The sequence below is a fragment of the Pseudomonas sp. B14(2017) genome (assembly GCF_002113255.1).
In the GTDB taxonomy this organism is placed as follows: Bacteria; Pseudomonadota; Gammaproteobacteria; order Pseudomonadales; family Pseudomonadaceae; genus Aquipseudomonas; species Aquipseudomonas putida_Z.
In genome coordinates this window covers 56,142-113,093 of the sequence record NZ_NEJY01000018.1, presented here as the reverse complement: position 1 = coordinate 113,093, position 56,952 = coordinate 56,142, and the positions used below count along the sequence as shown (strand labels likewise).

Sequence of the window (56,952 nt, the reverse complement as noted above, 5' to 3'; positions counted from 1 at the left end):
GCATTGCCGGGGGTCAGCAGGTCGATCAACTTCTCGCCCGCTTCCTTGACGAAACTGAACAAGCTCATAGCGCTCTCCTTGTTGACGAAACCTCGGACACAGCAGTCTAGGCCAGCTTTTCCCCTACCGCCCCCATGCGACCAATCGACGCGGTCTATCAAGGCATAGACCCTAGCGATTAGACGCCGCCGGTCCGCACGCCTAGGCTTGTGCTATCTGAAAGCTGCCGATAGCCCCGATGAAAAGTCAGCCCCGATGAACAGCAAACCTCCGGTCTGCGCGGCCTCATCGCCCTTGACCATGCCCGCCGCCAGCAACACCTACGATTACGTCCAGCTCAATGACGCCAGACGCGACAGCACGCCCCTGGCCGAAGAAGTGGCCCTGGCCATTGTCTACAACGGCCTGAACCAGGCGGTGATGCTGGTCAGCCCCACCGACCTGGAAGACTTCGCCGTCGGTTTCAGCGTCGGCAGCGGCATAGTGGAAGGCACCACGGAAATCTACGACCTGAAACTCTCCGGCAGCGGCTCGGCAATGTATGCCGATCTGGAGATTTCCAGCCGGGCGTTCTGGAACCTGAAAAACCAGCGCCGCCAGCTGGCCGGCACCAGTGGCTGCGGCCTGTGCGGGGTCGAAGCGCTGGAGCAGGCACTGCCAGAGCTGGCCAAGTTGCCTGGCGCACCCTTGCCACCGGCGCAATGGCTGGTCGGCCTGCGTGAGCGCATCGATGCCTTCCAGCCCCTCGGCCAGCACTGCGGCGCGGTGCATGCGGCGCTGTTCATGGACCGCCACGGCGAACTGCTGCTCGGCCGCGAAGACATCGGCCGGCACAACGCCCTCGACAAGCTGATCGGCGCCTTGCTGCGCCAAGGCATCGACAGCCAGGGTGGCCTGGCCATCGTCACCAGCCGCTGCAGCCTGGAGCTGATCCAGAAGGTGCTGCGGGCCGGTATCCAGACCCTGGTCAGCCTGTCGGCGCCCACCGGTCTTGCCCTGCAATGGGCGCGCAAGCACAACCTCAACCTTATCCATCTGCCCAAGCACAGCGCACCGCGGGTCTACAGCCCAGCGGCGGAGTCGTAACAGTCGTGACCTCGTACCAACACCTCCCGGACAACGCCCCAGCCTCCTCCCCTCGCTACAAGCCCTACCACGGCCCCGCCGGTGGCTGGGGCGCGCTGCGCAGCGTGGCCAAGGCCTGGGTTGGCAGCGATAACGCGCTGAAGAACATTCGCGCGCTGCTCAAGACCAACCAGAACGGCGGCTTCGATTGCCCCGGCTGCGCCTGGGGCGACTCGCCGGAAAGCGGCATGGTCAAGTTCTGCGAGAACGGTGCCAAGGCAGTGAACTGGGAGGCGACCAAGCGCCGCGTCGATGCCGCCTTTTTCGCCCGCTACAGCGTCACTTCGCTACTGCAGCAGAGCGACTACTGGCTGGAGTACCAGGGGCGCCTGACCGAGCCGATGGTCTATGACGCGTCCAGCGACCGCTACCAGCCGATCAGCTGGGACGCCGCCTTCACCCTGATCGCCCGCGAGCTGAACAAGCTGGCCAGCCCTGACCAGGCCGAGTTCTACACTTCGGGGCGCGCCAGCAACGAAGCAGCGTACCTGTACCAATTGTTCGTGCGGGCCTACGGCACCAACAACTTCCCCGACTGCTCGAACATGTGCCACGAGGCCAGTGGCGTGGCCCTGGGGCAAAGCGTCGGGGTCGGCAAGGGCACCGTCACCTTCGACGACTTCGAGCACGCCGACGCGATTTTCGTCTGGGGCCAGAACCCTGGTACCAACCACCCGCGCATGCTCGACCCGCTGCGCGATGCGGTAAAGCGCGGTGCCCAGGTGGTGTGCATCAACCCGCTCAAGGAGCGTGGCCTGGAGCGCTTCCAGCACCCGCAGAACCCGCTGGAGATGCTGACCAACAGCGACCGGCCGACCAACACCGCATTCTTCCGCCCGGCCCTGGGCGGCGACATGGCGCTGCTGCGCGGCATGGCCAAGTTCGTCCTGCAATGGGAACGCGAAGCCCAGGCCAACGGCGAACCGGCAGTCTTCGACCACGCCTTCATCGCCGAACATGGCCATGGCGTCGACGACTACCTGGCGGTAGTGGATGCCACCCCGTGGGAGCACATCCAGGCCCAGTCCGGCCTGGCGCTGGCCGACATCGAACTGGCCGCGCGCATGTACTGCCGTGGCAAGCGGGTGATCATGTGCTGGGCGATGGGCATTACCCAGCACCGCCACTCGGTGCCGACCATCCAGGAAATCGTCAACCTGCAGATGCTGCGCGGCAATATCGGCGTGCCAGGCGCAGGCTTGTGCCCGGTGCGTGGTCACAGCAACGTGCAGGGTGACCGAACCATGGGCATCAACGAGCGCCCGCCGGTGGCCCTGCTGGACGCCATCGAGCAGCGCTTCGGCTTCCCCGTGCCCCGGCACAACGGCCACAACACTGTCGAGGCGATCCACGCCATGCTCGACGGCCGGGCCAAGGTATTCATCGGCCTGGGCGGCAACTTCGCCCAGGCAACGCCAGACACCGAGCGTACCGCCCAGGCACTGCGCAACTGCGAGCTGACCGTGCACATCAGCACCAAGCTCAACCGCAGCCACCTGGTGCACGGCAAGCAGGCACTGATCCTGCCGTGCCTGGGGCGCACCGACATCGACCTGCAGGCAGAAGGGCCACAGGCGGTAACGGTAGAGGACTCGTTCAGCATGGTCCACGCCTCCAATGGCCAGCTCAAGCCGCTGTCGACGCAGATGCGCTCGGAGCCAGCGGTCATCGCCGGTATCGCCGCCGCCACCTTGGGCAAGAAGCCCGTGGACTGGCACTGGCTGGTGGCTGACTACGACCGTATCCGCGAGCTGATCGGCGACACCATCGCTGGCTTCAGCGGCTTCAACCAGCGCCTGCGCGAGCCGGGCGGTTTCTACCTGGGCAACAGCGCTGCCAGCCGCGAATGGAATACCAGCACCGGCCGCGCCAACTTCAAGGCCAACCTGCTGCCCGACACGCTGCTCGACGAGCGTGTACGCGCCAGCGGCCAGGTGCCTGACCTGATCATGCAGTCGATGCGCTCGCACGATCAGTACAACACCACCATCTACGGCCTGGACGACCGCTACCGCGGCGTGCGTGGCCAGCGCGAGGTGCTGTTCGCCAACGAAGCCGACATCATCCGCCTGGGCTTCCAGCCGGGGCAGCAAGTCGACATCGTGTCGTTGTGGGGGGATGAGCATGTGCGCCGTGTGCACGGCTTCACCCTGCTGGCCTTCGACATCCCGGCCGGGCAGGCGGCGGCGTACTACCCGGAAGTGAACCCGCTGGTGCCGCTGGAAAGCATTGGCGATGGCAGCCATACGCCGACGTCGAAGTTCATCGCCATCAAGCTGGAGCGGGCGCGGGACGACGGGCGCATCCTGTAGGAATGGTGTTGGCCTCTTCGCGGGCATGCCCGCTCCCACAGGAGTTCCACATGTTTCGATTCCTGTGCTGTACCTGTGGGAGCGGGCGTGCCCGCGAAGAGGCCGGAAGCCGTGCCGCCAAAAACGAAAAAAGCCCTGTTCCATAGCGGTTCAGGGCTTCGTCATAAAGGTCTCAGACAGCGAAAAAACGATAAAGTTTCACAGTAAATACAGTAAGTTAGAGAATTGTGTACAACTCGTGTTACTCGTCGGATTTCCGTTGCCAGGCGTGCCTGCAAGGCTCAAAAATCGCCTCGTCATCCTTATGAGGCTCTCTTGATGAAGAAGTACTCCTCGATACTGTTGTTGTCTTTCAGCTTGCTCAGCGGCGTTGCCATGGCAGGCGGCACCACCGAGGCCGGCATTGGCGGCGCATTGGGTGGGGTACTGGGCTCCGTGGTGGGCAACTCCATCGGTGGTAGCACCGGCGGCGCCATTGGTGCCGGTCTGGGCGGCGCGGCTGGCGGTGCCTTGGGTGCCGACAAGCGTCAGCGTGGGGAAGCCGCTATCGGCGGCGCGCTGGGCGCAGCAGGCGGTAACGTGGTCGGCCGCTCCGTGGGCGGCACTACCGGTAGCTACATTGGCGCAGCAGCCGGCGGTGGTGCCGGTGGCGCACTGGGTAACTACATGGGTAAAGAGGCCGACAGAGACGATTACCACGAAGGCCGCCGCTACCGTCGTGGCTATGACGACGACCGCCGCCACTGGGACCGTGGCCACCACTACGGCCATCGCAAGCACAAGCGCCACTGGCGCGACTAACGCCTGAGGGCCTTGCCCCGGCAACAAAAGCCCCGCCCCTGCCAGCGGGGCTTTTTTATGCCTGCTGTTCCAGCAGTACACCAGACAGGATCACCTGCAGCGCTTCTGGCAATGCCACTGGCCGGCCATTGGCGCGTTCGATGAACACCTGCACCACCGTGCCTGCCGCACACGCCTCCGGCTCGCCTGGGCGGAACAGAGCCAGGCGGTACTCCACCGTACTGCCCGCCAGGCGTGCCACCCCCAGCCCCACTTCCAGCACGTCCGGGAAGCCTGGCAGCGCGTAGAAATCCGCCGCCGAACTGACCACGAAGGCCGCCAGCTCGCCGTCACGCAGGTCCAGGTCGGCCTGTTCGACGAGGAACGCCTGGATGGCGGTTTCGAAGAAGCCATGCACGGTGGCACCGGCGATGTGGCCGTTCAGGTCATTGTCCTGGGGGCGGGTGAGGATGGGGTGGAAGTGGGAGAAGGCAGTGCGCTGAGGGGATTCGGTCATCTGGCTGACTCTTGTCTTCGCAATGGATGCTGACAGTGAAACAGAAAAACCGGATTTCTGCTGCCCGCTATCCCCTGTGGGAGCGGCCTTGTGTCGCGAAAGGGGTGCGAAGCGCCCCCAAGGAACTGGGCATCACGCTGATATTGCCGGGGCCGCTTTGCGACCCTTTCGCGACACAAGGCCGCTCCCACAATGACCGCGCTAACTCACAGGAACAAAAAAGCCGCCCCAAGGGGCGGCTTTCTCGTTGCGGGCGGGTGCAGCTTACAGCTGCGGGCCAGCGGCCTTGATGGCGTCGGAAACTTCGAACTTCTTGAAGTTTTCGATGAACAGCTTGGCCAGGCCTTTGGCGGCCTCGTCGTAGGCAGCCTTGTCAGCCCAGTTGGTGCGCGGGTTGAGCAGCTCGGTATCAACGCCCGGAACGGCCTTCGGCACGTCCAGGTTGATGATGTCCAGGTGCTCGGTTTCGGCACCGATCAGCGCGCCGCTCTGGATCGCAGCGATCACGGCACGGGTGGTCGGGATGCTGAAGCGCTTGCCAACGCCGTAGCCACCGCCGGTCCAGCCGGTGTTGACCAGGTAGACCTTCGAGTCGAAGCCCTTGATACGCTTGATCAGCAGCTCGGCGTACTCGCCAGCCGGGCGCGGGAAGAACGGTGCGCCGAAGCAGGTGGAGAAGGTCGACTTGATGCCGCTGCCCGAACCCATTTCGGTGGAACCGACCAGCGCGGTGTAGCCGGACAGGAAGTGGTAGGCCGCCTGCTCGTTGTTCAGGATCGAAACCGGAGGCAGAACACCAGTCAGGTCGCAGGTCAGGAAGATGACTGCGTTCGGCTCGCCGCCCAGGTTCGCTTCGGAACGCTTGGCAACGTGCTCCAGCGGGTAGGCCGCACGGCTGTTCTGGGTCAGGCTGACATCGGTGTAGTCGGCGTGCTTGTTGGCGTCGAGTACGACGTTTTCCAGCACGGCGCCATGCTTGATGGCTTTCCAGATGACCGGCTCGTTCTTCTCGGACAAGTCGATGCACTTGGCGTAGCAACCGCCTTCGATGTTGAAGACCACGCCCTCGCCCCAGCCGTGCTCGTCGTCACCGATCAGGTAACGGCTTTCGTCGGCCGACAGGGTGGTCTTGCCGGTGCCGGACAGGCCGAAGAACAGGGTCACATCGCCCGCTTCGCCGATGTTGGCGGCGCAGTGCATTGGCAGCACGTCGGCAGCCGGCAGCAGGAAGTTCTGCACCGAGAACATGGCTTTCTTCATTTCGCCGGCGTAGCGCATGCCAGCGATCAGCACCTTCTTCTGGGCGAAGTTGATGATCACGCAACCATCGGAGTTGGTGCCGTCACGCTCAGGCTCGCACACGAAGTTGGCGACGTTGAGGACCTGCCACTCGCCACGGCCAGCCGGGTTGTACTGCTCCGGGTTGATGAACAGGCAACGACCGAACAGGTTCTGCCAGGCAGTCTGGGTGGTCATCTTCACCGGCAGGTAGTGCTCGGCGGCCGCCCCTACGTGAACGTAGGAAACGAAGTGATCCTGGGCGTTGTTGAACGCCTCGACGCGGTCCCACAGGGCATCGAACTTGTCGGCCGGGAACTTGCGGTTGATCGGGCCCCAGGAAATGGCGTCCTGGGTGGAAGGCTCTTCGACGATGAAACGGTCAGCCGGCGAACGGCCAGTACGGTGACCGGTCTCCACGACCAGTGCGCCAGTATCGGCTAGTACGCCTTCACCGCGTTGCAGCGCTTCTTTTACCAGCTCATCGACGCTCAGGTCGGTGTACACGGTGTTGTTGGCTTGCGTCATGAGATACCCCATCCGGCCCGAGGCCGAGTGCTCCAAACGTTTTGTAGTTGTCTTGAAAAAACTACTACAGCGAAAAAAGTGGCCGGATTATGCCAGAAACGCCCAAAAAAAGTAGGCCCCTCCTGTCAGAACTGCGCTTTTGCGCAATTCGACAGGAGATTGTCCTGTAGTTAAACGTTTCAGTGACGAGTTTCTGAGGCTACGTCAGTGCCGCCACCGGCAAACAGTTGCGCCACATCGCTGGCGTCGAAGAAATAGCGCTCGTTGCAGAACTGGCAATCGATCTCCACCTGCCCGCCGCATTCTTCCACCAGCGCCTTGGCATCGTGCTCGCCCAAACTGACCAGCGCATTGCCGGAACGTTCGCGCGAGCAACTGCAATTGAAGCGCAGCGGCTGGATATCGAACAGGCGCACGGCATCTTCGTGGTACAGGCGGTGCAGCAGGGTTTCGTTGTCCAGCGCCCACTCATCAGCCTTGAGCGTGGTGGCCAATGCCACAACGTGCTGCCAGCTTTCTTCACGCTCTTCATCGTCCGGCTGGCGATCGCGCGGCAGTTGCTGCAGCAGCAGGCCACGGGCCTTGCCGCCTTCGGCGTTGAGCCAGAAGCGCGTGTTGAGCTGTTGCGACTGGACGAAGTAGTTGGTGAAGCACTCCGACAGGGTGGCGCCGTCGAGGTCGACGGTGCCCTGGTAGCGCTGGCCCTTGACCGGATCGATGGTCAGGGTCAGGTGGCCGTCGGGCATCAGCTGCGACAGGGTCGCATCCGCCGGGATCTGGTCCGCTTCGTAGCGGGCCATGCCACGGATGTCCCGGTCACCGGAACATTCGACCATCAACAGCGGGATCGGCCCTGCGGAACGCGCCTGCAGAATCAGCAGGCCGTCGAACTTCAGCGCCCCCACCAGCAAGGCGGTGGCGGCCATCAGCTCGCCCAGCAGTGCCTGCACCGGCTGCGGGTACTCATGACGCGCCAGCACCGCGGCGTAGCTGTCATCGAGAGACACCCACTCGCCGCGCACATCGCGCTCGTCGAAGATGAAACGTTGGGTGAAATCGGTATCAGGCAAGTCGCTCATAGGTTTTGGCTATCTGAAAATGATGACAAAATGGTTACAAGGGTTGTCGGAAAACATCCGAGAACCCCGTGACAGAGCGCTCACAAGGCGCTCCGATTCCTGTTTGCAATAGAGGTATTTTATGGACAATCGACCACTGTTCCAAGCAAGGTGGTCCTGGGGGCCATTGGCAGCCTGTACGCTGCTTCCTATCGCTCTACTGTGTTTCTGGTTATGGCCCATTGGCCAGATCTTGTGCCTGACTTTCGACGAGTGGCTGTTCCACAGCCTGAATGCGCCGCTGGCCGACAACACCACCTGGCGCTACATCTGGACCGTCGGTAGCCTGCGCCCATTCGACATCGTCGTCGGCCTGATCCTTCTGGCAGTGCTTATCCGTGGCGACTGGGTGTTCAAGGCAACCCAGGTGCGCCAGGCCTTTTTCGGCTTCCTGGTCACGCTAATCCTCTTAGTGGTGATTCGCGCGCTGTTTTCCAAGTGGGTGGATGCAGCCGGCTGGCAGCACAAGAGCCCGTCGATGATGTTCGACGAGGTGGTGCACCTCAGCGACTACTATCCGAACCTGGAGGCGGCCTGGGAGCTCAAGGACCGTTCCAGCAAGAGTTTCCCGGGGGATCATGCCTCGGTGCTGCTGGTCTGGGCGCTGTTCATGAGCGTGTTCAGCCGCCGCCTGGTGCAGTACCTGGTGGTCTGGGGGTTGGCGGTATTGTTCATGTTGCCGCGCCTGGTGGCCGGTGCCCACTGGGGGCAGGATGACTACATCGGCGGGCTGCTGATGGCGGTGCTGGCGTTGGGCTGGAGCTGTTTCACGCCGCTGGCGGCCAAGGGGAGTGCGGTGCTGATGCGCTGGACGGCGCCGTTGTTCGCGATCGCGGCCAAGTTACCGTTGGTCGGGCGCTTGGCGGTGACCCGCTAGATCCTTGGGGCTACTGCGTAGCCCATCGCGACACAAGGCCGCTCCTACAGGGATTGCACAAGTTTCAGGGCTTGCGCAGTACCTGTGGGAGCTGGCTTGCCGGCGATGGGCCGCAAAGCGGCCCCGGCTATTCGAAGCTCCCATGCAACTGGTGAATCTGCCGCCGCTGCTTCTTGGTCGGCCGCCCATCGGTGGTCACGCCCATCGCCCCGGCCTTGCGCAGTTCCGCCGCCTGTTCACGCCGGCGCACGCTGTCCTCGGTCTCTTCGTACAACGTCTGCGCCTCTGGCGCCCCACGCCGCACCACCGACAGAGCCTTCACCACCACGGTGCGCTCGTCGAACCCGGTGCGCAGCACGAACTCGTCACCCACCCGCGGCTCCTTGCCCGGCTTGCAGCGCTCACCCCGGCAATGCACCTTGCCGCTCTCGATCGCCGCCTTGGCCAGCGCGCGGGTCTTGTAGAAGCGTGCCGCCCACAGCCATTTGTCCAGGCGGACCTTGTCGTCGTCTTCGGCTTTTTGTGCCATCCCGTTACCTCGAACGCTGTGTTTCATCGAACTGTACTACCGTAACGATCGGATGCAAAAAATCCCCGCCGTGCTTACAGTTCACCACCTCATCCGCAGGGTGCGTTTCGTGAAGACATTTGACCATTTGACTGTGATCGGCCTGCGCGAGTGGGTCGCCCTGCCCGACCTTGGCGTGGCCGGGCTGCGCGCCAAGATCGACACTGGCGCCAGCACCTCCAGCCTGCACGCCACCGAGGTGGAACCGTTCGAGCGCGACGGCCAGCCCTGGGTCCGTTTCACCGCACACCTGGGCTCGGTGGTGCAGTTGCGCCACCGCCGCTGCGAGGCACCGCTGGTGACCATGAAAACCATCAAGAGCTCCAATGGCCAGGCCCAGACCCGCTATGTCATCCGCACGTCACTGGCCCTGGGCGATGGTGTGTGGGAGGTGGAGTTCACCCTGGCCTGCCGCAAGAACATGCGTTATCGCCTGTTGCTGGGTTCCAAGGCCCTGATCCATGGCCAGCTGGTGGTCAACCCTGGCCTCAAATACGTACAAGACAAACCGGCCTTCCCGGCCACCCTTTCTCCTGCCACAGGTGCTGCATGAAGATCGCTGTGCTGTCGCGCAATCCGCGTCTGTATTCCACCCGCCGCCTGGTCGAAGCCGGTACCCAGCGGGGCCACGAAATGGTGGTGATCGATACCCTGCGGGCCTACATGAACATTGCCAGCCACAAGCCGCAGATCCACTACCGCGGCAAGCCGCTGGAAGGCTTCGACGCGGTGATCCCGCGCATCGGTGCCTCGGTGACCTTCTATGGCTGCGCGGTGCTGCGCCAGTTCGAGATGATGGGCGTGTATCCACTCAACGAGTCGGTAGCGATAGCCCGCTCCCGCGACAAGCTGCGCTCGCTGCAACTGCTGTCGCGGCGCGGCATCGGCCTGCCGATTACCGGCTTCGCCCACTCGCCGGACGACATCCCCGACCTGATCCAGATGGTCAACGGCGCCCCGCTGGTGATCAAGGTGCTGGAAGGCACACAGGGCATCGGCGTGGTGCTGTGCGAAACCACCAAGGCCGCCGAATCGGTGATCGAGGCGTTCATGGGGTTGAAGCAGAACATCATGGTGCAGGAATACATCAAGGAAGCGGGTGGCGCGGATATCCGCTGCTTCGTGGTCGGCGACAAGGTCATCGCGTCGATGAAGCGCCAGGCCAAGCCTGGGGAATTCCGCTCCAACCTGCACCGCGGTGGAGTGGCCAGCCTGATCAAGATCACCCCGGAAGAACGCATGACCGCCATTCGCGCGGCCAAGGTGATGGGCTTGAGTGTGGCGGGCGTGGATATCCTGCGCTCCAACCACGGGCCGCTGGTGATGGAGGTGAACTCGTCGCCGGGGCTGGAGGGGATTGAAGTGACCACCGGCAAGAACGTGGCCGGCATGATCATCGAGCATCTCGAGAAGAATGGTGGGCCTAATCAGACTCGGACCAAGGGTAAGGGCTGATTCAAGCCTGTACCGGCCCTATCGCCGGCAAGCCAGCTCCCACAGGATTACCACGACCTTCAGGCTTGTGGATTACCTGTGGGAGCTGGCTTGCCGGCGATAGGGCCGATGCAGCCAACCAGATTCATACAGCATTACGCGGCAGCAACAGCCCCAAAGGCAACCGTACCCGCGCCTCGATCCCGCCACCAGAGCGATTGCGCAGTTCCACATTCCCACCATGCTGCGCCGCAATCCGCTTGACGATCGCCAGCCCCAGCCCGGTGCCCTTGCCACCCCGGGCCCGGTCACCACGAATGAACGGGTTGAAGATGGTCTCCAGCTCCGACTCGTCGATCCCCGTCCCGCGGTCCAGCACGCTCAGCACCACATACGGCGCACTCTCATCGCCCGACACATAGGCGGCCACCTCGACCCCCTTGCCGGCGTGGTGCAGGGCATTGCCGATCAGGTTGCCCAGCATGCGCTTGAGCGAAACCCGGCGCAGCGGGAACGGTGGGATCGGCTCCAGGCACAGCCGCACCCGTTCTTCCGGCTGGTTGTACGGCGCCACCACTTCGCGCACCAGGTCGGCCAGGTCGACCTCCTCAACCGGCTCGTCACGGCCATCGCGGATAAAGGCCAGGAACTGATCGAGGATCGCGTCCATGTCCTCGATATCGCGGACCATGTCGTCACTCAGTTCGCTGTCGCTGTCCAGCAACGACAGCGACAGGCGCAGGCGCGTCAGCGGTGTGCGCAGGTCGTGGGAAACCCCGGCCAGCATCAGCTCGCGCTCGCGCCCGGCCTGCTCGACATCCTCGGCCATCTGGTTGAAGGCCTTGTACACCTCGGTCATCTCGCTGGGCGTATCGCTGATCGGCAGGCGCACGCTGCGCCCCTGGCCCAACTGCCGGGCGGCGAACACCAGGCGCTTGAGCGGCTGGTTCAGCTGGCGCACGAAGATCCAGGCCGAAGCTGTGGACAACAGGCCGATGGCCAGGAACCAACCCAGCACGTTCCAGATCTTCTGCCCACGCAGCGGGTGCGGGTACAGCGGAACCTTCAACCAGCCCGGGCCCAGGCTTGGTGCATTGACCCACAACGCCGGCGGCGCATGAATGCGCAGCCGTACCTCGGTGTCTTCGCCCAACTCGGCCTGCATCTGCCGTTGGTAGATTTCGCTGTAGGGCCAGTGCTGCTCACCCTCGGGCACGCCCGAGCCGGTGACCCGGATAAGGCCTGCCGCTTCGGCGATCTTGTCGCGGTTTTCTTCGTCGGCCGCCCAATAGGCGCGCAGGGTCAGCGCAACACCGTGGCTGTACTGACGGTCGACCAGCACGTCCTCGTTCATCAACAGGTAGACCAGGGTCAAGGCCTTGGAGAACAGGACGACGATCAACACCAGCCACAGGGTGCGGGCGAAGAAACTTTGCGGAAACCAGAGCGGTGTTTTCATCGACGGCGCGGCATCATTTACCGGCGTTTCCGTCCGGCACGAACACGTAGCCCACGCCCCACACGGTCTGGATATAACGCGGCTTGGACGGGTCCGGCTCGATCATGCGGCGCAGACGCGAAATCTGCACGTCGATGGAGCGTTCCAGCGCATCCCATTCGCGGCCACGCGCCAGGTTCATCAGCTTGTCGCGGGTCAGCGGCTCGCGTGCGTGCATCACCAGCGCCTTGAGCACGGCGAACTCGCCGGTGGTGAGCATGTGCACTTCGTCGCCACGCTTGAGTTCGCGGGTGGCCAGCGACAGCTCGTAGTCGCCGAAGGTGACCGACTCGTCTTCGCTACCAGGCGCACCCGGCACGCTCGGCGCCTGGCGGCGCAGCACGGCCTTGACCCGGGCCATCAGCTCGTCCGGGTTGAACGGCTTGCCCAAGTAGTCGTCGGCGCCCAGCTCCAGGCCCTTGATACGGCTGAGCTCGTCGCCCTTGGCGGTGAGCATGATGATCGGGATCTGGTTGTTCTGCTGACGCAGGCGCTTGCACGCCGACAGGCCATCCTCGCCGGGCAGCATCAGGTCGAGCACCACCAGGTTGAACACCTCACGCTGCAGCAGGCGGTCCATCTGCTCGGTGTTGGGCACCGCGCGGGCACGGTAGCCCTTGCTGGTGAAGAAACGTTCCAGCAGGCTGCTCAGCCCCGGGTCGTCGTCGACGATGAGAATCTTGTCACCTTCAGCGGTGTTTGGCGTGCCGGTCATGAATAACTCCTCTGATATCGCCGCGCATTATGGCGTAGCCATTGCTGCACGTTGCGTGAGCATTGTTAGCAGATTTTTCCCCCGGCGCCAGTTCCGGCTGGCCGGGCGCCATCACCGCAAGCCGTTTGCGATGGGTATAATGCGCGGCTTTCATCCAGCGCCGCCGGGCGAAAGGCCCACAGGCGACCCCCGTATTCACAAATGTCAGGTGGTTTACATGGACAGCATCAACAGCCGTATCGCCGAGGAACTGGGCGTACGCCCCCAGCAGGTCGAGGCGGCCGTGGGCCTGTTGGACGAAGGCTCGACCGTGCCCTTCATCGCCCGCTACCGCAAGGAAGTGACCGGTAGCCTGGACGACACCCAGCTGCGCCATCTGGAAGAGCGCCTGCGCTACCTGCGCGAACTCGACGAGCGCCGCGCCAGCATCCTGGCCAGCATCGAGGAGCAGGGCAAGCTGACCCCGGAACTGGCCCGCGAGATCAAGCTGGCCGATACCAAGACCCGCCTCGAAGACCTGTACCTGCCGTACAAGCAAAAGCGCCGCACCAAGGGCCAGATCGCCCTGGAAGCCGGCCTCGGCGAGCTGGCCGACGGCCTGTTCAACAACCCAGACCTGGCCCCGGAAAGCGAAGCCGCACGCTTCGTCAACGCCGACAAGGGCGTGGCCGACGTCAAGGCCGCGCTGGAAGGCGCCAAGTACATCCTCATGGAGCGCTTCGCCGAAGACGCCGCCCTGCTCGACAAGCTGCGCAGCTTCCTCAAGCAGGAGTCGGTGCTCAGCGCCCGCGTCGTGCCTGGCAAGGAAGAAGAAGGCGCCAAGTTCCGCGACTACTTCGCCCATGACGAACTGCTGCGCAACGCCCCGTCGCACCGTGCCCTGGCAATTTTCCGCGGGCGTAACGAAGGCGTGCTGAGCGCCTCGCTGAAAGTCGGCGAAGAACTGCCCGGCACCCTGCACCCGTGCGAACTGATGATCGGCAACCACGTCGGCATCGAGAACCGCAACCGCCCGGCCGACAAGTGGCTGGGCGAAGTGGTGCGCTGGACCTGGAAGGTCAAGCTCTACACCCACTTGGAAACCGACCTGTTCGGCGAGCTGCGCGACAACGCCGAAGGCGAGGCGATCAATGTGTTCGCCCACAACCTGCACGACCTGCTGCTGGCCGCCCCGGCCGGCCCGCGTGCCACCCTGGGCTTCGACCCGGGCCTGCGCACCGGCTGCAAGATCGCCGTGGTCGATGCCACCGGCAAGCTGCTGGACCACACCACGGTCTACCCGCACGCGCCGAAGAACGATTGGGACCGCACCATTTCGATCATGGCTGCACTGTGCGCCAAGCACTCGGTGGAGCTGATCGCCATCGGCAACGGCACCGCCAGCCGCGAAAGCGACAAGCTGGTGGCAGAGCTGGTCAAGAAGTACCCGGCGCTGAAGATCACCAAGATCATGGTCTCCGAGGCCGGCGCTTCGGTGTATTCCGCATCGGAACTGGCCGCCCGCGAATTCCCGGACCTGGACGTGTCGATCCGTGGCGCCGTGTCGATTGCCCGCCGCCTGCAGGACCCGCTGGCCGAGCTGGTGAAGATCGACCCGAAATCCATCGGTGTCGGCCAGTACCAGCACGACGTGTCCCAGCTGAAACTGGCGCGCGGCCTGGACGCCGTGGTCGAGGACTGCGTGAACGCCGTGGGCGTGGACGTCAACACCGCCTCGGTGGCGCTGCTGACGCGCATCTCCGGCCTCAACGCCACCCTGGCGCAGAACATCGTCGCCCATCGCGATGCCAACGGCCCGTTCGCCACTCGTGCTGCGCTGAAAAAGGTCAGCCGCCTGGGTGAGAAAACCTTCGAACAGGCCGCCGGCTTCCTGCGCGTGATGAACGGTGACAACCCGCTGGACGCCTCCGCGGTTCACCCCGAGGCCTACCCGCTGGTGCAGCGCATTGCCGCCGACACCGACCGCGACATCCGCTCGCTGATCGGTGACAGCAGCTTCCTCAAGCGCCTGGACCCGAAGAAATTCACCGATGAAACCTTCGGTCTGCCGACCGTCACCGACATCCTGCAGGAACTGGACAAGCCTGGCCGCGACCCACGCCCCGAGTTCAAGACCGCCACCTTCCAGGACGGCGTCGAGGACCTCAAGGACCTGGAACCGGGCATGATCCTCGAAGGCGTGGTGACCAACGTCACCAACTTCGGTGCCTTCGTCGACATCGGCGTGCACCAGGACGGCCTGGTGCACATTTCGGCGCTGTCGGAGAAGTTCATCAAGGACCCACGTGAAGCGGTCAAGGCCGGCGACGTGGTCAAGGTCAAGGTCATGGAAGTGGACATCCCGCGCAAACGCGTCGGCCTGTCCATGCGCATGAGCGACACCCCGGGCGAGAAGGTAGACGGCAACCGCGGTGGTAACCGTGGCAATGGCGGCAACCGGCAGCAGCAGGCGCCGCGCCAGCGCGAAACCGCCACTGCGGCACCGGCCAACAACGCCATGGCCGCCCTGTTCGCCAACGCCAAGCAGCTGAAGAAGAAGTGATGGACGTTCCACGCGAATACGTCGAAAGCGCCTTCAGCCAGCTCCTCGGCTGCCGCCTGCAACGCCTGGAAACAGGTGTTGCCGAGGTAGCCCTGGCGCTCGAGCCACACTTGCGCAACCGTGGCCAGAAGTTGCACGGCGGGGCGATCTTCAGCCTGGTGGATATCGCCATGGGCCTGGCCTGCTCGGCCAGCCATGGCTTCGACCAGCAAAGCGTCACCATCGAGTGCAAGATCAACTACATGCGCGCCGTCAGTGACGGCGAGGTGCTGTGCACCGCCCGTGTGCTGCACGCCGGGCGGCGTACCCTGGTGGTCGACGCCGACGTAGTTCAGGGCGACAAGCTGGTGGCGAAAGCGCAAGGAACCTTCGCGGTTCTCTAGCTCACCAAGCAGTATCTGCGCTATTTTCGGCAACAGCCGGGGGCCGCTTCGCGCCCCATCGCCGGCAAGCCGGGCCCCCACAGGTAATCCACAAGCCTGAATTTCGTGGTTTACCTGTGGGGGCCCGGCTTGCCGGCGATGGGCTGCGAAGCGGCCCCCGAAGTCGGCGCTGCGCAATGCCGGAACCGCGTAAACCAGGCGACAACGCCAGTTCCTTTTCCCACTACCCTTGTAGACCGTCTTTTCTACCCCCATATTGGGGCGACTGACGCGTGAAGGAATACATCTTGAGCGACCTCCTCAACCGCCGCCTGAGCCTGCTCGGCGCCAATCTCCCCCTGCTCAAGCAGTGCCTGCACGGTATTGAGCGCGAATGCCTGCGCGTGACCGACGAAGGTCGCCTGGCCCAGACCCCGCATCCGCAAGCCCTGGGATCGGCGCTGACCAACGAGCAGATCACCACCGATTATTCCGAGTCGCTGCTGGAGTTCATCACCCCGGCCCTTCCCGACCCGGCCAAGGTGCTGGAAAGCCTCGAAGAGACCCACCGTTTCGTCTACAGCAAGCTGGGCGACGAATACCTGTGGAGCCCGTCGATGCCCTGCACGCTGCCGGCCGAGGAGGACATCCCGATCGCCGAGTACGGCAGCTCGAACATCGGCAAGCTCAAGCACGTCTACCGCAAGGGCCTGGCCCTGCGCTACGGCCGCACCATGCAGTGCATCGCCGGTATCCATTACAACTTCTCGCTGCCCGAAGCGCTGTGGCCGTTGCTGCGCGCCGCAGAAGGCGGCAGCGAGAGCGACCGCGACTACCAGTCGTCGGCCTATATCGCGCTGATCCGCAATTTCCGCCGCTACAGCTGGCTGCTGATGTACCTGTTCGGCGCCTCGCCGGCCCTGGACAAAGGCTTCCTGCGTGGCCGCCCGCACCAGCTCGAAGAGCTGGACGCCGAAACCCTGTACCTGCCCTACGCCACCAGCCTGCGCATGAGCGACCTGGGCTACCAGAGCAACGCCCAGGCCGGCCTCACGCCGTGCTACAACAACCTGGCCAGCTACACCGACAGCCTGCGCAAGGCGGTGGGCACGCCCTACCCGCCTTACGTCGAAGTCGGCACGCACGTGGATGGCGAGTGGGTACAGCTGAACACCAATATCCTGCAGATCGAAAACGAGTACTACTCGAACATTCGCCCCAAGCGCGTCACCTACACCGGCGAGCGGCCGATCCAGGCCCTGACCTCGCGCGGCGTGCAGTACGTGGAAGTGCGTTGCCTGGACATCAACCCGTTCCTGCCGGTGGGCATCGACCTGACCGAGGCGCGCTTCCTCGACGCGTTCCTGCTGTTCTGCGCGCTGGAAGACAGCCCGCAACTGGACAACGGCGAATGCGGCCAGTGCACCAACAACTTCCTGACCGTGGTCAAGGAAGGCCGTCGCCCGGGCCTGGAACTGCACCGCAATGGCCAGCCGATCGGCCTGAAGGCCTGGGCCAGCGAGCTGATCGGGCGTATTCGGCCACTGGCCGATCTGCTCGACCAGGCGCAAGGCGGTGCAGAACACGGCAAGGCCCTGGATGCCCAGCAGGCCAAGGTCGACGACGCCTCGCTGACCCCGTCGGCCCAGGTGCTGGCACGCATGACCGAGCATGACGAGAGCTTCGTCAAGTTCTCCCTGCGCCAGAGCCGCATCCACGCCGAAACCTTCCGCGAACAGCCACTGCCGGTCGAGCGCCAGCAGGCCTTCGAAACCCTCGCCCGCGACTCGCTGGCCGAGCAGTCGCGCCTGGAACAGCAGGAAGTCGGCGACTTCGACCTGTTCGTCGGCGCCTACCAGGCCAGCATCCTGGCGATCAGCAACTGATGACCCGCACTGCCACCCCGCGCAAGCCGCGCGCCAGCAGCCAGGCCAGGATCGAGGCGATCCTGGCGGCTGCACGCGAGTTGCTGGCCGAGCTGGGGGTGGCGAGCCTGTCGATCTACAGCGTGGCCGAGCGTGCGCAGATTCCACCGTCTTCGGTGTACCACTTCTTCGCCAGCGTGCCGGCGCTGCTGGAGGCGTTGACGGCCGATGTACACCGGGCCTTCCGTGAAGCGCTGAGCGCGCCGATCGACAGCAGTGCGTTCAACACCTGGCACGAACTGTCACGGCTGATCGAGCAGCGCATGCTGGATATCTACAACGAGGACGCGGCGGCGCGGCAACTGATCCTGGCCCAGCATGGCCTGAGCGAAGTGGTGCAGGCCGACCGGCAGCACGACATGGAACTGGGCGACTTGATGCACAAGTTGTTCGACCAGCACTTTCATCTGCCGGTGATGCCGGCGGATGTGGACGTGTTTGCCCTGGCCATGGAGTTGAGTGACCGGGTGTATGCGCGGTCGGTGCAGCTGCATGAGGCGATCACCCCGCGCATGGCCGAGGAAGGCAAGCGAGTGTTCGAGGCGTATCTGGGGTTGTATCTGCCGCCATTTCTGGCCAAGCGTTAAATTTGATGGCCTCATCGCCGGCAAGCCAGCTCCCACAGGTACTGCACAAGGCCTGAAGCTTGTGGGCACCTGTGGGAGCTGGCTTGCCGGCGATTGGGCTGCAAAGCAGCCCCATGGCCCACACCCATCACAGCTTGGCGATGGATACTTCAGTCGACTTCACGAAGGCAATCACTTCACTGCCCACCTGCAGCTCCAGCTCACGCACGGAGCGGGTGGTGATGACCGAAGTGACGATGCCCGAGGCGGTCTGCACGTCGATTTCCGACAGTACCGGGCCTTCTAGGATTTCCTTCACGGTGCCTTTGAACTGGTTGCGAACGTTGATGGCTTTGATGGTCATGATTTGATTCCTTCTCTATGGCTTCAGTCTGGTAAGTGAGTCAGTGCGCCCAACGCAGTTGCGTGGGCAAAGGGGCTACAGGATCCGGCTCGGGCGCAGCGCCCGGGGCCGACAGAACACGGTTGAGCACTTCGCTTTCCAGCGCAGCCAGGCGGTGCGAACCACGCGCCCGAGGCCGTGCCAGGTCGACAGTGAGGTCGAGCCCGACCTCGCCGTCCTCGATCAGGATCACCCGGTCAGCCACGGCGACTGCCTCGCTGACATCGTGGGTAACCAGCAACACGGTGAAGCCGTGCTGACGCCACAGGCGTTCGATCAGTTGCTGCATCTCGATACGGGTCAATGCATCCAGCGCACCGAGCGGTTCGTCCAGCAGCAGCAGGCGCGGCTGGTGAATCAGCGCCCGGGCCAGGGCCACGCGCTGCTTCTGGCCGCCCGACAGAGCCGCCGGCCATTCATTGGCGCGGTCGGCCAGGCCAACCGACTCCAACGCTTCCAGCGCACGCGGGCGCCAGTCGCCAGACAGGCCGAGGCCAACGTTGTCGATCACCTTCTTCCATGGCAGCAGGCGCGCGTCCTGGAACATCAGGCGGGTTTCTTCGCGGGCCTGCTCCAACGGCGCGGCACCGGCCAGCAACTGGCCTGCAGTGGGCTGATCGAGACCGGCCAGCAGGCGCAGCAAGGTGCTCTTGCCGCAGCCACTACGGCCGACGATGGCGACGAACTGGCCGGCAGGAATATGCAGCTCGATACCCTTCAGTACCTCGCGCTGGCCAAAGGTCTTGCGCAGGCCGCTGGAAGCCAGCGGGATGCCACGCAGCAGGCGTGGCGGCTGTTCCTTGAGTACGGTCATGCGCCCTCCTTCTTCGCCACTTGATAGGCCGGGTGCCAGCGCAGCCACACACGCTCCAGGCCGCGGGCGGCGAGGTCGGCAAGCTTGCCGAGCACGGCATACAGGACGATGGCCAGCACTACCACGTCGGTCTGCAGGAATTCACGGGCGTTCATCGCCAGGTAACCGATGCCGGCATTGGCCGAAATGGTTTCGGCAACGATCAGGGTCAGCCACATGAAGCCCAGGGCAAAGCGCACGCCCACCAGGATCGAAGGCAATGCCCCGGGCAGGATCACCTGGCGGAACAGGCTGAAGCCGGACAAGCCATAGCTGCGCGCCATCTCCACCAGCGCCGGGTCGACGTTGCGGATGCCGTGATAGGTGTTCAGGTAGATCGGGAACAGCGTGCCCAGCGCGACCAGGAAGATCTTTGCCGACTCGTCGATACCGAACCACAGGATCACCAGCGGGATCAGCGCCAGGTGCGGCACGTTGCGGATCATCTGCACCGAGCTGTCGAGCAGGCGTTCGCCCCAGTTCGACAGGCCGGTGATGAAGCCCAGCACCAGGCCGATGCTGCCACCGATGACGAAGCCCAGCCCGGCACGCCAGCCACTGATGGCCAGGTGGGTCCAGATCTCGCCGCTGCGCACCAGCTCGACGCCGGCGCTGACCACGGCGCTGGGCGCGGGCAGGATGCGCGTCGACAGCCAGCCGGCGCTGACCGCCAGCTGCCAGGCAGCCAGCAGCAGTACCGGCAGCGCCCATGGCGCCAGGCGCTGGCCAAGGTTGTTGGAAGTTGCACGACTCATGGCCTGGCCCTCAGCTCTGCGCAACGGACTTGGGCAGGATGTCGTTGGCCACCATTTCGCCAAACGGGCTCACATAACCACCGGTCTTGGCTTGCTCCGGGCGTTGCACATCCAGGTGCGGGAACAGCAGCTCGGCCACCCGGTACGACTCTTCCAGGTGTGGGTAGCCGGAGAAGATGAAGGTATCGATGCCCAGCTCGGCATATTCCTTGACCCGCGCCGCCACGGTCGGGCCATCCCCTACCAGCGCGGTACCGGCACCGCCACGCACCAGGCCGACACCGGCCCACAGGTTGGGGCTGACCTCCAGCTTGTCACGGTTGCCGTTGTGCAGGGCGGCCATGCGTTGCTGGCCGACCGAGTCGAAGCGCGCCAGCGAGGCCTGGGCGCGAGCGATGGTGTCGTCGTCCAAGTGCGAGATCAGCTTGTCGGCAGCGGCCCAGGCTTCTTCGTTGGTTTCCCGCACGATCACGTGCAGGCGGATGCCGAAGCGCACTTCGCGGCCCTGGGCGGCGGCTTTCTCACGCACCTGGGCAATTTTTTCAGCGACCGCACTCGGCGGCTCGCCCCAGGTCAGGTACAGCTCGACCTGCTCGGCGGCCAGGTCCTGTGCGGCTTCGGAGGAACCGCCGAAATACAGTGGCGGGCGTGGTTGCTGGATCGGCGGGTAGAGCAGCTTGGCGCCCTTCACCTGGATGTGCTTGCCGTCGTAGTCGACCACCTCGCCTTCCAGCACCTTGCGCCAGATACGGGTGAACTCTACAGAAGCTTCATAACGTTCCTGATGGTTCAGGTGCAGGCCGTCACCGGCCAACTCGTCCGGGTCGCCACCGGTCACCAGGTTGAACAGCGCGCGGCCGTTGGACAGGCGATCAAGGGTTGCTGCCTGGCGTGCCGCCACTGTCGGCGAAATGATCCCTGGGCGCAGGGCAACCAGGAACTTCAGGCGCTGGGTCACCGGGATCAGCGATGCCGCGACCAGCCAGGAGTCCTCGCAGGAGCGCCCGGTAGGTATCAGCACGCCACCAAAGCCGAGCCGGTCGGCCGCCTGGGCGATCTGCTGCAGGTAGCCATGGTCGACGGCGCGCGCGCCATCGGAGGTGCCCAGGTACTTGCCGTCACCGTGGGTAGGAAGGAACCAGAAGATGTTAAGGCTCATTGGAGTTGTCTCCTCAAGGGGGGCTCAGCCAGGGCGGCGCCCCGGCGCAGGCAAATCAATCAAGGCGCACTGGCGACCTTGGCCGGGGGTGTCCAGATCACGTCCTTGATGCTCAGCGGCTTGGGAATCAGCTTCAGTGCCTGGAACGTGTCGGCGATCTTCTGTTGCGCGGCCACCACTTCCGGGGTGAGCGGCGCGGCACCGTACCCTTGGCGCTTGACCGAGGTCAGGGTGATGTCGGCAGGCAGGCCGAGCAGCGGCGCGACCTGGTCGGTCACTTCCTGCGGGTTGGCCTGGGACCATTCACCCACGGCACGCACTTCTTCGATCAGGGTGTTGATCACCGCTGGGTGCTGGGTCGCGTAGTTGCGGGTGGCCAGGTAGAACTGATGGTTGTCGACCAGGCCCTTGCCGTCACGCAGGGTATGAGCCTGCAGCTGTTTCTCGGCGGCAGCCTGGTACGGATCCCAGATCACCCAGGCGTCCACGCTGCCGCGCTCGAAGGCGGCGCGGGCGTCGGCCGGGGGCAGGTACACCGGCTGGATGTCGCTGTATTTCAGGCCTGCGTCTTCCAGGGCGCGAACCAGCAGGTAGTGAACGTTGGAGCCTTTGTTGAGGGCGACTTTCTTGCCCTTGAGGTCTTTGACCGACTGAATCGGCGAGCCCTTCGGCACCAGGATCGCCTCGCTGTGCGGCGCTGGCGGCTCGTAGGCGACGTACAGCAGGTCGGCACCGGCGGCCTGGGCGAACACCGGCGGGGTTTCACCGGTGACGCCAAAGTCGATGGAGCCGACGTTCAGCCCCTCAAGCAGCTGCGGGCCGCCGGGGAACTCGGTCCATTGCACCTGCACGCCCTGCTCGGCCAGGCGCTTTTCCAGCGTGCCCTTGGCCTTGAGCAGCACCAGGGTGCCGTATTTCTGGTAACCGATACGCAGGCTCTCGGCCTGGGCTTGGGTGATGGCGCCGAAGGACACAGCCGCCGCAAACAGGGCGACCAGACCGCGACGCAAGAAGACTGTGCGCATGGCGCTCTCCTGTGCGAGTGGGTTCGGGTTGCACCTGCTTGCCTCGTTGTCGGGCGAGTAAGGTGGTAAAGCGGGTTGGGCCGGTCAGATGCTCCAGCGAGCGCTGATCAGGCGTTCGTTCAATACGCCGGGGGCCACGGGGCGCGGCCGACGGGCCAGTGCAACATGGAAGGTTTCCAGCGCGTCCTGCAGGCGCTCTTCCAGCGCCGCTACCAGCTGCGCGGGCCTGGAGCCTTCTGCGTAGGCGACCTGGCTGTCGTCGGCGAAGATCCCTTGCAGGGTCTCTTGCGCCTTGAGTGCCGACAGCACGGGTTTCAGTGCGTAATCCACCGCCAGCATGTGGGCGATGCTGCCGCCGGTGGCGATCGGCAACACGATCTTGTGTACCAGGGCGCGTTCGGGCAGCAGGTCGAGCAAGGTTTTCAGGGCACCGGCGAACGAGGCCTTGTACACCGGCGTGGCGACGATCAGGCCATCGGCCTGGGCCACCAGCTGCTGGAAGTGCTGCACCTGCGGGCTGTCGAATCGGGCGTGCAGCAGGTCTTCGGCGGGAAAGTCACGCACCTGGAACGTCACCACCTCGACGCCACGGTCCTGCAGCCACTGGCGAGAACGCTCCAGCAGCACGCCGGAGCGTGAACGGGTACTGGGGCTACCACCGATTGAGACGACCAGCATTGCAGCGCTTCCTTGTGTTCTGTTGGAGGTGACATTAACAGTCGCCGCATATATCTAGAAATCATTTTTTTTCATTTGTTTATTCCATTTTTATCAATCTCCTGTTTTGGCCCTTTCGCGGGTAAACCCGCTCCCACAGGGACCGCACAAGGCCTGAGACTTGCGCTATCCCTGTGGGAGCGGGTTTACCCGCGAAGAAGCCAACGCAGTTTCAGCAGGCATAAAAAAGGGCCGTCGAAACGGCCCGAATATCCCTGCTTTGGCTAAGAGCAATGCAACGAGGAATCCTTTAACGATTGGGCTGCGGGGTCAGCCGCAGATAGGGTTTGACCGCCCGGTAACCTTTGGGGAAGCGCTGCTTGATCTCTTCCTCGTCCTTCAGCGAGGGCACGATTACCACGTCGTCACCGTCCTGCCAGTTACCTGGTGTGGCGACCTTGTGGTTGTCGGTCAGCTGCAGCGAGTCGATCACCCGCAAGATTTCGTTGAAGTTGCGCCCGGTACTGGCCGGGTAGGTGATGGTCAGGCGCACCTTCTTGTTCGGGTCGATGACGAACAGCGAGCGCACGGTCAGGGTGTCGCTGGCGTTCGGGTGGATCAGGTCGTACAGGTCGGACACCTTGCGGTCGGCGTCGGCAATGATCGGGAAGTTGACCACGGTGTTCTGGGTTTCGTTGATGTCATCGATCCAGCGGTGGTGCGAATCGACCGGGTCCACCGACAGGGCGATGGCCTTGACCCCGCGTTTGGCGAAATCGTCCTTAAGCTTGGCGGTCAGGCCCAGCTCTGTGGTGCACACCGGGGTGAAGTCGGCCGGGTGAGAGAACAACACCCCCCAGCTGTTGCCCAGCCACTCGTGGAAGCGGATCTTGCCTTCGCTGGAATCCTGTTCGAAATCGGGGGCGATATCGCCGAGTTTTAGGCTCATGGGCTGCGGCTCCTGTGCTGGGTTCTGTACCGTGTGAGTTCAATGTGCCTGCATTCGATTAAAAACAAAAAGAATAAATACTGATTTGTTTATAACCATAATGCATACGAAATTGCAGACACAAAAAAGCCTCGCACTAGGCGAGGCTTCTTGTTCAGCTACGACTTACAGGAAGTTGTAAGTGTAGTTCACGATGAAGCGAGTCTGGTCTTTGTCACCGATGCTTTCGCCGCTACCACGGTAAACACCCTGACGCAGGCTGAAGCCCAGGCCTTTGAGGGAGCCTTGCTGAATGGTGTAGTCGACGCGTGCGTCACGTTCCCATTCGTTGTAGCTGCCGTCGCCCGACTTGTTGCGGATGTCGTCACCACGCAGGTAGGCCACCGAAGCCTTCAGGCCTGGAACGCCCAGGGACGCGAAGTCATAGGAGTACTGACCGAAGGTGGTGTTCTCACCGGCACGAGCGAACTGGTTGATCATGCTGTCGGTGAACAGGTAGAAGCTCGCGCCGCCATTGCCTTCCAGCGAGGAAGTGGCGCCGTCCTTGCGGACGCTACCTTGGTTCAGCCAGACGAAACCACCATCGTCACCCACTTGCTGGTGACCGAGCATCAGCGCGTGGCCACCCAGGGTGTAGGTGAACATGGCGCTCCAGGTCTTGTTGTCGACCTCGCCCGCGTTCTTCGCGTAGCCACCGTTGTTGTCGAAGGCGTAACCGGTCTCGCCATTCTTGCCGTCGCTGCGGCTATCGAAGTAGCGCAGGTCGGTCTTGAACGACTGGTTGTCGGCGATCTTGAAGACGTGGGTAGCACCCAGGAAGTGCTGCTTGTAGAAGTCTTCCAGGTTCGAGTAGTAGTACTGCAGGGTCAGGTCTGGAGTGAGCTTGTAGTCACCACCGGCGAACTGGAACTTGTTGCTGTCGCGGAAGGCGCCAGAAACGGAAAGACCGGTACGGTTGCTCGAAGCACGACCCATGGCGTGGGTCAGTTGCCCTGCGTTGAAGGTCAGGTTGTCGATTTCCTTCGACTGGAGGGTGCCGCCCTCGAAGGTCTGCGGCAGCAGACGGCCATCGTTGGAGACCAGGATCGGCAGCATAGGCGCCAGGGCGCTACCGTAGTGGACCTCGGTCTTGGAGAAGCGAGCCTTGGCGTTACCACCAATGCGTGCCCAGTTGTGGACTGCCGAACCATCGGAGTCGCTTGGGAAGAAGGTGTTGTTGGCATCTGGGCGGCTACCACGGCCACCATCCAGGTGAATGCCCCACAGTGCCTGAACGTCGACACCAAAACCTACGGTGCCTTCGGTGAAGCCAGACAGGTAGTCGAGCTTGAAGCCCTGACCGCTTTCTTTCTGGTCGATACCGCTTTCGCGGTTGTCGTCGTTGAAGTACATGGTGCGCGAGCTGAGCGACAGTTTGCTGTCTTCAACGAAACCGGCAGCGCCTGCTTGTTGGGCGAGAACCCCCAGTGCCACGGCCAGGGCCAGGCTGGACTTGTACATGTTTTGCTCCTCTACGTTCTAATTCTTGTGTATCTCTGGCGGTGGGATCTGCTGCCCCGCTCACCGTGGATTGGCGATTTAGTCCCAAAGCGTGACCGTTTAGTCAATCGTTTCTAAACGTTTCGCGACTTTGGTCTAAGACGCCACCTGCGCTACAGGATAATGACAATCCTATAAATCCAAAATGACCGTTTTATGAATTGGTAAGATTTTTAAGGAATATGTTAGGAACTGTTACTGCGATTCGTTAGCAGCAGCTCAGTTTTCATAACCCATGGTTATTTGCAAACGTTTGCTCATAACCTAATTCCGTATCGTTCTATCGGGACGAAAAAGCCTAGCAGCCGTCTGTGATTTCGCCATTGCGCAGGATTACCGATGTTGCAGCCTTCGTGCGCTCGATGTAGGAGCGGGCATGCCCGCGAACACCGGCTACGCCGGTGCCATCCACGGCGTCGCTTGCTTCGCGGGCACGCCCGCTCCCACAGAGGATCGCGTAAGACAGCGTGGTTAAAGCAATTGGCTCCTAAGCTAATGCAAAAAAGTTATTTATTTTACTTTTCTTAGATCATTTAGCCTTCTCGCCATCCATCACATCGATTGCCTGACGAGAGGTTCACCATGATCCCGCACGCTCCGCTGCGCCTGTTCGCCGCCTTGACCCTCGCCAGCGCCAGCTGGTTGGCCCAGGCTACCGACCTGACCGTGGCCTACCAGACCACCGTCGACCCGGCCAAGGTGGCGCAGGTCGATGGCAACTACGAAAAAGCCAGCAAGGCCAGCATCGACTGGCGCAAATTCGACAACGGTGCCGACGTGATCACTGCCGTAGCCAGCGGCGATGTACAAATCGGCTACCTGGGCTCCAGCCCACTGGCCGCCGCAGCCACACGCAAGCTGCCGGTCGAGACCTTCCTGATCGCCACGCAGATTGGCGCCGGTGAAGCACTGGTCGCCCGCGACAGCATCAAGACGCCGCAAGACCTGGTCGGCAAGAAAGTCGCCGTGCCGTTCGTCTCCACCGGCCACTACAGCCTGCTGGCCGCGCTGAAGAGCTGGAACATCGACCCGTCCAAGGTGCAGATCCTCAACCTGGCGCCGCCGGCGATCATTGCCGCCTGGAAGCGCGGCGACATCGACGCCACCTACGTCTGGGACCCGGCCCTGGGTGTGGCCAAGGAAAACGGCAAGGTGCTGATCACCTCCGGCGAGCTGGCCGAGAAAGGCGCACCGACCTTCGACGCATGGATCGTGCGCAAGGACTTTGCCGCCAAGCACCCCGACGTGGTCAAGGCCTTTGCCAAGGTCACCCTCGACGCCTACGCCGACTACCGCAAGAACCCGCAAGCCTGGCTGGCCAACCCCGACAACGTGAGCAAGCTGGCCAAACTGTCTGGCGCCAAGCCTGCTGACATCCCGGTGCTGCTGCAGGGCAACGTCTACCCGCTGGCTGCCGACCAGGCCAACGCACTGGGCGCGCCGACCACCCAGGCGCTGACCGACACGGCCACCTTCCTCAAGCAGCAAGGCAAGGTCGACGCGGTGCTGCCGGACTACTCGCCGTACGTCAGCGCCCAGTACCTCCCCAACTAAGCCTGTAGAAAACCGACCGGAGCCTGCCATGGCCTTGCTCGAACTGGAGCGCATCAGCGCACAGTACCCCGGTGCCGAAACCCCGGTACTGGCCGACATCAACCTGAGCCTGGGGCCACGCCAACTGCTGGTGGCCCTGGGGCCTTCCGGCAGCGGCAAGACCTCGCTGCTCAACCTGATCGCCGGCTTCGTCGCCCCCAGCGGCGGGCGCATCACCCTCGACGGCGTGCCCGTCCAGGGCCCCGGCGCCGAGCGCGGCGTAGTGTTCCAGGACGATGCGCTGCTGCCTTGGCAGAACGTGCTGGGCAACGTCGCATTCGGCCTGGAACTGGCCGGCGTGCCCCGCGCCGAGCGTGAAGCCAAGGCCCGCGAAATGCTGGCCCTGGTCGACCTCGACGGCTTTGGCGAGCGGCGTATCTGGCAATTGTCCGGTGGCCAGAAGCAGCGCGTGGGCCTGGCCCGGGCGTTGGCAGCCGATCCACGGGTGTTGCTGATGGACGAGCCGTTCGGCGCACTTGATGCCTTCACCCGCGAGCAGATGCAGGAGTTGTTGCTGCAGGTATGGCAACGCACCGCCAAGCCGGTGTTCCTGATTACCCACGACATCGAAGAAGCAGTGTTCCTCGCCAGCGAGCTGGTACTGCTGGCGCCCAACCCGGGGCGCGTGGTGGAGCGCCTGCAACTGGACTTCGGCCAACGCTACGCAGCCGGTGAACCGGCGCGGGCGATCAAGTCCGACCCGGCCTTCATCGAAACCCGCGAGCACGTACTGGCGCGGGTGTTCTCCCAACGTCAAAGCCTGCAGGAGCGCGCATGAGCAGCCTGGACCTGCCGGTTGCCGGCAAACGCAACACCCAACCCCGGCCAGCCACCAAGCTGCGCCGCCCCCTGCCCACCCGCTGGATCAGCACCCTGACCCTGGCCAGCCTGCTGTTGGCCTGGTGGCTGGTGACTGCGGCCGGCTGGATCGAGCCGCTGTTCCTGCCCTCGCCCGCCGACATCCTGGCCAAGGCCGGGACCTTGCTGACCCAAGGCTACATGGATGCCAGCCTGTGGCAGCACCTGGGTGCCAGCCTGGGGCGCATTGGCGTGGCCCTGCTTGCCGCCACCCTCACTGCCATCCCGGTGGGTATCGCCATCGGCTACAACCGCGTGGCCCGCGGCATTCTCGACCCGCTGATCGAGTTCTACCGGCCGATCCCGCCGCTGGCCTACCTGCCGCTGATCGTCATCTGGTGCGGCATCGGCGAGCTGTCCAAGGTGCTGCTGATCTACCTGGCAATCTTCGCCCCCATCGCCATTGCCACCGCCACCGGTGTGCGCACGGTCGACCCGGCCAAGCTGCGTGCCGCGCAGTCGCTGGGCGCGACCAAGGCCCAGCTGATCCGCCACGTGATCCTGCCCAGCGCCCTGCCCGACATCCTCACCGGCATCCGCATTGGCCTGGGGGTCGGCTGGTCGACCCTGGTGGCCGCCGAGCTGATCGCCGCCACCAGCGGCCTGGGCTTCATGGTGCAGTCGGCGGCGCAGTTCCTGGTTACCGATGTGGTGGTGCTGGGGATCCTGCTGATCGCGCTGATCGCCTTCGCCCTGGAAATGAGTCTGCGTGCCCTGCAACGCAAACTGGTGCCTTGGCACGGGCAGAGCCACTGAATCCTGTTGACCACGCCAGCAGCCTGGCGCCTGATTGAAGAGACCGACATGAGCCTGACCATCACCCCCCTCAGCCCGGCGCTTGGCGCCCTGATCAGCGGCGTGGACATCAGCCGCGATATCACCGTTGAAGAACGTGACGCCATCGAGCAGGCGCTGCTGCAACACCAGGTGCTGTTCTTCCGCGACCAGCCGATCAACCCGCAGCAGCAGGCACGTTTTGCCGCCCGCTTCGGCGACCTGCACATCCACCCGATCTACCCCAACGTGCCGGAAACCCCGCAGGTGCTGATCCTCGACACGGCGGTTACCGATGTGCGCGACAACGCCGTGTGGCACACCGACGTGACCTTCCTGCCGACCCCGGCCCTGGGCGCGGTGCTCAGCGCCAAGCAGTTGCCGGCCTACGGCGGCGACACCCTGTGGGCCAGCGGCATCGCTGCCTTCGAAGCCTTGTCGGCGCCGCTGCGCGAGCTGCTCGACGGGCTGACCGCTACCCATGACTTCACCAAGTCGTTCCCGCTGGAGCGCTTTGGTACCACGCCGGAAGACCTGGCGCGCTGGGAAGCAACCCGGCGCAACAACCCGCCGCTGTCGCACCCGGTGGTGCGCACGCATCCGGTGAGCGGGCGCAAGGCGTTGTTCGTCAATGAGGGGTTCACCACGCGCATCAATGAGCTGAGCGAACTGGAAAGCGAGGCACTGCTGAAGCTGCTGTTTGCCCATGCGACGCGGCCGGAGTTCAGCATTCGCTGGCGGTGGCAGGAGAATGACGTGGCGTTCTGGGACAACCGCGTGACCCAGCATTTTGCCGTGGATGACTACCGGCCGAACCGGCGGGTGATGCATCGGGCGACCATCCTCGGGGATGCGCCCTTCTGATAGAGATGCATCAGCAGTGCCGGCCTCTTCGCGGGTAAACCCGCTCCCACAGGTACCGCACCGGTATTGAAGCCAGTGTTATACCTGTGGGAGCGGGTTTACCCGCGAAGAGGCCGGTACAGGTTATTACCTGACCAAATGCAGGTACTGCATGTGCCGTTCGTACTGGTCGAGGATGTCGTTGATGATCTGCTCCTTGCTGTAGCCCACCAGGTCATAGTTCTGGCTGCCTTCGCTGAGGTGCACCTCCGCCCGGTAGTAACGGCGGTTCTTCAACTCTTGCGTACCCAGCCCACCCAGGGCGAACGATGGCGTGAAGTAGCCACGCATCTGCACCTGGTAAATGAACGGCTGTTCCTCGCCATGGCCAATCTTCAGGCTGACGTTGTCGTGGCTCGGGTCGTCCTGGGTAATCAGCACCAGGCCCTTCTGCTCGAACACTTCACGCACATCGGCAATTGCCGGGCGCACCACGTCGTCCATGAAGCGGTACACCTCATCACGCGACGGGAAGTGCACCGCCTGGCTCAGGCGCTGGCGCCAGCCGCCACGGCCGCGGCGTGACTGGGCGAACGGGGCCAGCGAATGCATCTGCGCGATCTGTCGTTGCGACTCCAGGTAGAACGCCTTGTGCAACCCCCACATCATGCACAGCAGGATCAGCGAGAACGGCAACGAGGTCAGCACCACCGCCGATTTAAGCGAATCGATGCTGCCGGCGAACAACAGCGCACTGGTGATCAGCGCCGTCATCGCGCCCCAGAAGATGCGCAGCCAGTTCGGCCCGTCCTCGTCGGCATCACCACCCTTGGCCGACAAGGTCGACAGCACCACGGTGCCCGAGTCGGCCGAGGTGACGAAGAACACGAAACTGATGAACACCGTCATGGCGATCACCGTCTTGCTCCAGGGGTAGGTCTCCAGCAGCAAGTACAGGCTCATCGACGGGTTATCCAGCGCCGACTGGCCCAGCGCGGTCATGCCGTGGTTGATGACCTGGTCCAGGGCGCTGTTGCCGAAGATCGACATCCACGCCAGGGTGAAGCCCAGCGGAATCAACAGCACACCAAAGACGAACTCGCGGATGGTGCGGCCGCGGGAGATGCGGGCGATGAACAGGCCCACGAACGGCGCCCAGGCAATCCACCAGGCCCAGTAGAACACCGTCCAGCCGCCCAGCCAGTCGCGGTTCTCGCCGTAGGCATAAACGTCGAAGCTCTTGCGCGGCAAGGCACCCAGGTAATCGCCGAGGTTCTGGATCAGCGTGTTGAACAGGTGCTGGGTAGGCCCGGCGAACAACACGAACAGCAACAGCGCGCAGGCCAGGAACAGGTTGATGTCGCTCATCACCCGCACGCCCTTCTCCACCCCGGCGACGGCCACGGCCACCGCCGCGCCCATCATCAGGGTGATGAGCAGCACCTGCACCCACTGGCTGTGGTCGATGCCGAACAGGTAGTCGAGGCCGGCGTTCAGGTGCAGCACGCCAAAGCCCATGTCGGCACCCAGGCCGAACACCGTGGCGATGATGCCGAAGCCGTCCACCGCATAACCGATGGGCCCGTTGATGCGCTTGCCGATCAGCGGGTACAGCGCCGAACGCAAGGCCAGCGGCAGGTTGTGCCGGTAGGCGAAGTAGGCCAGGGCCATGCCGACGAAGGCGAACACGCCCCAGCCATGCAGGCCCCAGTGCAGGAACAGGATCTGCATTGCCTGGCGCCCGGCCTCGGCCGTGCCCGCTTCGCCCTGGGGCGGCTGCAGCATGTGGGTCAGGGGTTCGGACACGCAGAAGAAGAACAAGGTGATGCTGATGCCGGCGGCGAACAGCATGCCGGCCCACGACAGGTAACTGAACTCAGGCTCGTCGTGGTCGGCACCGAGCTTGATCTTGCCGTAGCCGGACAAGGCGGTGACCACCACGAAGACCAGGTACAGCGTCATCGCCAGCATGTAGTACCAGCCGACCGTGTTGGCCGCCCAGTTCTGCGCCGCCAGCAACCAGTCGCCTGCTGCTTGCGGATAGGAAATGACCACCAGGCCGAAGATGAGGATGAAACTTGCCGCGAAATAGAACACCGGGGGGTTCATGCGGATCTTGCCATTGGCAAGGGAAGGGGTCGGTGCACTCATTGGGGGCACACCTCGTCGAATGACGTAAGGCTCGGAATGAACGGGTTCAGCAAAGGAATCCTCCTGTTGAACACCGGCAGCGGACCAGCGTTTTTTCATTGAACAAGCGTTCAAGTTAAACATGGATCGGATTTCAATGCGAATTGGGGCGCTGATTGGTGCCCTCCTGCACTGGCCTCTTCGCGGGCTCGCCCGCTCCCACAGGGACCGCACAAACATTGAATCTTGTGCAGTACCTGTAGGAGCGGGCAAGCCCGCGAAGAGGCCGGTACAGGCCAAGGAAATGCCAGATCAGTTCTTGTCCTGGCAATCCAGCTGAAGGTTGGCCTGGGTAATGTTGCTTTCGGCCGGCACACTGCGGGTCAGCCACACATTGCCGCCAATGGTCGAGCCTTTGCCGATGGTGATCCGCCCCAGCACCGTGGCCCCGGCATAGATCACCACATCGTCCTCGACGATCGGGTGGCGTGGCAGGCCCTTGTGCAGGGTGCCCGATTCATCGCTGGGGAAGCGCTTGGCGCCCAAGGTCACTGCCTGGTAGATGCGCACGCGCTCGCCGATGATCGCGGTTTCGCCGATCACCACGCCGGTACCGTGGTCGATGAAGAAGCTCGGGCCGATCTGCGCCCCGGGGTGAATGTCGATCCCCGTGGCCGAATGCGCCAGCTCCGAGCTGATCCGCGCCAGCAGCGGCAGGCCGGCCTGGTACAGATGGTGCGCCAGGCGGTGGTGGATGATCGCCAGGATGCCTGGGTAGCACAGCAGCACTTCATCGACACTGCGCGCCGCCGGGTCGCCGTGGTAGGCGGCAAGCACGTCGGTGTCTAGCAGCACGCGCAGGCCCGGCAGGGCGGCGGCGAAGCCCTGCACCAGGCTCAGCGCATGGGCATCGACGCCGGCCAGCTCGCCCTTGCTTTGCCGTGCGGCGTAGCGCAACTCCAGGCGGGCCTGGGCCAGCAAGGCGGTCAGCGCGGCATCCAGGGTATGGCCGACGTAGAAGTCTTCGCTTTCTTCGCGCAGGTCGACCGGGCCAAGGCGCATGGGGAACAGCGCGCCGCACAGTTGCTCCAGGATGTGCCGCATCGCTTCGCGCGAAGGCAGTTCACGCCCGCCCTGCTCGCCGCTGCTGCGGCCATTGCGGGTACGCCATTGTTCACGGGCACCGCGCAGGCCGTTGACGATGCTCTGCAACTGCCAGTGCCCGGATGAAGGTTGTTCGCTCACGGTTTTCTCCTGCCTGAGTAGGCCAAACTCATTTTTATTTGCAGGCCTGGCCTCTTCGCGGGCTCGCCCGCTCCCACAGGGAGCGCACCAATTCCAAGCCCTGTGCAGTACCTGTGGGAGCGGGCGAGCCCGCGAAAGGGCCGAACCTGCCTACATGCAATCCACTCTACGGCAAATCCATCCCTTGGAAAAAACAACGCTTTATTCCATCCTGCGCTAAGTCAGGCATAAGCCGCGATGACGGAGCAGGCAACCTCGCCTACCCTCAATGCAGCCAGCACCTGGCAAAAACCAAAAGGAAATAACAAAATAATTTTTTAGTATTTCCTGGCCTAAGCAGCCAACTCTATAGTCGCCACCCACTACTTACACAACAAGCGCGGGGCTCTGACATGTCGAAATTCGCCAAACCGCTACTCAACGCCAGCCTGGCACTCCTGCTGGGTGCCGGCCTGCTCGGCCAGGCCTTCGCCGGCGAGCAGCTGAAGACCATCCAGGAAAAAGGGGTGATCAACGTCGGCCTCGAAGGCACCTACCCACCGTTCAGCTTCCAGGACGAAAACGGCAAGCTGACCGGCTTCGAAGTGGAACTGTCCGAACTGCTGGCCAAGGAGCTGGGGGTAAAGGCCAAGGTGCAGCCGACCAAGTGGGACGGCATCCTCGCCGCACTGGAGTCCAAGCGACTGGACGTGGTGATCAACCAGGTGACCATTTCCGAAGAGCGCAAGAAGAAGTATGACTTCTCCGAGCCTTACACCATCTCCGGCATCCAGGCGCTGATCCTGAAGAAGAAGGCCGAGCAGCTGAACATCCACAAGGCCGCAGACCTGGCCGGCAAGAAGGTCGGCGTGGGCCTGGGCACCAACTACGAGCAATGGGTCAAGAAGGACGTGCCGCAAGCCGATGTGCGCACCTATGAAGACGACCCGAGCAAGTTCGCCGACCTGCGCAACGGCCGTATCGACGCCATCCTGATCGACCGCCTGGCCGCGCTGGAATACGCGCAAAAAGCCAAGGACACCGAACTGGCCGGCGATGCCTTCTCGCGCCTGGAAAGCGGCGTGGCCCTGCGCAAAGGCGAGCCGGAACTGCTGGCAGCGATCAACAAGGCACTGGACAAGCTCAAGGCTGACGGCACGCTGGCCAAGCTTTCCGAGAAATACTTCGGTGCCGATGTCACCAAATGATTGCTGAAAGCCTGCAACTCGTTGTCGACTCCGCGCCCTTCCTGCTGAAGGGCGCGGGTTATACAGTGCTGCTCAGTGTTGGCGGCATGTTCTTCGGCCTGCTGCTGGGCTTTGCCCTGGCACTGATGCGGTTGTCGAAGATCTTGCCGCTGAACTGGCTGGCGCGGGTCTACGTGTCGTTCTTCCGCGGCACGCCGCTGCTGGTGCAGCTGTTCGTCATCTACTTCGGCATGCCGCAGATCGGCATCGAGCTCGACCCAATCCCGGCATCGCTGATCGGCCTGTCGCTGAACATGGCCGCCTACATCTGCGAAATCCTGCGCGCAGCGATTTCCTCGATCGACCGTGGCCAGTGGGAAGCCGCCGCCAGTATCGGCATGACCCGCGTCCAGGCCATGCGCCGGGCGATCCTGCCCCAGGCCTTGCGCACCGCACTGCCGCCGTTGGGCAACAGCTTCATCTCGCTGGTCAAGGACACCGCCCTGGCGGCGACCATCCAGGTGCCCGAGCTGTTCCGCCAGGCCCAGCTGATTACCGCGCGCACCTTCGAAGTGTTCACCATGTACGTGGCGGTGGCGGTCATCTACTGGGTGCTGTGCAGCATCCTCGCGCACTTCCAGAACCGCATGGAAGCGCGAGTCAACCAGCATGACCAGGAGCATTGAGCATGATTGAAGTCAAAGGCCTGACCAAGCGGTTCAAGGGCCAGACCGTGCTCAACGGTATCGACCTGACCGTGCAGCCCGGCGAAGTGGTGGCCATCATCGGCCCCAGCGGCTCGGGCAAGACCACCTTCCTGCGTTGCCTCAACCTGCTGGAAACACCCGATGCCGGGCAGATCCAGATTGGCGACATCAGCATCGACGCCAACCGCCCGCTGGGCGGGCAGCAAAGTGCGATTCGCCGCTTGCGCCAGCAGGCCGGGTTCGTGTTCCAGAACTTCAACCTGTTCCCTCATCGCACCGCCCTGGAAAACGTGATCGAGGGGCCGGTGATCGTCAAGAAGACGCCCCGCGAGCAGGCCATCGAACTGGGCCGGCGCCTGCTGGCCAAGGTTGGCCTGGCGGGCAAGGAAGACGCCTACCCGCGGCGCCTTTCCGGTGGCCAGCAGCAACGGGTGGCCATCGCCCGCGCCCTGGCCATGGAGCCGGAGGTGATCCTGTTCGACGAACCGACCTCGGCGCTGGACCCCGAACTGGTGGGGGAAGTGCTGGCGACCATCCGCGGCCTGGCCGAGGAGAAGCGCACCATGATCATCGTTACCCACGAGATGAGCTTTGCCCGCGATGTGGCGAACCGGGTGATCTTCTTCGACAAGGGCGTGATCGTGGAACAGGGCGAGGCCAAGGCGCTGTTTGCGGCGCCAAAGGAAGAGCGTACCCGGCAGTTCTTGCGCAAGTTCCTGGGGACTGCTGCCTCCGAGTAAACCTGCACTGGCCCTATCGCCGGCAAGCCAGCTCCCACAGATACCCCACAGTAATCAAGACCTGTGGCGTCCTGTGGGAGCTGGCTTGCCGGCGATAGGGCCAGTACATCCACAGCAAATCCCTCCTTCTATACATATTCCAAAGAGTTAGTTCATAAACTTTTTATAAAGCATTAGGGTATATAAACCGGACCACCGGACCAGCACACATCTGTCGCGATCAGCTGTAGCGGCATTACTTTTTTGTGAGGTCAGGAATGGTCAGGATCACAATCACCCCAGTGCGTAACGCCAGGGCATTGAGTGCAGCCAAGGAGCGGTACTGATGTCCAGCCAACCCAATACCCAATTCCACAGCGATCTCGACAGCTCGCCCCTGCTGCTGCCGGCCAAGGTACTGCGCAACGACGCCGAAGCCCTGCAAGCGGCCCGCGAACTGGCCGAGGTCGCCCGCGAGCAGGCCGCCCGCCGCGACCAGCAACGCAAACTGCCATGGGCCGAGATCGAACTGTTCACCCGCAGCGGCCTGGGCAGCATCAGCGTACCCAAGGCCCATGGCGGCCCCGATGTGTCATTCGAGACCGTGGCCGAAGTGTTCCGCCTGATCAGCGCCGCCGACCCGGCCCTGGGGCAGATCCCGCAGAACCAGTTCGGCATGCTGCAACTGCTGCGCCTGACTGCCACCGAGGCGCAGCAGGCGGTGATCTTCCGCAGCGTGCTCGATGGCTGGCGCATCGGCAATGCCGGCCCCGAACGCGGCACCAAGGACACCCTGACCCTCAAGGCCAGGATCACCCGCGTCGGCGACAGCTATCACATCAGCGGCGAGAAGTTCTATTCCACCGGTGCCCTGTTCGCCCACTGGGTGGCAGTCAAGGCACTGGACGACGAAGGCCGCCAGCGCCTGGCATTCGTGCGCCGAGGTAGCCCGGGGCTGCGCATCGTCGATGACTGGTCCGGGTTTGGCCAGCGCACCACTGCCAGCGGCACCGTGCTGCTCGACCAGGTACCGGTGGATGCCGACCTGGTGATCGACAACTGGCGCCAGCGCGACATTCCCAACATCCAGGGCGCTGCTTCGCAGCTGATCCAGGCGGCGATCGATGCTGGCATCGCCGAAGCGGCGATCGAAGACGCCATCAGCTTCGTGCGCGAAAAGGCCCGGCCATGGATCGAGGCCAAGGTCGACCGCGCCAGCGACGACCCTTATGTAATCGCCGACATCGGCCGCCTGAAGCTCGAGCTGCACGCCGCCGAAGCGCTGCTGCGCAAGGCCGCGCGGGTCCTGGACGAGGTCAACGCCGCGCCGATCGATGCAGCAAGCGCGGCACGGGCCTCGATCGCGGTGGCCGAGGCCAAGGTGCTGACTACCGAGATTGCCCTGCAGGCCAGCGAAAAGCTGTTCGAGCTGGCCGGCAGCCGCGCCACCCTCGCCGAGTTCAACTTCGACCGCCACTGGCGCAATGCCCGGGTGCACACCCTGCATGACCCGGTGCGCTGGAAGTACCACGCGGTTGGCGCTTACCACCTCAACGGCACCTTGCCCGCGCGGCATTCCTGGATCTGATTTTAGGGCCCTGGGGCTGCTTTGCAGCCCAATCGCCGGCAAGCCAGCTCCCACAGGTCCTGCACTGCCTTCAAGACCTGTGCGGTCCCTGTGGGAGCTGGCTTGCCGGCGATTGGGGCGCGAAGCGGCCCCTAGGGCCACGGAGAACAACATGACTACAACAATCATCACCAGCGACACCCAGGCCCTGAACGTCGCCGAAGAAGTCGCCCGACACCTGCGCCGCGACAGCGCCCTACGCGACCGCGAGCGCCGCCTGCCGCACGCCGAACTGGAACTGTTCACCCGCTCCGGCCTGTGGGCCATCAGCGTGCCCAAGGCCTTCGGCGGCGCCGGCGTGTCCAACGTCACCCTGGCCAAGGTCATCGCCCGCATCGCCCAGGCTGACGGCTCGCTCGGGCAAATCCCGCAAAACCATTTCTATGGCCTGGAAGTGCTGCGGGTAAACGGCACACCCGAACAGCAACAGCGCCTGTACGCCGAAGTACTGGCCGGCAGCCGCTTCGGCAACGCCCTGGCCGAACTGGGCACCAAGACCGCCAACGAGCGCACCACTCGCCTGACCCGCGACGGCGATGGCTTTCGCATCAACGGCCGCAAGTTCTACTCCACCGGCGCCATCTACGCCCAGCGCATTCCCACCTCGGTGGTCGATGAACAGGGCGTGCAGCACCTGGCCTTCGTCCCGGCCGACAGCCAGGGCCTGCAGGTGATCGACGACTGGAGCGGCTTCGGCCAGCGCACCACCGGCAGCGGCTCGGTGGTGTTCGACAACGTGTACGTCAGCGCCGCCGACGTGGTGCCGTTCCAGAGCGCCTTCGAACGCCCTACCCCGGTCGGCCCGCTGGCGCAGATCCTTCATGCGGCCATCGACACCGGCATCGCCCGCGCCGCATACGAAGATGCCCTGCACTTCGTGCGCACCCGCAGCCGCCCCTGGGTCGACTCCGGCCTGGACAAGGCCAGCGATGACCCGCTGACGCTGAAAAGCTTCGGCCACCTGGCGATCCGCCTGCACGCCGCAGAAGCCTTGCTGGAACGCGCCGGCGAATACCTGGACCGCGCCCGCGACGACAGCACTGCCGACAACGTGGCCGCCGCTTCCATCGCGGTGGCCGAGGCCCGTGCCATCAGCACCGAGATTTCCCTCGCGGCCGGCACCACCCTGTTCGAACTGGGCGGTAGCCAGGCCACCCTGGCCGAACACAACCTCGACCGCCACTGGCGCAACGCCCGCGTGCACACCCTGCACGACCCGGTGCGCTGGAAGTACCACGCCATCGGCAACTACTACCTCAACGATGCCAACCCACCACGCCGGGGGACCATCTGATGGCCAAACAGATCCTGCTCAATGCCTTCAACATGAACTGCATCGGGCACATCAACCACGGCCTGTGGACCCACCCACGGGACACCTCGACCCAGTACAAGACCCTGGATTACTGGACCAGCCTGGCGCGCCTGCTGGAGCGCGGCTTGTTCGACGGGCTGTTCATCGCCGACATCGTCGGCACCTACGACATCTACGGCCAGTCGCTGGACGTCACCCTCAAGGAGTCGATCCAGCTGCCGGTCAACGACCCGCTGCTGCTGGTTTCGGCCATGGCCGCCGTCACCCGCCACCTGGGCTTCGGCCTTACCGCCAACCTCACCTACGAAGCGCCGTACCTGTTCGCCCGGCGCCTTTCCACCCTGGACCACCTGAGCAATGGCCGGGTGGGCTGGAACATCGTCACCGGCTACCTCGACAGCGCCGCCCGGGCCATGGGCCTGGCGCAGCAACCCGAGCATGACCGCCGCTACGACCAGGCCGACGAGTACCTGCAGGTGCTGTACAAGCTGCTGGAAGGCAGCTGGGCCGACGATGCCGTGGTCGCCGACCGCCAGCAGCGCGTCTATGCCAGGCCCGACAAGGTGCGCAAGGTCAACCACCAGGGCGAGTTCTACAAGGTCGACGGCTACCACCTGTGCGAGCCCTCGCCGCAACGTACACCGGTACTGTTCCAGGCCGGCAGCTCGCAGCGTGGCCTGGCCTTCGCCGGCAACCATGCCGAATGCGTGTTCATCAGTGGCCAGGACAAGGCCGCCACCCGCGCCCAGGTCGACAAGGTGCGCGCCGCCGCCCAGGCCGCTGGCCGCGACCCGCAAGCGGTCAAGGTGTTCATGGGCATCACGGTGATCGTCGCCGCCACCGAGCAGCAGGCCCAGGCCAAGCATGCCGAGTACCTGCGCCATGCCAGCGCCGAGGCCGGGGTCGCGCACTTCGCAGCGTCCACCGGCATCGACTTCGCCGCCTACGCCCTGGACGAGCCGATTGCCTTCAGCCAGGGCAACGCCATCCAGTCGGCCACGCGCCAGTTGCAGGACAACGCCTGGACCCGCCGGCGCCTGCTGCAGCAGCACGCCCTGGGTGGCCGTTACGTGACCCTGGTCGGCGCGCCCGAGCAGGTGGCCGAACAGCTGATCGCCTGGATCGATGAAACCGGCCTGGACGGTTTCAACCTGACTCGCACCGTAACCCCGGAAAGCTTCGAGGACTTCATCGACCTGGTCATCCCGCAGTTGCAACAGCGTGGCCGCTACAAGACCGCCTACGCCGAAGGCACCCTGCGCGAAAAACTGTTCCAGGCCGACCACCCGCATTTGCCCGCCGACCACCCTGGCTCGGCTTACCGCTTTACCTCTACCCCTGCCCCGACTGGAGCCCTGCACCATGCTTGATAAACTGTTCCGGCCCGTCGCGGCCATTGCCCTCACCCTCGGCCTGTCCGCCAGCACGCTGGCTGCCGAACCGCTGAAAATCGGCACCACCTCGGCCTTTGCCATCCCGCTGGAAGCCGCAGTGGAAGAAGCGCACAAGCAAGGCCTGGAAGTGAAGCTGGTCGAGTTCAGCGACTGGATCGCACCCAATGTCAGCCTCAACAGCGGCGACATCGACGTGAACTACTTCCAGCACATCCCGTTCCTGGAAAACGCCAAGGCGGCCGCGGGCTTCAACCTGGTGCCCTACGCCCCGGGCATCATCAACAACGTCGGCCTGTACTCGAAAAAGTACAAGAGCTTCGCCGACCTGCCCGAAGGCGCCAGCGTGGCCATCGCCAACGACCCGATCAACAGCGGCCGTGGCCTGCAGCTGCTGGCCAAGGCCGGGCTGATCACCCTCAAGCCGGGGGTCGGCTACAAGGCCACCGAGGACGACATCGTCGCCAACCCGAAGAAACTGAAGATCCTTCAGGTCGAGGCCGTACAGCTGGTACGCGCCTATGACGACGCCGACCTGGTGCAGGGCTACCCGGCCTACATCCGCCTGGCCAACAGCTTCGACGCCGGCTCCGCACTGCTGTTCGACGGCCTGGAGAACAAGGAGTACGTGATCCAGTTCGTCATTCGCCCACAAAGCAAGGACGACCCACGCCTGGCCAGGTTCGTCGACATCTACCAGCACTCGCCAGTGGTGCGCGCAGCCTTGGACAAAGCCCACGGCAAGCTCTACCAGGCCGGTTGGGAGGGCTGACATGAGCCAGGCCAGCGCGCTCCGGGCGCCCACCGCACAACCACTGCCGCCAACGGCCAGGGAGCAGGCCTTGCGCCCGGAGGTCAATGAAGCCCATGTGCGCTTCATCGGCCTGGGCAAGACCTACCCGGGCCAGGCGCAACCGGCCTTGCAAGGCATCGACCTGAACATCCGCCATGGCGAGATCTTCGGCATCATCGGCCGCAGCGGCGCCGGCAAGTCATCGCTGCTGCGTACCATCAACCGCCTGGAGCAACCCAGCCAGGGCCGGGTGCTGATCGACCAGGTAGACATCGCGCCCTTCGACGAGGACCACCTGGTAGCCCTGCGCCGGCGTATCGGCATGATCTTCCAGCACTTCAACCTGATGTCGGCCAAGACCGTGTGGCAGAACGTCGAGCTGCCCCTGAAGGTGGCCGGCGTGGCCAAGGCCGAACGCCAGCGCAAGGTGCGCGAACTGCTGGAGCTGGTCGGCCTGCAGGAAAAGCACCACGTGTACCCGGCGCAGCTGTCCGGCGGGCAGAAGCAGCGCGTGGGTATTGCCCGGGCGCTGGTGCATGACCCCGAGATCCTGCTGTGCGACGAGGCCACCTCGGCGCTGGACCCTGAAACCACCGCTTCCATTCTCGAACTGTTGCGCGACATCAACCAGCGCCTGGGCCTGACCATCGTGCTGATCACCCACGAAATGGCGGTAATCCGCGATATCTGCCACCGGGTGGTGGTGCTGGAACGTGGAGAAGTGGTCGAGCAGGGTGAGGTCTGGCGGGTGTTTGGCTCACCACGCCACGAAGTCACCCGTACCCTGCTGGCGCCGTTGCAAGCCAGGTTGCCAGCCGCGCTGCAAGCCAGCCTGCGGGCCAGCCCGGCAAGCCGCGACAGTGCCGTGGTGCTGAGGCTGACCCTGCTCGGCGAGCCCGAACTGTCTGCCCTGTTCAACGACCTTGGCGGCCGCGTGCGCCTGCTGCAGGGCGGTGTGAAAACCATTGGCGAGCATGCCCTGGGGCAGCTGATCCTGTCGGTGCAGCACTCGCCGCACGACACCCATCAATTGCTGGAACGCGCCCGCCGCTGGGCCGAGGACGTGGAGGTACTGGGCCATGTGGTTTGATCGCCTGCTGGAAGGCTTGCTCGATACCCTGCTGATGGTCGGCGTGTCGTCGCTGATCGCCCTGCTGGTGGGGGTACCGATGGCGGTGCTGCTGGTCACCAGCGACAAGGGCGGGATCTTCGAGGCGCCGCTGCTGAACCGGGTGCTGGGTGCCTTCGTCAACCTGTTCCGCTCGATACCGTTCCTGATCCTGATGGTCGCGCTGATCCCCTTCACCCGCCTGGTGGTGGGTACCACCTATGGCGTGTGGGCGGCGGTGGTGCCGCTGACCATTGCCGCCACGCCGTTCTTCGCGCGGATTGCCGAGGTCAGCCTGCGCGAAGTCGACCACGGCCTGGTGGAGGCTGCGCAGGCCATGGGCTGCCGACGCTGGCACATTGTCTGGCACGTGCTGCTGCCAGAGGCGCTGCCGGGGATTGTCGGGGGCTTCACCATTACCCTGGTGACCCTGATCAACTCCTCGGCCATGGCCGGAGCGATCGGTGCCGGGGGACTGGGGGACATCGCCTACCGCTATGGCTACCAGCGCTTCGACAGCCAGATCATGCTGACCGTGATTGCCATGCTGGTGGCGTTGGTGGCGTTGATCCAGTTGGGTGGAGACCGGTTGGCGAAAGGCTTGAACAAACGATAGTTCGGGGGCCGCTGCGCGCCCCATCGCCGGCAAGCCAGCCCCCACAGGGCCAGCGCTGCCCTCCAGCCTTGTGAGTACTTGTGGGAGCTGGCTTGCCGGCGAAAGGGCCGCAAAGCGGCCCCGGCGATCTCAACCCCAGCGCAAATCCCCGGCAGGCACCGGCCGCCCGAACCAGTACCCCTGCCCCAGCTGACACAGCTCATGCAGCAGGAAGCTGGCCTGTTCTGCCTGCTCGATGCCCTCGGCATGCACCTGCATGCCCATGCTGCGGGCCAGGGCGATGATCACCCGGACGATCGCGATGTCGTCCTCATCCAGCGGCAACCCGGCAACGAAGCCCTGGTCGATCTTCAGCTTCTGCACCGGCAAGCGCTTTAACCGCAGCAGCGATGAATAACCGGTGCCGAAGTCGTCGATGGCCAGGGTCACCCCCAGCTCGCGCAGGCGATGCAACTGCTCCAGGGCCACCTCCGGGTCCTCCATCACCGCGCTCTCGGTCACCTCCAGCTCCAGCAAGGCCGGGTCCAGGCCGGTGTCGTGCAGCACCTCGGCCACCTGCTGGTACAGCTCGTGCTGGCCAAACAGGCGACTGGAGATGTTCACCGCCACGAACGCCAGCTGCCGCCCTTCACCCTGCCATCGCACCATCTGCCGACACGCCTGGCGCAGTACCCAGGCGTCGATCTCGGCAATCAGCCCGGTACGCTCGGCAATCGGGATGAACTCGCCCGGCGGCACCAGGCCCCGCTGGGGGTGCTGCCAACGCACCAGGGCCTCGACGCCGACCTGGCGGCCGCTCGCCAGGTCGTGCACCGGCTGGTAGAACACCCGTAGCTCGTCCTGCTCCAGGGCCCGGCGCAGTTCGCCGGCGGTTTCAACCCGCTGTTGGGCGTGGGCGGTCAGCTCTTCGGTGTACAGCGCATAGCAGGCCCGCCCGTTGCTCTTGGCCTTGTACAACGCCGAGTCGGCATTGCGCAGCAACTGCTCGGCACTCAAGGCATCGCTGGGGAACAGGCTGATGCCCACGCTGACACTGATGAACAGGCGGTGACCGTCGAACAGGAACGGCTCGCGCATGCGCTCGATGATGCCCTGCGCCAGCTTGCCCGCCTGGCCGACCTCATGGCAGTTTTCCGCCAGCACGCCAAATTCGTCGCCCCCCAGGCGCGCCAGGGTCACACCGCTGCCCAGCACCTCACCCAGGCGCTCGCCCACCAGTTTCAGCAACTGGTCGCCAATGGTGTGGCCTAGGCCGTCGTTGATGCTCTGGAAGTGGTCCAGGTCCAGCAACAGCAGGGCACAACCACGCTTGTTGGCCTGGGCTGCCGCCAGGGCCTGCTCGACCCGGTCGTTGAACAGCAGGCGGTTGGGCAGGTCGGTCAGCGGGTCGTGGTGGGCCAGGTAGGCCAGTTCCTGTTCCGAATGCTTGATCGCGCTGATGTCGCTGAACACCGCCACGTAATGGCTGAGCTCGCCTTCATCGTCGCGGATGGCGCAAATGGTCTGCCACTGCGGGTAGATTTCACCACTCTTGCGCCGGTTCCAGATTTCGCCGCTCCACTCGCCCTTTTCCGCCAGGGTGGCGAATATCTGCTGGTAGAACGCCAGGCCATGGCGGCCCGACTTGAACTTGTTCGGGCGCTGGCCGATGACCTCGTCCTGCTGGTAGCCGGTGATGCGCATGAAGGCACGGTTGACGTGCACGATCAGGCCATGGCGGTCGGTCACCAGCACGCCTTCGAGGGTGCTGTCGAACACTGCCGCAGCCATGCGCAGGCGTTCACGGTCTTCACCACGCATACGCGCGCCAACACCGATGAAGTCGAGCAGCCGCACCCGCGACACATAGATCAGCAAGGCGCTCAGCAGCACCCAGACCACCACGTTGATCTGCCGGCCTACGGTCAGTGCCAGGGGATCCTCGGTCATGCCGTGCAACACCACCTCGGCCAGCGTCAGCCAGAGGATCGAGAGCACCACATACAGCGCAGCCATGCGCAAGGCGTCGCGAACGGAAACAGACATGTCGGGTGCAATTGCCCATAAAAAATGATGGGGCATTATAAAGGCTGAAACATGTCGTGACTTCCTATCTGAACGGGTGACTGTATTTATTTCCTGCCCAAGGGATAATCAGCCCCTCCTCCTGCATTCCGAGGGTATTTACACCTATGTGGTACAACGGCCTGCTCGACTTGTCGGCCTGGCAACTGGTCGGCATCACCCTGCTGATGACCCACGTGACCATCGTCAGCGTCACGGTCTACCTGCACCGCTATTCCGCGCACCGGGCCCTGGAGCTCAATGGCGCGCTCAAGCACTTCTTCCGTTTCTGGCTGTGGCTGACCACGGCGCAGAACACCCGCGAATGGACTGCCGTCCACCGCAAGCACCACGCCAAGTGCGAAACCCCCGACGACCCGCACAGCCCGCTGTACAAGGGCCTGGGCACGGTGCTGCGCAAGGGTGCCGAGCTTTACCGGGAAGAGGCGCGCAACCCGGAAACCCTGCGCATCTACGGCAAGAACTGCCCGGACGACTGGATCGAGCGCAACCTCTACTCGCGCTACAAGCTGGGCGGCATCGCGCTGATGGCGGTAATCGACCTGCTGCTGTTCGGCACCATCGGCATCACCATCTGGGCAGTGCAGATGATGTGGATTCCGTTCTGGGCCGCCGGCGTGGTTAACGGCCTGGGCCACGCTCTCGGCTACCGCAACTTCGAGTGCCGCGACGCCGCCACCAACCTGGTGCCGTGGGGCATCGTCATCGGTGGCGAAGAGCTGCACAACAACCACCACACCTACCCCAACTCGGCCAAGCTGTCGGTCAAGCGCTGGGAGTTCGACATGGGTTGGGCGTGGATCCGCCTGTTCTGCCTGCTGCGCCTGGCCAAGGTACAGCGCGTGGCGCCCATCGCCCACCGGGTGGCCGGCAAGGCCAGCCTGGACATGGACACCGCCATGGCCATCCTCAACAACCGTTTCCAGATCATGGCCCAGTACCGCAAGCTGGTGATCGGCCCGCTGGTCAAGCAGGAACTGGCCCGCGTCGATGCCTCGCTGCGCCACCACTTCCGCCGCGCCAAGCGCCTGCTGTCGCGCGAGACCAGCCTGCTGGAAGACCGCCACCATGTGCGCATCGAGTCGATGCTCGCCCACAGCCAGGCGCTGAAGACCATCTACGAAAAACGCCTGGCCCTGCAGCAGATCTGGGCGCGCACCAGCGCCAACGGCCACGACATGCTGGCCGCCATGAAAGACTGGGTACACGAGGCGGAAACCAGCGGCATCCATGCCCTGCGCGACTTCGCGGCACAGCTCAAGACCTACTCCCTGCGCCCGACCGGCGCCTGACCGCCGTTGATCGGCACGCCCCTTTGGCGGGGCGTGCCGCCCGGAACTTCGCCCTCTCGTTTACACTCATATCTGGCACATCGCCCGCGTGGCGGGCCAGATGCTGGCCGCACGCTTTCACGCCGAGATCTGCTCCGTGCACATGGCCAAGAACATTCCAACGACACTGCCCGGCACCCCGCCTCCCGAAGCCGCCCAGACCTTGCTTGCGCTGCTCCACGCTCAGGGCGAGGTTGCCCGCCTGAGCGAGCGCGAGCAGCTGTTCAGCTCGCTGCTCGACAGCGTCAACGCGGTGCTATGGGCCTTCGACTGGGAAACCCGTCAGGTGCTGTACGTCAGCCCCGCCTACGAACGCATCTTCGGCCGCCCGGCCAGCCTGGTGCTGGCCGACTACAACGAATGGCGCGACAGCATCTACCCCGACGACCTGGAGTTCGCCGAGCGCAGCCTGGCCCAGGTACTGCTCAAGGGCTCGGTGGAAGACCGCGAGTACCGCATCCTCAATGCCGACGGCCAGCTACGCTGGCTGAGCGACAAGTGCTACATCAACCAGCAACGCGATGGCGACCGGGTGATCATCGTCGGCATCGCCGAAGACATCACCGAGAAGAAGCAGCTCGAAGGTGAACTGCAGCGCCTGGCCACAACCGACGTGCTGACCCAGAGCAGCAACCGACGGCACTTTTTCGAATGCGCCCAGCAAGCCTTCGACAGCGCCCGCGAAGACGGTACGCCACTGGCCTTCCTGCTGCTGGACATCGACGACTTCAAGCGCATCAACGACAGTTACGGTCACCAGGAAGGCGACCAGGTATTGCAGCAGATCGCCGATAGCGGCAAGGCCGTGCTACGCCGAGGTGACCTGTTCGGGCGCATTGGTGGCGAGGAGTTCGCGGCAGTGTTCCCCGGCTGTAGTGCCCAGGTCGCGGAGCAGATTGCCGAGCGCTTGCAACGGCAGATCCAGCGGCTGAGCTTCAGCCATGGTGAGCAGACCTACGGGGTGACGGTGAGCCAGGGGGTGACCGGGCTGACTGACGAGGATGTGGCGCTGGACAGCCTGTATGCCCGTGCCGATGCGGCGATGTACCAGGCCAAGCGCCAGGGCAAGAACCAGATCGTCCGCGGCTGAGCCCTGGGGGTGCTCTGCACCCCAATCGCCGGCAAGCCAGCTCCCACAGGTACGGCGCAATCCTCCAGCCTTGTGCAGTACCTGTGGGAGCTGGCTTGCCGGCGATGGGCCGCAAAGCGGCCCCAAAATCTCAGCTGGAAACCTCGGCCTCAGCCACCGGCGGCTCTTCCTGCGGCTTCACCTCCGGGTTCTCCACCTTACGCAACCGCCTCAGTTCCGGCAGGCCAAGCTTGAGCAGCCGCGCGGTCTTGCTGCTGGCCACCTTCTCCAGCCCCTGCTCGGCCGGCAGCCGCGACAGTTGCCCGGCCAGGTTCATGGCCAGGATCTCCCGCGAATACACCCCACCGCCCAGCTGGTAGATCGCCGCGATCAACTCGCGCAACCCCAGCGGCAACCGCCAGCGCGTACGCAGCGCCGAGCCGAACGCCGCCCCGAACTCATTGAGCGACAGCTGCACCTGATCCTCATCCAGCTCGCCCCCGGCCAGCCGCCATTCCTGCAGGCAGCGCAGCACCGCCAGGTCGCCCAGGCAATGCAGCAACCCCGCGCAATAACAACGCCCTTCGTCCAGCTCGAGCATGCGTGCCAAGGTGCGGCCATATTCGGCAGCGTGCAGCGACAACTCCCAGTAACGGGCCGCATGCTCCGCCAGCAGCGGGTCACTGAGGCGTGCACTGCGCTTGAGGGTCATGCCCAGGATCAGGTTCATGCTCTGGGTGCTGCCAAGCTTGTTCAAGGCCTGCAGCAACGTCTGCACCGGTGCTTCGCGGTGCAGCGCTGCGCTGTTGGCCGCAGCGATCAGCACGGCGGTGATCTGCGGGTCGCCCTGCACTTCCTCTTCGAGCACTCTCAGGTTCAGGCCCTGGGGGTTGAGCGCGCGCTTGATCGCCACCTGCACATCGGCCAGCAGCGGCCCGCCATCGGCGGTAGCGCGACGCTGTTCGAGGTAGGCCGGCAGGCTGGCACCTGCCTGCAAGGCCGGCACCGGGCAGGCGATCTCTTCGCCAACCGCCAGCAGCAACTCTTCCAGGCGCTTGCGCAGGGTGTCCAGGTTCAGCGGCTTGCTCAGGTAGGCCGTGGGGTGCAAGGGCAGTGCTTCGCGCACACTGGCACTGTCGCTGCGGTTGCTCATGAGAATGAACGGCAACCCCGGACCTTTGGCACGCACCTTGCGCAACAAGTCGAGGCCATCGACACCGGCCAGTTCGCGCGCGGCGATGATCAGGTCGGGTTTGCTGGACAGCGCACTCAAGGCCTGCGAGCCGTCGGCGCAGACCTGCAGCCGGGCATCACAGCGCACGCTCAACAGCATTTCGCTGAGCATGTCGCGTACCCAAGGGTCGCCCTCGACAATCAGTACGCTTGGTGGGGTGGGGTCTGCAGCGTTCATCGCCAACTCCTGAATAGCCCTGACACACAGTCCGTCGCAGCTTCCTGAGCAAATCCTCCGACAACGATAGCGCCCCACGGCTTTCCTGGGCACAAAAAAAAACCCGCCGAAGCGGGTTTTTTCTGAAGCACGTCACATCAGGCGATTTCAGCGAAGCACTCTTCGATGATAGCCAGGCCTTTGTCCAGCAGAGCGTCTTCGGCGGTCAGCGGAACCAGGATACGCAGGACGTTGCCGTAGGTGCCGCAGGACAGCAGGATCAGGCCCTTCTCGCGCGCCTTGGCGACAACCTGGCCAACGGCAGCAGCGTTCGGGGTGTGAGTGCCTTTCTCGAAGACTTCGACAGCGATCATCGAGCCCAGACCACGGACGTCACCGATGATCGGGTACTTCTTCTGGATTTCGCGCAGGCCAGCGGTCAGGCGTTCACCCACAGCTTTGCTGCGATCCAGCAGTTTCTCTTCTTCGAACACTTCGATCACGGCCAGGGCCGCGGCGCAAGCGATCGGCGAACCAGCGTAGGTGCCGCCCAGGCCGCCAGGAGCGATGGCGTCCATGTACTCGGCCTTGCCGCACACACCGGCCAGCGGGAAGCCGCCAGCGATGGATTTGGCGAAGGTGGTCAGGTCAGGCGCAACGCCCATCTGTTCCATGGCGAAGAAGGTGCCGGTACGGCCAGCGCCGGTCTGTACTTCGTCGGCGATCAGCAGGATGCCGTGCTGGTCGCACAGGGCGCGCAGGCGCTTCATCAGCTCTTTCGGCGCTGGCAGGAAGCCGCCTTCGCCTTGTACCGGCTCGAGGATGATCGCGGCGATGTCGCGCGGCTCGGCGTCGTTCTTGAAGATGCGCTCGACCGAGGCGATGGCGTCGTCAACGCTGATGCCGTGCAGTTCGCTCGGGAACAGGGCGCGGAAGATGCCACCTGGCATCAGGCCCATGCCAGCGGAGTACGGCACGACCTTGCCGGTCAGGCCCAGGGTCATCATGGTACGGCCGTGGTAGCCGCCGGTGAAGGCGATGACGCCAGCGCGGCCAGTGGCGGCACGGGCGATCTTGACAGCGTTTTCAACGGCTTCGGAGCCGGTGGTGACCAGCAGGGTCTTCTTGTCGAAGTCGCCTGGGACCAGCTTGTTGATCTTTTCGCACAGCTCTACATAAGGTTCGTAGGCCAGCACCTGGAAGCAGGTGTGGCTGACCTTGGTCAGCTGCTCTTGCACGGCCGCAACCACTTTCGGGTGCAGGTGGCCGGTGTTCAGTACTGCGATGCCGCCGGCGAAGTCGATCAGTTCGCGGCCTTCAACGTCGATCACGGTCGAGTTCTTCGCGGTATCGACGAAGATCGGGTGGATCTGGCCAACGCCACGTGGGACGGCGGCGACACGACGTTGCATCAAGGATTCGTTGGTCTTGCTCATAATGCCCTCATTGCGCCGGTCTGGAGTGGCGCTTTTATTCGGGGGTGGCTGGGAGTGCTCGCGAACAGTATTCGTTGATCGACTGCCGTGAACGCCCTGGCCACCAGGTACTGCGATGTAAAAAAGGCCAGCGAGACGTCGCTCTCGCGCCCCGCTGGCAGAGGTAAAGCCGTTACCGTGCTATCAGACGCTGATGCACAGGTATTTGATTTCGAGGTAGTCCTCGATACCGTACTTGGAACCTTCGCGGCCCAGGCCCGAAGCCTTGATGCCACCGAACGGTGCCACTTCGTTGGAGATCAGGCCGGTGTTGATACCTACCATGCCGTATTCCAGGGCTTCGGCAACACGGAACACACGGCTCATGTCGCGGGCGTAGAAGTACGAGGCCAGGCCGAACTCGGTGTCGTTGGACATGGCGATGACTTCGGCCTCGTCCTTGAAGCGGAACAGCGGCGCCAGCGGGCCGAAGGTCTCTTCCTTGGCGACGGCAGCGGTCTTCGGTACGTCGACCAGAATGGTCGGCTCGAAGAAGTTGCCTTCGATGATCTTGCCACCGGACAGTACCTTGGCGCCTTTGCCAACGGCGTCTTCGATATGTTCCTGGACCTTGGCGACAGCCTTGCCGTCGATCAGCGGGCCAGTGGTGGTGCCTTCTTCCAGGCCGTTACCGATCTTCAGCTTGGCAACAGCGGCGGCCAGCTTCTGGGCGAACGCGTCGTAGACGCCGTCCTGCACGTAGATACGGTTGGCGCAGACGCAGGTCTGGCCGTTGTTGCGGTACTTGGAGATGATCGCGCCCTCGACCGCCTTGTCCAGGTCGGCGTCGTCGAACACGATGAACGGGGCGTTGCCACCCAGCTCCAGGGAAACCTTCTTGATGTCCTTGGCGCATTCTTCCATCAGCTGGCGACCGATTTCGGTCGAGCCGGTGAAGGACAGCTTGCGGACCAGGGAGTTGCCGGTCAGTTCACCGCCAACTTCGCCAGCGCTGCCGGTAACCACGCTCAGTACGCCAGCCGGGATGCCGGCACGGTGGGCCAGCTCGACCAGGGCCAGGGCGGAGTACGGGGTCTGCGAGGCAGGCTTGAGCACCATGGTGCAGCCAGCGGCCAGGGCCGGGCCGGCTTTACGGGTGATCATGGCGGCCGGGAAGTTCCACGGGGTGATGGCCGCGGTAACGCCGATTGGCTGCTTGATGACGATCAGGCGCTTGTCTGGCTGGTGGCCCGGGATGGTGTCACCGTAGACGCGCTTGGCTTCTTCGGCGAACCACTCGATGAACGAGGCAGCATAGGCGATTTCGCCCTTGGCTTCGGCCAGCGGCTTGCCTTGTTCGGTGGTCATCAGGCGAGCCAGGTCGTCCTGGTTCTCGATCATCAGTTCGAACCAGCGACGCAGCTTGGCCGAACGCTCCTTGGCGGTCAGGGCACGCCAGGCCGGCAGAGCCTTGTCGGCGGCTTCGATGGCGCGGCGGGTTTCCGCGGTGCCCATCTTCGGCACGGTACCGATGACTTCACCAGTGGCCGGGTTGGTGACCTTGATGGTCTGGCCGTTGTCCGCATCCAGCCACTCACCATTGATGTAGGCTTGCTGGCGGAACAACTGAGCGTCTTTGAGCTGCATGTCGGCTTCCCGAATTGTTGATTGTTGAAAAGCGCCCAAGGCAGGGCATCGAGCGTTTGAAATCTCAAACGAATGCTAAGCGGCTGCTGGGGTGTTGGACAATAGGCTGTTCGAAAAAAAGAACGAATGGTTGAACACCCTGGCGGAAATTTCACATTTCTGTGCCGTAGCAACCGGCCCTATCGCCGGCAAGCCAGCTCCCACAGGGACCCCACAGGTGCTGAATTTTGTGGGGTCCCTGTGGGAGCTGGCTTGCCGGCGATAGGGCCAGTACAGGTTAGACGAACGAGCTGAAGGAAATGTGATGGGAGGACCGACGGCCCTCCCGGAAGGGATGGGTCAGAAGGCCTTGGCCAGGTCGATCACCAGGGCCCGGTACCCCACGCTGCCCGGCTGCCGGCTGTGTACCTTCAGCTCCACCAGCACCTCCTGGGTCCCGCGCCGTACCTCGTTGAGCACGGTGGTGGTCAGTTTCTCCGGGGTCAGGAAGTTCACCGAGGCCGAGTAGATGAACTGGGTGTCGGTCTCCGGCCGGTAGGCCACCACCGAGGTCACCGGGCTGTACCACTCGTCACCGCGCTCCTTGCCATATTCCCACACCTGTTCGACCGTGCCCTTGGCCTCGTCGATGCGGTACTCCACCGCCCGGCTGTAGTTGCCGGTCAGCCTGGTCGGCGCAAAGTCGCGGCCCCAGCCGTTGTCGAACACTGTCAGCGTGCCTTTGCCGGTCAGCCAGGCAGTGTGCTGGGTCCACGACCAGTCGAAGCCTTCGCTCGCCACCGGCTTCAGCACTTTCTCGCGCAGACGCTCAGGCCAGCCTTGGGGCGAGGCGAGAATCCACTTCACCTGCTTGTCGCGGCCGATCTTCACCACGCCCTGGTGCCGTGCTGAAACGATGATGCTGTCGTCATCGGCGTCGTAGTCGATGGCATTGACGTGCGCCCAGTTACGCCCGGTGCCCACCCCCGGGGTGTCACCAAAGGGCAGGTCACCCTCGGCCAGTTCGTTGGCCAGCCGCTCGTCCTGTTTCTGCACCCTGGCCGGCAACTGGATGGCTGCCTTGCCCAGGGTTTCCAGCAGGTCGCCACGGTATGGGTCGAGGATCTGGTTGAGGTCCCAGAAGTCCAGCACGTCACCGGCCTCGTCGACCTCGATGATGTGGTCGCGGATCGAGCGCACGCGCTTGCCGTCGGGCCGGCGATAGTCGCTGGTGCCCACCCGCAGCAGGTAAGTGCCATTGGCGGTCTCGCGGATTTCATGGGAGAAGTCGGCGAACTTGTCGGGCAGGCTGCGCTGCCAGATGCGCCGGCCCAGCAGGTCGTACTTGGAGTAGGTCTGGCCCTGGCCCCAGATCAGCTTGCCGTCGCGGGTCTGCTGGAAGCCCATGGTGCCGCCCAGGCCATCGCGGCGGTTGGAGTCGTGGATCTGCTCGATGTCCAGGTACCAGCGCACGTCGCCATTGCTGTCGGCGATCCAGTTGTTGCCCACCTGGTCCCATTCCGCCGCACCGCCCAGGGCATTCCACTTGAAGGCGCGCCCGCCCGGGATGTCCCCCTGCAGGTGGTTGAACAGGTACAGCCGCTGTTCAAAACCTGGCGCTACCTTGACTGGCTGCACTTCAGGCAAGGCGGCGGTCTGCCTGGCGACCACAGGCAGGCGCACGGCCGGGGCGTAGATCTGGTACTGCTCGCGGATGCGCTCGCCGTCGAGCTTGTAGGTCACTTCCACCTGGTTGACGTGATCCGGGTACAGGCCGAATACCGGGATGCCGCCATAGGTCCACAACGAACGGTCGGACACCTCGTAGGCGATGTCCACACCGCGCTCGCCCCGCCCCAGCACGCGCACGTGCGCGGCACTCAGGCTGCGCCCACCGTCGCGAATGATCGCGGTCAGCGGCGCCAGGCGATACGGGTTGACCACCACGTCGCCGAGCAGCGCCTCGTCACGCTCGGGAACCTTGGCGGTCAGGCAGGCGCCCTCAGGCAATGCAGGGGTTTCGGTCTTGGCATTCATGGCATAGCTCCTTGTGCTCAAAAGTCGTAACGGGCGGTGGCGCCGAAAGTGCGCGGGGTGCCGAGCACGCCGGCATAGCCACCGTTGGCGGAGTTCCACAGGCTGGTGAAGTAGGTCTTGTCACCGGCGTTCTTCACCCACAACGACAGGTCGACCACGCCGTCGCCCTGGTCCAGGCGCACACCGGCGGAAAGGTTGACCAGCGCGTAGCTGGGGATCTGGCCGAAATCGGAATCGTCGATGGTGCCCACCGCCTTGGAGCGGAAGGCGTAGCTGGCGGTGACGTAGGGTTCGATGTGCTCGCTGGCCTGCCACTTGTACTGGGTGTTGAGGTTGGCGATGTACTTGGAGGCACCGACCACCTGGTGGCCGGACAAATCGCAGGTGGCAGTGGCATTGGCCAGGCTCACTTCCGGCGGGCATGGGGCGTCTTTGTACTCGGTGTAGCGCACGTCGTTCCACGAGCCGTTGAAGTTGACCGTGAGGCCGCGCAGCGGCAGCGCCGTGGCTTCGAACTCCAGGCCACGCGAGCGCACGCGGCCGGCGTTGGCCAGGTACTGCACGCGGTTGATCTGGTCGTAGACGTTGGCCTGATAGCCATGCACTTCGGCCCAGAACAGGTTGGTATTGAGTTGCAGGCGGTCGTCGAACAGCGAGCTTTTCAAGCCGAGTTCGGCGTTGTTGACCCGCTCGGTGCCGACCAGCAGCGAGTCGGTGCCCAGCCGTGGCGCAGCGCCAACGGTAAGGTTGATGCCGCCAGACTTCTCGCCGTGGGTCAGGGTGGCGTAGCCCAGCAACTGTTCGTTGAACCGGTAGCTCAGGCCCAGCAGGCCAGAGGGGCTGAAGCTGTACTGGTTGAGGTCGCCTGAATCGTAGGCGCCTACCCGGCCCTGGCGTGCTGCTGCGGCGGCCCCGGTTACTGCCGCACCGCCGGTTGGTGCATCGCGGGTCACCCAGGCGCTCTTTTCTTCATAGGTGCCGCGAACGCCGGCGGTGAAGTCCAGGCGGTCGGTGATGTGCCAGGTGCCCTGGGCGAACAGCGCGTAGCTGTCCGTATCGATGTGCCCGTTGCCAATGGTGTCGACGTTGGCCAGGGCGCCGGCCGGGGTGAGGTTCCAGATGTCCGCCTGCGGCCCGTAGAAAGTGAAGGATTTGTTGTCCAGGTCCTGCTTGAAGTAGTACGCGCCCAGCACGTAGTCGAAGGCACCACCGGTGGGCGAAGCCAGGCGGATTTCCTGCGAGTACTGCTTGTCGCGCACCGACACCCCCGCGCTGTAGAACACCGGTACGTTGAGGCCGTCGTCGTTGCGCGGGGTGAAGTCCCACCAGCGGTAGGCGGTGATCGAGGTCAGGGTGAAGTCGTTGGGCAGGGTCCAGTTGGCCTCCACCGAGGTACCGCCCTGAAACACCGTCACCTGCTGGTCGGCGTCGAAGTTGACCTTGCGGTGCTTGCCCGACACCAACGTCGCGCCGGCCTGGGCGGCCAGGCTTTCATAGCGGTTGACGCCATTGATGGTCGGGCCGGTGCTGTACAGGCTGAGGATGCCGTTGTCGGAGTCTTCTTCGTTGTATTCGCCGATCCAGCGCAGGTTGAAGGTTTCGCTCGGTTTGAACAGCAGCTGGGTACGAAAACCTTGGCGCTTGCCGCCGTTGAGGTCGTCGCCGTTGTGGATGTTCTTCACATAGCCGTCGTCTTCGGTGCGATAGGCGCTGATGCGCCCGGCCAGTGTGTCGCTGATCGGCCCCGAGAAGCTGCCTTGGGTTTGCAGGTAGCCGTCTTCACCAAACGACTGCTGGATGCTGCCCTCGCGGTGGAAGGTGGGCTTGCGCGTGGTGATGTTGAGCACGCCGGCGGTGGTGTTCTTGCCGAACAGCGTACCTTGCGGGCCGCGCAGCACCTCCAGCTGCTCCACGTCCAGCAGGTCGAACACCGCCATGCCGGGGCGGCCGAGGTAGACGTTGTCCAGGTAGATGCCGACGCTGCCTTCCAGGCCATCACTGGCGGGGTTGTTGCCCAGGCCACGGATCGAAATGCTCGACTGGCGGGCATGAACGTAGGCGACGTTGGTGCTGGGTACCAGTTGCTGCAGGTCTTGCACGCGGTAGATGCGTTGGCTTTCCAGGGTTTCGCTGTCGAGCACGCTGATCGGCGTGGGCACGCTTTGCGCGGTTTCTTCGCGGCGGCGGGCATTGACCGTGACGGTGCCGAGCTTGGCTTCCTGCTCCACCGCCGGGGTGGCGCTGACCGGCTCTTCGGCGAAGCTGGCAGAGGACGCCGCCAGCAGCACGCCGGCAGCCAAGGGTTGCAAGGTGAAACGCGACGCGCGCGCAGGCCAACGGGAAACTCCGGACATGCAAATGCTCCTTGAGGCATGGGCCCTGGCGAGCATTTCCGTTGGCGGAACCGAATCGCGGTCAGTCGGGCTTATATTCTTTTAGGCGATATAAATATTTGTAATTCATATTTTGTGGAATAAGTAACTCCCTTTATAAGGGGGCTAACCCTTGTCAGCAATTGCATTCGACCGAAAGTTTCAATGTAAAAAATGCATATCGATCTCCGTCAGCTGCGCCACTACATTGCCCTTGTCGAGCACCGCAGCTTCGTTGCTGCGGCGGCTGCGGTGAACCTGTCGCAATCAGCGTTCAGCCGCAGCATCCAGACCCTCGAGCACAACATCGGCTGCCGCCTGGTGGACCGCGCCAGCAAGGAGCTGGCGCCGACTCGCCAGGGCCTGCTGGTGCTGGAGCATTCGCGGCGGCTGGTGCATGGGGCGCACAACCTGGTCAACGAGATCCACCAGTTCAACGGTGCCACTACCGGCGTGGTGCGCTTCGGCTCCGGCCCGGCGCCGGCAGGGGGTTTGGTACCGCGGGCGGTGGCACGCTTCGTCGCCGAATACCCCGCGGCACGTACCTGCTTCCAGGTGGACAACTGGCAGGCGCTGAACCGCAAGCTGGTTGCCGAGGAGATCGAGTTCTTCGTCGCTGACACCCGCCAGTTCGAGTCCGACCCGGACTACCAGGTGCACAAGCTGACGCCGCAGCGCTGGCATTTCTGCTGCCGCGTCGGGCACCCGTTGACCGAGCGCGAGAGCGTGCGGGCGCGCGACCTGTTCGACTACCCACTGGCTACCACCTTCCGCCCGCCGAACATCCGCAAGATCCTCAGCGACCTCAGCGGTCGGCAGGATTTTCTGCCGACGGTGGAGTGCGAGCATGGCTATGCACTGCTGAATGTGGTGATGCATTCGGACACCATCGGCATTGCCTGCAATGCCAACTTGCGGCCGTATCAGCGTGACGGGGGATTGGTGGCATTGCAGCTGGCCGACCTGACGGTGGAGCAGGAAGAAGCGTTCTATACCCGTTATGGGGTGGTGAGCCGGGTGGGGTATGGGCTATCGCCGTTGGCTCAGGGGCTGGTCAGACAATTGATTGCCTGTGATACCGAGTTGTAGCTGGCGGGGGCTTTGCCCCCGTTTCGCGACACAAGGCCGCTCCTACAAGGGTATGCGATCGCCTGTAGGAGCGGCCTTGTGTCGCGAAAGGGCCGCAAAGCGGCCCCGGCGATATCAGCCTTTACGCGTAGTGCGGCTGAGTTGCCCATCCACCCCGACCGGCACCTCACCCGCCAGGGTCACCCGCCG

Annotated in this window: 50 protein-coding genes (2 of these 50 running past the window's edge); 26 read left to right on the top strand and 24 right to left on the bottom strand. The window is 63.9% G+C overall.

Going from position 1 to position 56,952, the window contains the following annotated elements; all coding sequences use genetic code 11:
* A protein-coding gene (gene lysM / locus CAG34_RS19295) for a peptidoglycan-binding protein LysM (RefSeq protein WP_085591840.1) crosses the window boundary here: on the bottom strand, nt 1-68 show its 5' end (the start). 373 nt of this gene lie to the left of the window's left edge; only the first 68 of its 441 coding nucleotides appear in the window; the start codon lies at nt 66-68; its stop codon lies off the left edge, out of view.
* 187 nt (nt 69-255) lie between these two features.
* Here lysM and fdhD point away from each other — a divergent pair, with 187 nt between their 5' ends.
* The 3 genes from fdhD (at nt 256) to CAG34_RS19280 (ending at nt 4,238) form a co-directional block, all read left to right on the top strand.
* Entirely contained in the window at nt 256-1,086 is an 831-nt protein-coding gene (gene fdhD, locus CAG34_RS19290; protein WP_075044326.1) for a formate dehydrogenase accessory sulfurtransferase FdhD, read from the top strand.
* A gap of 5 nt (nt 1,087-1,091) precedes the next feature.
* The gene (locus tag CAG34_RS19285) at nt 1,092-3,437 is read left to right on the top strand and encodes an FdhF/YdeP family oxidoreductase (protein ID WP_085591838.1); all 2,346 of its coding nucleotides are present in this window, start codon (nt 1,092-1,094) and stop codon (nt 3,435-3,437) included.
* A gap of 318 nt (nt 3,438-3,755) precedes the next feature.
* Entirely contained in the window at nt 3,756-4,238 is a 483-nt protein-coding gene (locus tag CAG34_RS19280) for a glycine zipper domain-containing protein (RefSeq protein WP_025337335.1), read from the top strand.
* A 55-nt stretch (nt 4,239-4,293) separates the two neighbouring features.
* Here the strand turns inward: CAG34_RS19280 and CAG34_RS19275 are convergent, their stop codons facing one another.
* From CAG34_RS19275 to hslO, 3 genes are all read right to left on the bottom strand, one after another.
* Nucleotides 4,294-4,734, bottom strand: a complete 441-nt coding sequence (locus CAG34_RS19275) for a thioesterase family protein (protein ID WP_085591836.1) — start codon at nt 4,732-4,734, stop codon at nt 4,294-4,296.
* 264 nt (nt 4,735-4,998) lie between these two features.
* Entirely contained in the window at nt 4,999-6,540 is a 1,542-nt protein-coding gene (locus CAG34_RS19270; RefSeq protein WP_039614246.1) for a phosphoenolpyruvate carboxykinase, read from the bottom strand.
* Nucleotides 6,541-6,719: 179 nt separating this feature from the next.
* Nucleotides 6,720-7,619 carry an Hsp33 family molecular chaperone HslO gene (gene hslO, locus CAG34_RS19265; RefSeq protein WP_015268604.1) on the bottom strand — a complete coding sequence of 300 codons (900 nt, stop codon included), beginning with the start codon at nt 7,617-7,619 and terminating at the stop codon, nt 6,720-6,722.
* A 121-nt stretch (nt 7,620-7,740) separates the two neighbouring features.
* On the opposite strand from hslO, the gene CAG34_RS19260 reads away from it, so the two are divergent.
* Nucleotides 7,741-8,535: a phosphatase PAP2 family protein gene (locus CAG34_RS19260; RefSeq protein WP_085591834.1), complete on the top strand. Its 795-nt coding sequence runs from the start codon at nt 7,741-7,743 to the stop codon at nt 8,533-8,535.
* Nucleotides 8,536-8,662: 127 nt separating this feature from the next.
* Here the strand turns inward: CAG34_RS19260 and CAG34_RS19255 are convergent, their stop codons facing one another.
* Nucleotides 8,663-9,064, bottom strand: coding sequence for an RNA-binding S4 domain-containing protein (locus CAG34_RS19255; protein ID WP_013970457.1), 402 nt, complete (start codon nt 9,062-9,064; stop codon nt 8,663-8,665).
* Nucleotides 9,065-9,173: 109 nt separating this feature from the next.
* Here CAG34_RS19255 and CAG34_RS19250 point away from each other — a divergent pair, with 109 nt between their 5' ends.
* Nucleotides 9,174-9,656: an ATP-dependent zinc protease gene (locus tag CAG34_RS19250; protein WP_025754077.1), complete on the top strand. Its 483-nt coding sequence runs from the start codon at nt 9,174-9,176 to the stop codon at nt 9,654-9,656.
* Entirely contained in the window at nt 9,653-10,558 is a 906-nt protein-coding gene (gene rimK / locus CAG34_RS19245) for a 30S ribosomal protein S6--L-glutamate ligase (protein WP_015268602.1), read from the top strand. The genes CAG34_RS19250 and rimK overlap by 4 nt, the downstream gene beginning before the upstream one ends.
* A 124-nt stretch (nt 10,559-10,682) precedes the next feature.
* Here rimK and CAG34_RS19240 read toward each other — a convergent pair whose 3' ends face one another.
* Nucleotides 10,683-11,996 carry an ATP-binding protein gene (locus tag CAG34_RS19240; protein ID WP_013970454.1) on the bottom strand — a complete coding sequence of 438 codons (1,314 nt, stop codon included), beginning with the start codon at nt 11,994-11,996 and terminating at the stop codon, nt 10,683-10,685.
* A gap of 13 nt (nt 11,997-12,009) precedes the next feature.
* Nucleotides 12,010-12,750, bottom strand: coding sequence for a two-component system response regulator OmpR (gene ompR, locus CAG34_RS19235; RefSeq protein WP_012270052.1), 741 nt, complete (start codon nt 12,748-12,750; stop codon nt 12,010-12,012).
* 217 nt (nt 12,751-12,967) lie between these two features.
* Between ompR and CAG34_RS19230 the strand changes: the two genes are divergently transcribed.
* From CAG34_RS19230 to CAG34_RS19215, 4 genes are all read left to right on the top strand, one after another.
* A complete protein-coding gene (locus CAG34_RS19230) occupies nt 12,968-15,292 on the top strand; it encodes a Tex family protein (RefSeq protein ID WP_025337330.1) in 2,325 nt (774 codons plus the stop codon).
* Complete coding sequence (locus tag CAG34_RS19225; RefSeq protein ID WP_003257433.1) at nt 15,292-15,675, top strand: PaaI family thioesterase; 384 nt, start codon at nt 15,292-15,294, stop codon at nt 15,673-15,675. Before CAG34_RS19230 ends, CAG34_RS19225 begins: the two co-directional genes overlap by 1 nt.
* Nucleotides 15,676-15,962: 287 nt before the next feature.
* Entirely contained in the window at nt 15,963-17,540 is a 1,578-nt protein-coding gene (gene gshA, locus CAG34_RS19220) for a glutamate--cysteine ligase (protein ID WP_178080891.1), read from the top strand.
* Entirely contained in the window at nt 17,540-18,166 is a 627-nt protein-coding gene (locus tag CAG34_RS19215; protein WP_075044318.1) for a TetR/AcrR family transcriptional regulator, read from the top strand. The genes gshA and CAG34_RS19215 overlap by 1 nt, the downstream gene beginning before the upstream one ends.
* Nucleotides 18,167-18,293: 127 nt before the next feature.
* Here the strand turns inward: CAG34_RS19215 and CAG34_RS19210 are convergent, their stop codons facing one another.
* The 8 genes from CAG34_RS19210 to CAG34_RS19175 all read right to left on the bottom strand — a co-directional run bounded on the left by CAG34_RS19210 (nt 18,294) and on the right by CAG34_RS19175 (nt 25,446).
* Nucleotides 18,294-18,509 (bottom strand): molybdopterin-binding protein, encoded by a 216-nt coding sequence (locus CAG34_RS19210; protein WP_003255829.1) that lies wholly within the window; start codon nt 18,507-18,509, stop codon nt 18,294-18,296.
* A gap of 40 nt (nt 18,510-18,549) precedes the next feature.
* Nucleotides 18,550-19,362: an aliphatic sulfonates ABC transporter ATP-binding protein gene (gene ssuB, locus CAG34_RS19205; protein ID WP_013970450.1), complete on the bottom strand. Its 813-nt coding sequence runs from the start codon at nt 19,360-19,362 to the stop codon at nt 18,550-18,552.
* Complete coding sequence (gene ssuC / locus CAG34_RS19200) at nt 19,359-20,156, bottom strand: aliphatic sulfonate ABC transporter permease SsuC (RefSeq protein ID WP_039614250.1); 798 nt, start codon at nt 20,154-20,156, stop codon at nt 19,359-19,361. The genes ssuB and ssuC overlap by 4 nt, the downstream gene beginning before the upstream one ends.
* Before the next feature lie 10 nt (nt 20,157-20,166).
* Nucleotides 20,167-21,315 (bottom strand): FMNH2-dependent alkanesulfonate monooxygenase, encoded by a 1,149-nt coding sequence (gene ssuD / locus CAG34_RS19195; RefSeq protein ID WP_025337326.1) that lies wholly within the window; start codon nt 21,313-21,315, stop codon nt 20,167-20,169.
* A 59-nt stretch (nt 21,316-21,374) separates the two neighbouring features.
* Nucleotides 21,375-22,340, bottom strand: coding sequence for a sulfonate ABC transporter substrate-binding protein (locus tag CAG34_RS19190; RefSeq protein WP_085591829.1), 966 nt, complete (start codon nt 22,338-22,340; stop codon nt 21,375-21,377).
* A gap of 84 nt (nt 22,341-22,424) precedes the next feature.
* Nucleotides 22,425-23,018: an NADPH-dependent FMN reductase gene (gene ssuE / locus CAG34_RS19185; RefSeq protein WP_085591827.1), complete on the bottom strand. Its 594-nt coding sequence runs from the start codon at nt 23,016-23,018 to the stop codon at nt 22,425-22,427.
* 289 nt (nt 23,019-23,307) lie between these two features.
* Nucleotides 23,308-23,946 (bottom strand): peroxiredoxin, encoded by a 639-nt coding sequence (locus CAG34_RS19180; RefSeq protein ID WP_013970445.1) that lies wholly within the window; start codon nt 23,944-23,946, stop codon nt 23,308-23,310.
* Between the two features lie 165 nt (nt 23,947-24,111).
* Nucleotides 24,112-25,446, bottom strand: a complete 1,335-nt coding sequence (locus CAG34_RS19175) for an OprD family porin (RefSeq protein ID WP_085591825.1) — start codon at nt 25,444-25,446, stop codon at nt 24,112-24,114.
* 621 nt (nt 25,447-26,067) lie between these two features.
* Here CAG34_RS19175 and tauA point away from each other — a divergent pair.
* The 4 genes from tauA to tauD are packed head-to-tail and all read left to right on the top strand — an operon-like array spanning nt 26,068 to nt 29,574.
* Nucleotides 26,068-27,039, top strand: coding sequence for a taurine ABC transporter substrate-binding protein (tauA, locus tag CAG34_RS19170; protein ID WP_085591823.1), 972 nt, complete (start codon nt 26,068-26,070; stop codon nt 27,037-27,039).
* 28 nt (nt 27,040-27,067) lie between these two features.
* Nucleotides 27,068-27,856: a taurine ABC transporter ATP-binding subunit gene (gene tauB, locus CAG34_RS19165; protein ID WP_075044314.1), complete on the top strand. Its 789-nt coding sequence runs from the start codon at nt 27,068-27,070 to the stop codon at nt 27,854-27,856.
* A complete protein-coding gene (tauC, locus tag CAG34_RS19160; protein WP_075044313.1) occupies nt 27,853-28,692 on the top strand; it encodes a taurine ABC transporter permease TauC in 840 nt (279 codons plus the stop codon). The genes tauB and tauC overlap by 4 nt, the downstream gene beginning before the upstream one ends.
* A gap of 48 nt (nt 28,693-28,740) precedes the next feature.
* Nucleotides 28,741-29,574, top strand: a complete 834-nt coding sequence (gene tauD / locus CAG34_RS19155; protein ID WP_085591904.1) for a taurine dioxygenase — start codon at nt 28,741-28,743, stop codon at nt 29,572-29,574.
* Nucleotides 29,575-29,700: 126 nt separating this feature from the next.
* On the opposite strand, the gene betT is transcribed toward tauD, so the two are convergent.
* Together betT and epsC are read right to left on the bottom strand one after the other, a co-directional pair.
* The gene (betT, locus tag CAG34_RS19150) at nt 29,701-31,662 is read right to left on the bottom strand and encodes a choline transporter BetT (RefSeq protein ID WP_170929293.1); all 1,962 of its coding nucleotides are present in this window, start codon (nt 31,660-31,662) and stop codon (nt 29,701-29,703) included.
* Between the two features lie 333 nt (nt 31,663-31,995).
* Complete coding sequence (gene epsC / locus CAG34_RS19145; protein WP_025337318.1) at nt 31,996-32,928, bottom strand: serine O-acetyltransferase EpsC; 933 nt, start codon at nt 32,926-32,928, stop codon at nt 31,996-31,998.
* A 392-nt stretch (nt 32,929-33,320) separates the two neighbouring features.
* On the opposite strand from epsC, the gene tcyJ reads away from it, so the two are divergent.
* From tcyJ to CAG34_RS19100, 9 genes are all read left to right on the top strand, one after another.
* Nucleotides 33,321-34,115, top strand: a complete 795-nt coding sequence (gene tcyJ, locus CAG34_RS19140; RefSeq protein WP_003257420.1) for a cystine ABC transporter substrate-binding protein — start codon at nt 33,321-33,323, stop codon at nt 34,113-34,115.
* Nucleotides 34,112-34,780: a cystine ABC transporter permease gene (gene tcyL / locus CAG34_RS19135; RefSeq protein WP_025337317.1), complete on the top strand. Its 669-nt coding sequence runs from the start codon at nt 34,112-34,114 to the stop codon at nt 34,778-34,780. Before tcyJ ends, tcyL begins: the two co-directional genes overlap by 4 nt.
* Before the next feature lie 2 nt (nt 34,781-34,782).
* The gene (tcyN, locus tag CAG34_RS19130; protein ID WP_013970435.1) at nt 34,783-35,541 is read left to right on the top strand and encodes an L-cystine ABC transporter ATP-binding protein TcyN; all 759 of its coding nucleotides are present in this window, start codon (nt 34,783-34,785) and stop codon (nt 35,539-35,541) included.
* A 325-nt stretch (nt 35,542-35,866) separates the two neighbouring features.
* A complete protein-coding gene (locus tag CAG34_RS19125) occupies nt 35,867-37,108 on the top strand; it encodes an SfnB family sulfur acquisition oxidoreductase (protein ID WP_085591821.1) in 1,242 nt (413 codons plus the stop codon).
* 151 nt (nt 37,109-37,259) lie between these two features.
* Nucleotides 37,260-38,441 carry an SfnB family sulfur acquisition oxidoreductase gene (locus CAG34_RS19120; protein WP_085591819.1) on the top strand — a complete coding sequence of 394 codons (1,182 nt, stop codon included), beginning with the start codon at nt 37,260-37,262 and terminating at the stop codon, nt 38,439-38,441.
* Nucleotides 38,441-39,832: an LLM class flavin-dependent oxidoreductase gene (locus CAG34_RS19115; protein WP_085591817.1), complete on the top strand. Its 1,392-nt coding sequence runs from the start codon at nt 38,441-38,443 to the stop codon at nt 39,830-39,832. Before CAG34_RS19120 ends, CAG34_RS19115 begins: the two co-directional genes overlap by 1 nt.
* Nucleotides 39,825-40,625, top strand: coding sequence for a MetQ/NlpA family ABC transporter substrate-binding protein (locus CAG34_RS19110; RefSeq protein WP_025337313.1), 801 nt, complete (start codon nt 39,825-39,827; stop codon nt 40,623-40,625). Before CAG34_RS19115 ends, CAG34_RS19110 begins: the two co-directional genes overlap by 8 nt.
* Before the next feature lies 1 nt (nt 40,626).
* On the top strand, nt 40,627-41,736 hold the full coding sequence (locus CAG34_RS19105) for a methionine ABC transporter ATP-binding protein (RefSeq protein ID WP_085591815.1): 1,110 nt from the start codon (nt 40,627-40,629) through the stop codon (nt 41,734-41,736).
* Nucleotides 41,726-42,370: a methionine ABC transporter permease gene (locus tag CAG34_RS19100; protein ID WP_008096606.1), complete on the top strand. Its 645-nt coding sequence runs from the start codon at nt 41,726-41,728 to the stop codon at nt 42,368-42,370. The genes CAG34_RS19105 and CAG34_RS19100 overlap by 11 nt, the downstream gene beginning before the upstream one ends.
* A 129-nt stretch (nt 42,371-42,499) precedes the next feature.
* Here the strand turns inward: CAG34_RS19100 and dibA are convergent, their stop codons facing one another.
* Nucleotides 42,500-44,395, bottom strand: coding sequence for a phosphodiesterase DibA (dibA, locus tag CAG34_RS19095; protein WP_085591813.1), 1,896 nt, complete (start codon nt 44,393-44,395; stop codon nt 42,500-42,502).
* A 146-nt stretch (nt 44,396-44,541) separates the two neighbouring features.
* On the opposite strand from dibA, the gene desA reads away from it, so the two are divergent.
* Nucleotides 44,542-45,726 (top strand): delta-9 fatty acid desaturase DesA, encoded by a 1,185-nt coding sequence (desA, locus tag CAG34_RS19090; RefSeq protein ID WP_039614263.1) that lies wholly within the window; start codon nt 44,542-44,544, stop codon nt 45,724-45,726.
* A 100-nt stretch (nt 45,727-45,826) separates the two neighbouring features.
* Entirely contained in the window at nt 45,827-46,855 is a 1,029-nt protein-coding gene (locus tag CAG34_RS19085; RefSeq protein ID WP_039614264.1) for a sensor domain-containing diguanylate cyclase, read from the top strand.
* A 130-nt stretch (nt 46,856-46,985) separates the two neighbouring features.
* Here CAG34_RS19085 and CAG34_RS19080 read toward each other — a convergent pair whose 3' ends face one another.
* The 5 genes from CAG34_RS19080 to CAG34_RS19060 form a co-directional block, all read right to left on the bottom strand.
* The gene (locus CAG34_RS19080) at nt 46,986-48,245 is read right to left on the bottom strand and encodes a response regulator (RefSeq protein ID WP_085591811.1); all 1,260 of its coding nucleotides are present in this window, start codon (nt 48,243-48,245) and stop codon (nt 46,986-46,988) included.
* Nucleotides 48,246-48,382: 137 nt separating this feature from the next.
* Nucleotides 48,383-49,660, bottom strand: a complete 1,278-nt coding sequence (gene gabT / locus CAG34_RS19075; protein ID WP_003255866.1) for a 4-aminobutyrate--2-oxoglutarate transaminase — start codon at nt 49,658-49,660, stop codon at nt 48,383-48,385.
* A gap of 183 nt (nt 49,661-49,843) precedes the next feature.
* Complete coding sequence (gabD, locus tag CAG34_RS19070) at nt 49,844-51,286, bottom strand: NADP-dependent succinate-semialdehyde dehydrogenase (protein ID WP_015268576.1); 1,443 nt, start codon at nt 51,284-51,286, stop codon at nt 49,844-49,846.
* A 339-nt stretch (nt 51,287-51,625) separates the two neighbouring features.
* Nucleotides 51,626-53,302: an aryl-sulfate sulfotransferase gene (locus CAG34_RS19065; protein WP_085591809.1), complete on the bottom strand. Its 1,677-nt coding sequence runs from the start codon at nt 53,300-53,302 to the stop codon at nt 51,626-51,628.
* Nucleotides 53,303-53,319: 17 nt separating this feature from the next.
* Nucleotides 53,320-55,692: a TonB-dependent receptor gene (locus CAG34_RS19060; protein ID WP_371858052.1), complete on the bottom strand. Its 2,373-nt coding sequence runs from the start codon at nt 55,690-55,692 to the stop codon at nt 53,320-53,322.
* Between the two features lie 156 nt (nt 55,693-55,848).
* Between CAG34_RS19060 and CAG34_RS19055 the strand changes: the two genes are divergently transcribed.
* Nucleotides 55,849-56,763 (top strand): LysR family transcriptional regulator, encoded by a 915-nt coding sequence (locus tag CAG34_RS19055; RefSeq protein WP_075044302.1) that lies wholly within the window; start codon nt 55,849-55,851, stop codon nt 56,761-56,763.
* Nucleotides 56,764-56,877: 114 nt separating this feature from the next.
* Here the strand turns inward: CAG34_RS19055 and CAG34_RS19050 are convergent, their stop codons facing one another.
* On the bottom strand, nt 56,878-56,952 hold the 3' portion of the coding sequence (locus CAG34_RS19050; protein ID WP_085591804.1) for a TauD/TfdA family dioxygenase. It continues 831 nt past the right edge of the window; 75 of the gene's 906 nt are visible here — the last part of the coding sequence; its start codon lies off the right edge, out of view; it ends in the stop codon at nt 56,878-56,880.

Excerpts from the sequence above, each read along its gene's own strand:
- fdhD (WP_075044326.1), top strand. The coding sequence starts at position 256 with ATGAACAGCAAACCTCCGGTCTGCGCGGCCTCATCGCCCTTGACCATG.
- CAG34_RS19280 (WP_025337335.1), top strand. The coding sequence starts at position 3,756 with ATGAAGAAGTACTCCTCGATACTGTTGTTGTCTTTCAGCTTGCTCAGC.
- CAG34_RS19275 (WP_085591836.1), bottom strand. The coding sequence starts at position 4,734 with ATGACCGAATCCCCTCAGCGCACTGCCTTCTCCCACTTCCACCCCATC.
- CAG34_RS19270 (WP_039614246.1), bottom strand. The coding sequence starts at position 6,540 with ATGACGCAAGCCAACAACACCGTGTACACCGACCTGAGCGTCGATGAG.
- hslO (WP_015268604.1), bottom strand. The coding sequence starts at position 7,619 with ATGAGCGACTTGCCTGATACCGATTTCACCCAACGTTTCATCTTCGAC.
- CAG34_RS19260 (WP_085591834.1), top strand. The coding sequence starts at position 7,741 with ATGGACAATCGACCACTGTTCCAAGCAAGGTGGTCCTGGGGGCCATTG.
- CAG34_RS19255 (WP_013970457.1), bottom strand. The coding sequence starts at position 9,064 with ATGGCACAAAAAGCCGAAGACGACGACAAGGTCCGCCTGGACAAATGG.
- rimK (WP_015268602.1), top strand. The coding sequence starts at position 9,653 with ATGAAGATCGCTGTGCTGTCGCGCAATCCGCGTCTGTATTCCACCCGC.
- CAG34_RS19240 (WP_013970454.1), bottom strand. The coding sequence starts at position 11,996 with ATGAAAACACCGCTCTGGTTTCCGCAAAGTTTCTTCGCCCGCACCCTG.
- ompR (WP_012270052.1), bottom strand. The coding sequence starts at position 12,750 with ATGACCGGCACGCCAAACACCGCTGAAGGTGACAAGATTCTCATCGTC.
- CAG34_RS19230 (WP_025337330.1), top strand. The coding sequence starts at position 12,968 with ATGGACAGCATCAACAGCCGTATCGCCGAGGAACTGGGCGTACGCCCC.
- CAG34_RS19225 (WP_003257433.1), top strand. The coding sequence starts at position 15,292 with ATGGACGTTCCACGCGAATACGTCGAAAGCGCCTTCAGCCAGCTCCTC.
- CAG34_RS19215 (WP_075044318.1), top strand. The coding sequence starts at position 17,540 with ATGACCCGCACTGCCACCCCGCGCAAGCCGCGCGCCAGCAGCCAGGCC.
- CAG34_RS19210 (WP_003255829.1), bottom strand. The coding sequence starts at position 18,509 with ATGACCATCAAAGCCATCAACGTTCGCAACCAGTTCAAAGGCACCGTG.
- ssuB (WP_013970450.1), bottom strand. The coding sequence starts at position 19,362 with ATGACCGTACTCAAGGAACAGCCGCCACGCCTGCTGCGTGGCATCCCG.
- ssuC (WP_039614250.1), bottom strand. The coding sequence starts at position 20,156 with ATGAGTCGTGCAACTTCCAACAACCTTGGCCAGCGCCTGGCGCCATGG.
- ssuD (WP_025337326.1), bottom strand. The coding sequence starts at position 21,315 with ATGAGCCTTAACATCTTCTGGTTCCTTCCTACCCACGGTGACGGCAAG.
- CAG34_RS19190 (WP_085591829.1), bottom strand. The coding sequence starts at position 22,340 with ATGCGCACAGTCTTCTTGCGTCGCGGTCTGGTCGCCCTGTTTGCGGCG.
- ssuE (WP_085591827.1), bottom strand. The coding sequence starts at position 23,018 with ATGCTGGTCGTCTCAATCGGTGGTAGCCCCAGTACCCGTTCACGCTCC.
- CAG34_RS19180 (WP_013970445.1), bottom strand. The coding sequence starts at position 23,946 with ATGAGCCTAAAACTCGGCGATATCGCCCCCGATTTCGAACAGGATTCC.
- CAG34_RS19175 (WP_085591825.1), bottom strand. The coding sequence starts at position 25,446 with ATGTACAAGTCCAGCCTGGCCCTGGCCGTGGCACTGGGGGTTCTCGCC.
- tauA (WP_085591823.1), top strand. The coding sequence starts at position 26,068 with ATGATCCCGCACGCTCCGCTGCGCCTGTTCGCCGCCTTGACCCTCGCC.
- tauB (WP_075044314.1), top strand. The coding sequence starts at position 27,068 with ATGGCCTTGCTCGAACTGGAGCGCATCAGCGCACAGTACCCCGGTGCC.
- tauC (WP_075044313.1), top strand. The coding sequence starts at position 27,853 with ATGAGCAGCCTGGACCTGCCGGTTGCCGGCAAACGCAACACCCAACCC.
- tauD (WP_085591904.1), top strand. The coding sequence starts at position 28,741 with ATGAGCCTGACCATCACCCCCCTCAGCCCGGCGCTTGGCGCCCTGATC.
- betT (WP_170929293.1), bottom strand. The coding sequence starts at position 31,662 with ATGAACCCCCCGGTGTTCTATTTCGCGGCAAGTTTCATCCTCATCTTC.
- tcyJ (WP_003257420.1), top strand. The coding sequence starts at position 33,321 with ATGTCGAAATTCGCCAAACCGCTACTCAACGCCAGCCTGGCACTCCTG.
- tcyL (WP_025337317.1), top strand. The coding sequence starts at position 34,112 with ATGATTGCTGAAAGCCTGCAACTCGTTGTCGACTCCGCGCCCTTCCTG.
- tcyN (WP_013970435.1), top strand. The coding sequence starts at position 34,783 with ATGATTGAAGTCAAAGGCCTGACCAAGCGGTTCAAGGGCCAGACCGTG.
- CAG34_RS19125 (WP_085591821.1), top strand. The coding sequence starts at position 35,867 with ATGTCCAGCCAACCCAATACCCAATTCCACAGCGATCTCGACAGCTCG.
- CAG34_RS19120 (WP_085591819.1), top strand. The coding sequence starts at position 37,260 with ATGACTACAACAATCATCACCAGCGACACCCAGGCCCTGAACGTCGCC.
- CAG34_RS19115 (WP_085591817.1), top strand. The coding sequence starts at position 38,441 with ATGGCCAAACAGATCCTGCTCAATGCCTTCAACATGAACTGCATCGGG.
- CAG34_RS19110 (WP_025337313.1), top strand. The coding sequence starts at position 39,825 with ATGCTTGATAAACTGTTCCGGCCCGTCGCGGCCATTGCCCTCACCCTC.
- CAG34_RS19105 (WP_085591815.1), top strand. The coding sequence starts at position 40,627 with ATGAGCCAGGCCAGCGCGCTCCGGGCGCCCACCGCACAACCACTGCCG.
- CAG34_RS19100 (WP_008096606.1), top strand. The coding sequence starts at position 41,726 with ATGTGGTTTGATCGCCTGCTGGAAGGCTTGCTCGATACCCTGCTGATG.
- dibA (WP_085591813.1), bottom strand. The coding sequence starts at position 44,395 with ATGTCTGTTTCCGTTCGCGACGCCTTGCGCATGGCTGCGCTGTATGTG.
- desA (WP_039614263.1), top strand. The coding sequence starts at position 44,542 with ATGTGGTACAACGGCCTGCTCGACTTGTCGGCCTGGCAACTGGTCGGC.
- CAG34_RS19085 (WP_039614264.1), top strand. The coding sequence starts at position 45,827 with ATGCTGGCCGCACGCTTTCACGCCGAGATCTGCTCCGTGCACATGGCC.
- CAG34_RS19080 (WP_085591811.1), bottom strand. The coding sequence starts at position 48,245 with ATGAACGCTGCAGACCCCACCCCACCAAGCGTACTGATTGTCGAGGGC.
- gabT (WP_003255866.1), bottom strand. The coding sequence starts at position 49,660 with ATGAGCAAGACCAACGAATCCTTGATGCAACGTCGTGTCGCCGCCGTC.
- gabD (WP_015268576.1), bottom strand. The coding sequence starts at position 51,286 with ATGCAGCTCAAAGACGCTCAGTTGTTCCGCCAGCAAGCCTACATCAAT.
- CAG34_RS19065 (WP_085591809.1), bottom strand. The coding sequence starts at position 53,302 with ATGAATGCCAAGACCGAAACCCCTGCATTGCCTGAGGGCGCCTGCCTG.
- CAG34_RS19060 (WP_371858052.1), bottom strand. The coding sequence starts at position 55,692 with ATGCTCGCCAGGGCCCATGCCTCAAGGAGCATTTGCATGTCCGGAGTT.
- CAG34_RS19055 (WP_075044302.1), top strand. The coding sequence starts at position 55,849 with ATGCATATCGATCTCCGTCAGCTGCGCCACTACATTGCCCTTGTCGAG.